Annotated in this window: 41 protein-coding genes and 1 pseudogene; 13 read left to right on the forward strand and 29 right to left on the reverse strand. The window is 41.4% G+C overall.

Annotated elements, in window-relative coordinates; all coding sequences use genetic code 11:
- From BM043_RS18250 to BM043_RS19750, 4 genes and pseudogenes are all read right to left on the reverse strand, one after another.
- A partial coding sequence (locus tag BM043_RS18250; protein ID WP_092794402.1) for a DUF7507 domain-containing protein occupies positions 1-3,122 on the reverse strand: 3,122 nt, incomplete at its 3' end.
- Positions 3,123-4,401: 1,279 nt separating this feature from the next.
- Positions 4,402-5,652 carry a helix-turn-helix domain-containing protein gene (locus BM043_RS18255; protein ID WP_092794405.1) on the reverse strand — a complete coding sequence of 417 codons (1,251 nt, stop codon included), beginning with the start codon at positions 5,650-5,652 and terminating at the stop codon, positions 4,402-4,404.
- A 332-nt stretch (positions 5,653-5,984) separates the two neighbouring features.
- Entirely contained in the window at positions 5,985-6,884 is a 900-nt protein-coding gene (locus tag BM043_RS18260; protein ID WP_092794408.1) for an ArdC family protein, read from the reverse strand.
- A gap of 771 nt (positions 6,885-7,655) precedes the next feature.
- Positions 7,656-7,850 (reverse strand): annotated as a pseudogene (locus BM043_RS19750) (IS1595 family transposase); the annotation flags it as partial.
- A gap of 140 nt (positions 7,851-7,990) precedes the next feature.
- Here BM043_RS19750 and BM043_RS18265 point away from each other — a divergent pair.
- On the forward strand, positions 7,991-10,366 hold the full coding sequence (locus BM043_RS18265; RefSeq protein ID WP_092794411.1) for a tetratricopeptide repeat protein: 2,376 nt from the start codon (positions 7,991-7,993) through the stop codon (positions 10,364-10,366).
- A gap of 74 nt (positions 10,367-10,440) precedes the next feature.
- On the opposite strand, the gene BM043_RS19585 is transcribed toward BM043_RS18265, so the two are convergent.
- The 3 genes from BM043_RS19585 to BM043_RS18275 form a co-directional block, all read right to left on the reverse strand.
- Positions 10,441-10,581 (reverse strand): hypothetical protein, encoded by a 141-nt coding sequence (locus BM043_RS19585; protein WP_177188522.1) that lies wholly within the window; start codon positions 10,579-10,581, stop codon positions 10,441-10,443.
- 439 nt (positions 10,582-11,020) lie between these two features.
- On the reverse strand, positions 11,021-11,572 hold the full coding sequence (locus BM043_RS18270) for a M41 family metallopeptidase (RefSeq protein WP_092794414.1): 552 nt from the start codon (positions 11,570-11,572) through the stop codon (positions 11,021-11,023).
- Positions 11,572-12,153: a DUF6597 domain-containing transcriptional factor gene (locus BM043_RS18275; protein WP_143189578.1), complete on the reverse strand. Its 582-nt coding sequence runs from the start codon at positions 12,151-12,153 to the stop codon at positions 11,572-11,574. Before BM043_RS18275 ends, BM043_RS18270 begins: the two co-directional genes overlap by 1 nt.
- Positions 12,154-12,653: 500 nt before the next feature.
- Here BM043_RS18275 and BM043_RS18280 point away from each other — a divergent pair, with 500 nt between their 5' ends.
- Positions 12,654-13,154: a pyridoxamine 5'-phosphate oxidase family protein gene (locus BM043_RS18280; RefSeq protein ID WP_092794420.1), complete on the forward strand. Its 501-nt coding sequence runs from the start codon at positions 12,654-12,656 to the stop codon at positions 13,152-13,154.
- 186 nt (positions 13,155-13,340) lie between these two features.
- On the opposite strand, the gene BM043_RS18285 is transcribed toward BM043_RS18280, so the two are convergent.
- From BM043_RS18285 to BM043_RS18300, 4 genes are all read right to left on the reverse strand, one after another.
- The gene (locus tag BM043_RS18285) at positions 13,341-15,287 is read right to left on the reverse strand and encodes an ATP-binding protein (protein WP_092794423.1); all 1,947 of its coding nucleotides are present in this window, start codon (positions 15,285-15,287) and stop codon (positions 13,341-13,343) included.
- 288 nt (positions 15,288-15,575) lie between these two features.
- On the reverse strand, positions 15,576-15,899 hold the full coding sequence (locus tag BM043_RS19590; protein WP_177188523.1) for a hypothetical protein: 324 nt from the start codon (positions 15,897-15,899) through the stop codon (positions 15,576-15,578).
- 89 nt (positions 15,900-15,988) lie between these two features.
- Positions 15,989-16,486, reverse strand: a complete 498-nt coding sequence (locus BM043_RS18295; protein WP_218144170.1) for a glycosyl-4,4'-diaponeurosporenoate acyltransferase CrtO family protein — start codon at positions 16,484-16,486, stop codon at positions 15,989-15,991.
- Between the two features lie 125 nt (positions 16,487-16,611).
- Entirely contained in the window at positions 16,612-16,848 is a 237-nt protein-coding gene (locus BM043_RS18300; protein ID WP_092794429.1) for a hypothetical protein, read from the reverse strand.
- Between the two features lie 160 nt (positions 16,849-17,008).
- Between BM043_RS18300 and BM043_RS18305 the strand changes: the two genes are divergently transcribed.
- The gene (locus BM043_RS18305; protein ID WP_092794431.1) at positions 17,009-18,556 is read left to right on the forward strand and encodes an ArnT family glycosyltransferase; all 1,548 of its coding nucleotides are present in this window, start codon (positions 17,009-17,011) and stop codon (positions 18,554-18,556) included.
- Here BM043_RS18305 and BM043_RS18310 read toward each other — a convergent pair.
- The 5 genes from BM043_RS18310 to BM043_RS18330 form a co-directional block, all read right to left on the reverse strand.
- On the reverse strand, positions 18,531-19,232 hold the full coding sequence (locus BM043_RS18310) for a phosphatase PAP2 family protein (RefSeq protein WP_092794434.1): 702 nt from the start codon (positions 19,230-19,232) through the stop codon (positions 18,531-18,533). The two genes, BM043_RS18305 and BM043_RS18310, sit on opposite strands and share 26 nt — an antisense overlap.
- Before the next feature lie 176 nt (positions 19,233-19,408).
- The gene (locus BM043_RS18315; RefSeq protein ID WP_092794437.1) at positions 19,409-19,978 is read right to left on the reverse strand and encodes a helix-turn-helix domain-containing protein; all 570 of its coding nucleotides are present in this window, start codon (positions 19,976-19,978) and stop codon (positions 19,409-19,411) included.
- A 77-nt stretch (positions 19,979-20,055) separates the two neighbouring features.
- On the reverse strand, positions 20,056-21,177 hold the full coding sequence (locus tag BM043_RS18320) for a TIGR03364 family FAD-dependent oxidoreductase (RefSeq protein ID WP_092794440.1): 1,122 nt from the start codon (positions 21,175-21,177) through the stop codon (positions 20,056-20,058).
- Positions 21,174-22,436, reverse strand: coding sequence for a DUF5690 family protein (locus BM043_RS18325; RefSeq protein WP_245753079.1), 1,263 nt, complete (start codon positions 22,434-22,436; stop codon positions 21,174-21,176). The genes BM043_RS18320 and BM043_RS18325 overlap by 4 nt, the downstream gene beginning before the upstream one ends.
- A 55-nt stretch (positions 22,437-22,491) precedes the next feature.
- A complete protein-coding gene (locus BM043_RS18330; RefSeq protein ID WP_092794446.1) occupies positions 22,492-23,205 on the reverse strand; it encodes an HAD hydrolase-like protein in 714 nt (237 codons plus the stop codon).
- A gap of 374 nt (positions 23,206-23,579) precedes the next feature.
- Between BM043_RS18330 and BM043_RS18335 the strand changes: the two genes are divergently transcribed.
- Positions 23,580-24,185 carry an HD domain-containing protein gene (locus BM043_RS18335; protein ID WP_092794448.1) on the forward strand — a complete coding sequence of 202 codons (606 nt, stop codon included), beginning with the start codon at positions 23,580-23,582 and terminating at the stop codon, positions 24,183-24,185.
- Here the strand turns inward: BM043_RS18335 and BM043_RS18340 are convergent.
- The 9 genes from BM043_RS18340 to BM043_RS19595 form a co-directional block, all read right to left on the reverse strand.
- On the reverse strand, positions 24,148-25,833 hold the full coding sequence (locus BM043_RS18340; RefSeq protein ID WP_092794450.1) for a metallophosphoesterase family protein: 1,686 nt from the start codon (positions 25,831-25,833) through the stop codon (positions 24,148-24,150). The two genes, BM043_RS18335 and BM043_RS18340, sit on opposite strands and share 38 nt — an antisense overlap.
- Positions 25,830-26,915, reverse strand: a complete 1,086-nt coding sequence (locus BM043_RS18345) for an alkaline phosphatase family protein (RefSeq protein WP_092794491.1) — start codon at positions 26,913-26,915, stop codon at positions 25,830-25,832. The genes BM043_RS18340 and BM043_RS18345 overlap by 4 nt, the downstream gene beginning before the upstream one ends.
- A gap of 78 nt (positions 26,916-26,993) precedes the next feature.
- Complete coding sequence (locus BM043_RS18350; RefSeq protein WP_092794455.1) at positions 26,994-28,544, reverse strand: SusD/RagB family nutrient-binding outer membrane lipoprotein; 1,551 nt, start codon at positions 28,542-28,544, stop codon at positions 26,994-26,996.
- Between the two features lie 31 nt (positions 28,545-28,575).
- On the reverse strand, positions 28,576-31,791 hold the full coding sequence (locus tag BM043_RS18355) for a SusC/RagA family TonB-linked outer membrane protein (protein ID WP_092794494.1): 3,216 nt from the start codon (positions 31,789-31,791) through the stop codon (positions 28,576-28,578).
- Positions 31,792-32,148: 357 nt separating this feature from the next.
- Complete coding sequence (locus tag BM043_RS18360) at positions 32,149-32,991, reverse strand: maleylpyruvate isomerase N-terminal domain-containing protein (RefSeq protein ID WP_143189579.1); 843 nt, start codon at positions 32,989-32,991, stop codon at positions 32,149-32,151.
- A 241-nt stretch (positions 32,992-33,232) separates the two neighbouring features.
- Positions 33,233-36,001, reverse strand: a complete 2,769-nt coding sequence (locus BM043_RS18365; protein WP_092794461.1) for a TonB-dependent receptor — start codon at positions 35,999-36,001, stop codon at positions 33,233-33,235.
- A gap of 28 nt (positions 36,002-36,029) precedes the next feature.
- Positions 36,030-37,121 (reverse strand): phytase, encoded by a 1,092-nt coding sequence (locus BM043_RS18370; RefSeq protein WP_092794497.1) that lies wholly within the window; start codon positions 37,119-37,121, stop codon positions 36,030-36,032.
- Between the two features lie 194 nt (positions 37,122-37,315).
- Positions 37,316-38,941, reverse strand: coding sequence for a tetratricopeptide repeat protein (locus BM043_RS18375; protein WP_092794465.1), 1,626 nt, complete (start codon positions 38,939-38,941; stop codon positions 37,316-37,318).
- Between the two features lie 222 nt (positions 38,942-39,163).
- Complete coding sequence (locus BM043_RS19595; protein WP_317042394.1) at positions 39,164-39,316, reverse strand: zincin-like metallopeptidase domain-containing protein; 153 nt, start codon at positions 39,314-39,316, stop codon at positions 39,164-39,166.
- Between the two features lie 438 nt (positions 39,317-39,754).
- On the opposite strand from BM043_RS19595, the gene BM043_RS18380 reads away from it, so the two are divergent.
- Positions 39,755-40,111, forward strand: coding sequence for a hypothetical protein (locus BM043_RS18380; protein WP_092794499.1), 357 nt, complete (start codon positions 39,755-39,757; stop codon positions 40,109-40,111).
- Between the two features lie 189 nt (positions 40,112-40,300).
- On the opposite strand, the gene BM043_RS18385 is transcribed toward BM043_RS18380, so the two are convergent.
- From BM043_RS18385 to BM043_RS18400, 4 genes are all read right to left on the reverse strand, one after another.
- Positions 40,301-40,579: a CBU_0592 family membrane protein gene (locus BM043_RS18385; RefSeq protein WP_092794466.1), complete on the reverse strand. Its 279-nt coding sequence runs from the start codon at positions 40,577-40,579 to the stop codon at positions 40,301-40,303.
- On the reverse strand, positions 40,576-41,820 hold the full coding sequence (locus tag BM043_RS18390; RefSeq protein WP_092794469.1) for an alkaline phosphatase family protein: 1,245 nt from the start codon (positions 41,818-41,820) through the stop codon (positions 40,576-40,578). The genes BM043_RS18385 and BM043_RS18390 overlap by 4 nt, the downstream gene beginning before the upstream one ends.
- A gap of 66 nt (positions 41,821-41,886) precedes the next feature.
- On the reverse strand, positions 41,887-43,344 hold the full coding sequence (locus BM043_RS18395; RefSeq protein WP_092794502.1) for a SusD/RagB family nutrient-binding outer membrane lipoprotein: 1,458 nt from the start codon (positions 43,342-43,344) through the stop codon (positions 41,887-41,889).
- A gap of 39 nt (positions 43,345-43,383) precedes the next feature.
- Positions 43,384-46,494 (reverse strand): SusC/RagA family TonB-linked outer membrane protein, encoded by a 3,111-nt coding sequence (locus tag BM043_RS18400; protein ID WP_092794471.1) that lies wholly within the window; start codon positions 46,492-46,494, stop codon positions 43,384-43,386.
- Between the two features lie 176 nt (positions 46,495-46,670).
- Between BM043_RS18400 and BM043_RS18405 the strand changes: the two genes are divergently transcribed.
- The 8 genes from BM043_RS18405 (at position 46,671) to BM043_RS18435 (ending at position 54,225) form a co-directional block, all read left to right on the forward strand.
- Complete coding sequence (locus BM043_RS18405; RefSeq protein ID WP_092794474.1) at positions 46,671-47,267, forward strand: TetR family transcriptional regulator; 597 nt, start codon at positions 46,671-46,673, stop codon at positions 47,265-47,267.
- A 466-nt stretch (positions 47,268-47,733) separates the two neighbouring features.
- Positions 47,734-49,077, forward strand: coding sequence for a TolC family protein (locus BM043_RS18410; RefSeq protein ID WP_092794476.1), 1,344 nt, complete (start codon positions 47,734-47,736; stop codon positions 49,075-49,077).
- A 46-nt stretch (positions 49,078-49,123) separates the two neighbouring features.
- Positions 49,124-50,182, forward strand: a complete 1,059-nt coding sequence (locus BM043_RS18415) for an efflux RND transporter periplasmic adaptor subunit (protein WP_177188525.1) — start codon at positions 49,124-49,126, stop codon at positions 50,180-50,182.
- Entirely contained in the window at positions 50,179-51,426 is a 1,248-nt protein-coding gene (locus BM043_RS18420; protein ID WP_092794481.1) for an ABC transporter permease, read from the forward strand. Before BM043_RS18415 ends, BM043_RS18420 begins: the two co-directional genes overlap by 4 nt.
- Entirely contained in the window at positions 51,423-52,097 is a 675-nt protein-coding gene (locus BM043_RS18425) for an ABC transporter ATP-binding protein (protein WP_092794484.1), read from the forward strand. Before BM043_RS18420 ends, BM043_RS18425 begins: the two co-directional genes overlap by 4 nt.
- 156 nt (positions 52,098-52,253) lie before the next feature.
- Positions 52,254-52,412 (forward strand): hypothetical protein, encoded by a 159-nt coding sequence (locus BM043_RS19600; protein ID WP_177188526.1) that lies wholly within the window; start codon positions 52,254-52,256, stop codon positions 52,410-52,412.
- Positions 52,409-53,443, forward strand: a complete 1,035-nt coding sequence (locus BM043_RS18430; protein WP_143189580.1) for a sensor histidine kinase — start codon at positions 52,409-52,411, stop codon at positions 53,441-53,443. The genes BM043_RS19600 and BM043_RS18430 overlap by 4 nt, the downstream gene beginning before the upstream one ends.
- Positions 53,440-54,225, forward strand: a complete 786-nt coding sequence (locus BM043_RS18435) for a LytR/AlgR family response regulator transcription factor (RefSeq protein WP_092794488.1) — start codon at positions 53,440-53,442, stop codon at positions 54,223-54,225. The genes BM043_RS18430 and BM043_RS18435 overlap by 4 nt, the downstream gene beginning before the upstream one ends.
- Positions 54,226-54,331 lie beyond the last annotated feature (106 nt).

A 54,331-nucleotide genomic window follows, 5' to 3' on the forward strand; every position in this document is an offset into this window, starting at 1 on the left:
GCCGGAGTCTGATCCGCATTCGCAGTCTTATCGTCGGTGTCGGAGGTAACGGTATTGTCGCCGTAAGTCGTGCTGGCAGAAGCCGTGTTGGTCACGCTGCCCGCATTCAGATCCTCCTGGGTAATGGTATACGTAGCCGTTACGGTAACGCTTGCTCCAGGTGCCAACGGTCCGTCTACCGGAGCGATGGTCGCAATCTTGTCGTCAGTCACCGTGAACGGTCCGGCCAATACCACATTGCCGCTGTTGGTGATCAGGTAGCTGTATTCTACCAGGTCGCCAACTGCATCGTACGTGCCGCCAGCCGTGATGCTCTTCGCGATCGTCAAGTCCGGAGTCTGAGTCAACGGAACAAAAGTCGGATTATCTTCATTGTTGCTCGTATGGTCAGACAAGTCATCCGTGGTCTGTGGATCTCCGTTGCCATCCGTGTAAGACCCCGTGGCTGTCGCCTGGTTCGTTATACCGCCTGCATTGATATCTGCCTGTGTTATCGTATATGTCGCAGTGGCTGTACCTGTAGCTCCCGGGGCCAACGTGGCCGGAGTTACCGGAAGGTTGACAGATGCTGTCAAGGCATCGTCTATCTCAACACCACTCAAGGTCACGTAACCATTGTTGGTTACCGTGAACGTGTAAGTTATTACATCGCCTGCTGCTCCTGTCCCGCCTACCGATGCCGTCTTCACAACTGCTATCGATGGGGTCGGAGCCTGACCAGCGCAACCTGTGTACACCACAAAATACCCATCTTCGTTATTGTTCCGGCTACTTTGATAGGAAGCTCCGGCCAGAGGCAAATTATTACTTTGCGTAAAACCAGAAATAACTGTCCTGTCCCCATCTGAACCAATATCGCGGATATAATCAACGTCACTACCGCCGTAATAAGTAGTGTAAATCAAATTCCCGTTAATATCTAATCCTCCAATCACTCCATCATAACTTCCACCCCCATAAAGTTTTTGGGGAGCATCATCTGAAGTAACAAGATCAGTACTCTGTACATCACCTACAAAATAAATAATGGCGCATTCGGATGAAAGTTCCACGTCTACTCCATCATCATTGCTGTTCCCTCCATAATAAGTACCCCATAAGCGTATTCCAGATTCATTAAACCTGGATATAAACATGTCATTTGCATTCTTCTTTACCGTTTGATATGCACCAACACTGGCAATATTATTTGTGCTCAGGGTTGTACCAATAATGTAAACATTATCATTAGCATCAACATCGATTCCCTTACCATGATCATTTTGAAGAGTAGCTGAAGATGGACCCCCAACATCATTTTGGGTACCTCCATAAAAGGTAGCCCAACTTCTTACACCCGATGAAGAGAATTTCAAAAGAAACGCATCAGTATTCCCACCAAAAGTAGTTTGGTGCGCACCAGATGTAACAGGAAAACTACCATCAGATGTAGTTCCTAAAATGTAAACTTCACCATCGTTATCAATAGCGACACCGGTTGCTTGATCTATACCACCAGCGCCATAGTAGGTTGACCAATCCGTCGTTCCATCTGAGATATTCATTTGAGTGATAAAGGCATCACCTGAAGAACTGGCCACAGATTGGAAAGCATTACTTATCGGAACAAAATCAACACTTTCTGTATACCCGGTAAGGACCAGGTCTGTTGCGTTTACATCGATCGAACGTCCTTCTTCATTGCCGTTTCCTCCAATTAAGGTTGCCCAAACACGTGTGCCATTAGTACTGTTTAACTTAACTACTGAAACATCTTTACCATTTTTGTATGTCCCAAAAGTTACTGGAAACCCATTCCCTTGTGAGGTACCGACCAGGTAAAGGTTACCGTCTAAATATCGCATATGGTTCACCTGATCATCGTTGCCTCCTCCATAATAGGTAGACCAGTTAAGGGTACCAGTAGCATTAAAACTAGCAATAAACCCATCAAAGTTATTGTTGTAAGTATAGAGTCCACTGGTAACAGGCAAATTATTACTGTTGGAGCGTCCAGCCAGGAAAACATTTGTACCATCAGTAGCAACTGTTAAGGCTCTTTCGTTATTCGCTTTTCCATAATATGTTGCATAACTGATAGTTGGATCAATTATCAAATGCAAATTCGGATTAAAGCTACCGATATTAAACCCTATAATATTTTCAGACCTTTGCTGAAAAGATGAGATTACTTCAGTGATGCGATTTTTTTCATTTTTTTGGTAGGTAAAAGGTGCCTGATGATTAAAAAATCCAAAACTCGTTGCAATCTTTAATTCATTTTTATCGTCAAGAAATACATCCTTGGCACCTTCAATAACCCATTCAATTTTTTCAATTGAATTCGTATCTTCTATAATGAAATCATATTTAAGTTGATTTTTTTCATCTAAATAAAAATGAAGATCAACTCCTTCATAAATATTTTGATACTTGACGGATTTGAAATTTTTAGCTTCCAATCCTTCCTTTCGATTTTCTGTATAATAATAGGATGAGTTAATGGCTTTACCAACTGGAATTAATTGCAGTTTAGCATGTGCATTTAAAAATTTAAAATCAACACGCTCTATTTGATCAATACCCTTTACACTATTCCTAAAAATGTAACTGATATGCGATTTAAAAAAATAAACATCATATTCAGCAAGACGCAAATAAAACAAAACATCATTAGCATCTTCTCCATTTGTGTATAATACTTGCCCAGAATTCTTAACAAACGAATAATATTTTCCAGACTTCTCATAATTTTTATCCTTGCCTGAATATAAATCTCCAGAAAAATTGGAAAGATTTTTTAAATTTTTCTTTAAATGATTTAATTCACCATCATATGAAGATCTATTCGATAGAATAGGGATATTTGGTTGAAAAAAAAGATCATTGTCTTTATAATTTATTTTAGGCTTGTCTATTTTCTCTTCAGAATTCAAAATAACAGTGTTGGGCGTAGAAGTAACAGAACCAACATTCCAACTGTCGATGTATCCAAGTGTACCTCCTGAGGCGCTTATACTAAATTGAAAAAAAATGGAGAAACACAGAAAAAAAGAAATTTTCGAAAAAGCTAGAGGAGAAAACAACTTTCCTGATTTTAGAAATGAATGTGTTGAATGAGGCTCAGGTAAAGAAAATTTCATAGAGAATTTTTATTGATTATTCCCCAACCTCGTCTACACAAAAAGTACAGAAGAATGGGTTACAAATTTCTTGATAATCTTTCCATCCAGATCTTCAAAAAAATGACTGTTCTTCAAAATCCTGAAAAAATCTAAAAAATGTTCTTCAAACAAATGACGCGTTATTCAAAAAACAGACTTTTGAGTGCAGTTAAATCCACTTAATTGCATTTTATTTTCGACGTAAAATTTTAAAATACAAAAAGGTCGTTTCATGTAATTTAAAATACATTTTATTTTTTATAACTTAAATAATAAAATAACTCGGAAAAATTCAATTTTTTCACTTGAAAAACTTTTAATCCAGCATCCAAACTTGAATGATTCAATGTGGATAAGTCCGGAAAAGTTTCTTCTAATGAATGGATGAAAGGTAAATCCAAATGTCACTAAAGGGACTCCTTCTTATTTTTCAACACCTGCCTTCATGGTGGTTTTTATTCCTCAACTCTTGCTTCAATGTTCAACTATTCACCGGATTATTCCTTCAAGGTAATCAATGGCGCTCTTTTTAGGGACTGAGAGTGAACCTAAATCCCGAAAAGTGTGTGTAAATCAATCCTACTATGTGGATTTCAACAGAAAAGGAAATTGGAATTCGCATATCTATTCAGAATGCAAAAGCCGGAATAAAAAATTCTGATTATAAGGATCTGATTATACGGAGCCCTCCCCGTTGAATATTATTCACATGATTTTTGGCTAGAATACCGATGAAGAAAAACCGAAGAAACCAAAAGATTTGGCATTTGTATGGTAACCTGAACTCTGGATTTAGCTTCTGGCAAAGTTCCGTTTACCCATTAAAAAGAAAATGTGGATATCCTAAAAAAATGCGAATGGATCGAGAAGTCGAAATCGAATAATTTGTAGGAAAGCTACCCATGATTATTTTTCAAAAAAAGCCTTTTTAAAGCTGGAATTGAATAAACCCCCATAATTAGACTGGCGAAAATTCTCTGCAGAGCATGAAAAGATCAGGAGTTATCCACATAAAAATTGTGGATAACTAGGTATTCAATTCAATGTCACAGGCCAGTTTTTCAATCTCCCGATTCAAGTATTGATGACACACCACCGCATGCCGGTCTGTTTTCCCCACCTGACTAAGTCGGGAAATACACAAGTTCCAGACTCCCTTTATTTGAAAGTTTCTGCAACAAAAAACCTTATTGAAACCGATTTCAATAAGGCCTTTATACCAGATTTAAATTCAAAATATTGGAGGATGTATTACCAACTATAATTGACCATCAGACCCCATTTTTGCCAGTTCAAGTTTCAAAATATATTCTCTGGGGGTCATTCCCGTGTACTCTTTGAAATACGCATAGAAACTGTTCGCACTATTAAAGCCCACATTATTAGCCAAAGCTTCAATCGTATATGCCCTCCATTTGGGATAGGATTCCAATTGGCTTAGGGCATACTCAATCCTAAGCTTGTTAACATATTGGTTGAAATTCATCTTAAAATTTTTTTTTATGATATTGCCAATATTTTTGGAAGAAATATTCAAGTCCTCCTCAATCTTCTTTGCTGAAAATTTCTGATCAAGGTAAGGCCTAGTCTCTTCTAAATATCCGGATATAATTATCAATCGTTTTTTTTCCTGAGAGCTCAAATCTGAATTGGTTTCCAATGAAGAATATCCTATGCTAAAGACTTGTTTTGGACTATCAGGATTCTTGGAGGTATCAATTTCCTCGATTTCAACCGCAAGTTTGGACAAGCCTTTGTGCCAATAGTTGGAATACAGAATTTCTGGCCTCAAAAAAAAGTAAACCATTAACAACAGGGAGACAACAATCCGATAATTAGTAACGAAAATCAATAAGGGGACATCAATTAAAACCACTCCCACAGCAAGATAAATAACGATCAAAAGCTTTAGACTCAAATAAACAAAAAAGGAGCAAACAAGTCTTTTAGGATTGTAATTAGCCTTAAAAAAAATTCGATATTTCATTAAAATTCTTAGGAGAAGCAAAAAATAAAATAATAGTAGGAAAAATCTTAAAACGATAACCCATTTCCCTGGAACCATCAAGCCACCCACACCACTTGACAACACTTCAATAGGCCCAAGCTGATCAAAAAGAGCCAATTTTGATGGTCCTGATAAAAGCCAAAAGGGCGTGAAATTAATTAGTGTGAATAATGCAGGAATAAAATGAAGAACTACCTCAAAATATTTTACTTCCTTATTGATGCTCCGTAATACGATTAAATAAATTAAAGGGTTGATACAGAGAGAAATAGGAATACTTGTTAAAAGAATATGAGGATACAGATCTCCAAATCCAATTAAACTCACCCCATCAATTAGGTAAACAAAGGTTATAGTAAAGAACAAACTTCCTAAAAGGAATGCCATTGATCTATTACCCTGGAAATTTCTTATGAAAGAATAAGTGATTAATGCCCCCAAAATTACAACTGGGGAAATTAACAGATATAAACTAAAATATTCTATTTTTAGAGAAATCATACGTTTGAAATTTAATAAGGTTATTAAACTAAAATCCTCTAAGAATGTCCTAATCTAAAGAAATATTTATTTGGCAAAGGGAAAGTAGACTTTCGAGAGGGATTGGCTCAAAATGGACTATGCCTAATCGATATATAATTTTAGTAATACTTTAGGGGGCTGCATGAAAGGTAGAGATTAGAAACTACTTTTCAAAAAAAATTATTGCCTTTACGAATAAAGGCAACTTATCGATTGAATCTTTTTAACTCATAAGGATTTTAGCTTGATTTTGAAGGTGGTTAATTCATCTGCGATGAGAATGAAAACCGTAAAAAAAGGAGAAATCCCTCCTACCCCACCCGGTCAATTCCAAGGATATAATTGGCTGCTTGATGTGCCTTTTGAGTGGCATAGATCAGCATTTTTGAATCTTCCTGAAATGGCTTAAACCATCCTTTCAAATAGGCTAAGGAGTTTTTGAAATTTGCATCCTTGATTCCGGCAAGAGCATTCAAAAAACTGGCTCCCATTTCGGCAATCAATTCCTCTTTTGAATATTTCACCGAACCAAAGCCAACCAAAGCCGGTCTTTCGGCAAATCTTCCTAATCTGCTTGAATGGCCTGTACTATGGATCATTTCATGAAATAGGACTGAATAATATTGCTCGTCTCCTTTGAAGGATTCCTTTTCCGGCATATTGATAAAATCTCTGGAAGGGCTGTAAAATGCCTCGTCTCCTTCATGAATAATATTCGGACAGGTGGTATAGCCTGCAATGATGGATTCGCAAATTTCGATGGGAGAAAAAACCCTTTCCTCGGCAGCTTCAGTGGAAAAGTCGATACCTTCTATTTGATCGATATTGAAAACCGTCCAGATAAAAGGGGTAAACTTCCTTCCAAAAAGGTCCTCGTTTTCGCCTTCTTCATTGGTAGTCTTTCCTTTTACAAACTTGGAAATCTTCCAGAAAACGACTTTAGAACCTTTTTCATCCTTCTTGACATTTCCGCCAAGGTGCTTTGCCTGATTGTAGGTCAGGAAATAAGGACTTTTAAATTTCTTGGAGATAGTAACCCAAGCCAGCCAAAGTGCATTGAATCCCAGATAGGGACGTTTCGAAGCGTAATTCTTCGGAGAGTTTTTAGGACTCCATACTTGTTCCCAAGTAAGATTTTCATTTTGGATACCTTCGATGATTTCGTTGGTAACGGTCTCCGCTAATTGGTTGAAATTTTCCCAAGCTTTCATGATAATAGAGGTTTAAAGCGTGACAAAAAAGGATTGATAAAGAGTTTATTAAGTTGTTTGTCAGCCACATAAAGCCCAGTTATATCCAAGGATATTAGGAAGATCGACCCGACACTTAATCCAGGATTTTCCCCGAGTACAAGGGGTAATTTTTTGGAAGTGAAAGGCGATATGTGGGCGTGAAGTGACATTTTTTTTTATCCACTGGTATTGAGGTTCTGACCGACATGCAACCCATAGAGGGTGGTTCTGCATAGGGCAAAAGCCTGGGATAAAAAACTGGGAGGCAGTCCGTAGGAGACCCTGTTTTTTAGATCAGGGCGGAGTGTACTTTTGACTAGTGCAGGTTCGCACTCAACCTTTGCATCGTCGTGTCATACACCGAAGACCGGGGGATATAGAAGGAAAAAATGGAACGGAGCGCTCACCGACCGAAACGGAATAAAATCTCGATATATTCGGAAGAAAAATCTTAAATGGCTTGCCCCCCCTAAAAGAGGCTCGGGCTACGGCTTCACGAAACGGCCTTCCCAAGTCCCAGGCTTGCCGGGACTTCCGAGAAGGGTAAGTGGAGTGAAGCGGTAGCCGTGGGGAGTGAAAGCCCTTTCCTAGAGTGGAGAGAAAAGAGCTGTCATTTGAAAAATGGCACGAATTAACCGGAACGAAAGGAGTGGGCGAAACGGGGGAAAATGAGCTTAGGACGGAACAGAAAATCCATTTTTAGAAGCCGGTTTGCAGATTGAGACTGAGACTGTTCAACGGGACTGTTCAAATAACCGTACCGCTTTTCAAGCTGGTTCGGAATTCACATGTTTTGTGCTGGAACATGTTTTTACTGTGAAGAAAATAGTGATCCCTACTCTTTCTCTCTTTGTAAATCACACCTTCCTACTCTCTTTTGGCTTTGAAAAAACGGAGGCAGGATTCTTCAACTGGAAACCGCTCTTCAACCTCCAAAATTTTTATGGTAAGAACCGTATTTTTGACCAAATAACCCAACTTTCCCCTGATTACATATCATTATCACAAACTGTCAGTATATAATTCGGCTTCTGACAGAATTCTGAATATTCAAATTATATTTAGCTTTGTTTCAAATCCACACTATGAAAATCAAGACTTGGACCTGGGTACTGGCGATAGCTCTTTTTGGGACCCTGATTTATCTTCCTTCTTTACGCTTTCAATACACACTTGACGACGGGATTTATTCTCATTTCAACCGGGTGACCGTGAAAGGACTGGAGGAATGGCAAGAGGTTTTTAAATATGGCTCGATGAATTTCATCGAAATCAGCCCAACCAATACCGGGATTTACCGACCCTTTACTTTGCTGACTTTTGCTTTGGAAAATGAACTCGTCGGCAAATTCGATCCGGGGATAAGTCACGGGATTAACCTTTTGCTCTACTTTATTTTGCTGGTAATTCTCGGTTTCTTTTTTCAGGATTTGCTGAGCAAAAAGAAGTTTCCTTGGTGGTTTGCCGCCCTGATCCTGTTGCTTTATGCCGTTCATCCGCTGCATGTGGAGGTCGTGGCCTCGGCCAAAAGCCGGGATACCTTGCTTTCTGCCGTTTTTGCATTTGGGGCGATTTGGATCTGGTGGAGGAAGGAGGGCAATCTGAAACCTCTTCAGTGGGTTTTAGTGCTTGGTTTGTATTTTCTTTCTTTGATTTCCAAGGAAGAAAGCATCCCGCTGATCGCTTTGGTGGGATTGATCGCTTATTTTTTTCTGGGGAAAAAGCCGCTTCAGGCAGTATTTGCGGCGCTTCCCTTTGCAGGTACAGCAGCTTTATATCTATTGATTCGGGGAATTATTCTGGACAAAACCGCAACAGTTTATGACTCCTACATCAACAGCATCATGTATTTGGCTGACGGTTCGGAGCGGATTGCAACCAATTTCGAGATCTACCTGCAGTACGTCAAACTCCTGTTTTTTCCCCATCCACTTTCCTGGGATTATTCCTTCAGCCAGTTGAATGTGCAGCAGTTTTCCAGCCCAATAGTCTGGTTGAGTATTGCCTTTTTTGGCGCCTTGATTTACCTGGCGATCCTTGGATTCAAGAATCGAAGTTTGTTGAGTTTTGGCCTTATCCTGTACTTCGCTACGTTTTCTATTTTCGCCAACTTAGTTCCTGCCTTGACCATTGGTTCCAACTTGGGTGAGCGTTTCATGTTTGTCCCATCACTTGCATTTGCCTTGTTGATCGTGTATTTGCTATACCTTTTGGGAGAAAAATTCCTTCCCAAACAGACATACCTTTTGCCGCTTATCGTTCTTCTCCCGGTGCTGCTGGGATTCACCTGGAAGACGATGGATCGGACCAAGGTTTGGGAAAGTAACCTGACGATCACTCGGGCGGATGTCATCTCCGCTCCAAAAAGCTGGAGGACACATACTTTTTATGCAGAAGAGCTTCGGAGGATTGCCGGCGAGCTAAAAAAAGAAAACCCGGATTCTGCACGGGTGCTATTCACAGAAGCCCGCAAAGAATATGAGTCAATGTTTGGGATTTTGGGAAAAGACCTTCCGGTATCTCAATATTTGGGAACCTACGCAGAAGTCCTGATCAATTTGGGAGACAGTGCCCAAGCGATAGCTGTTTTGGAAGAAAACATCAAGAAAAACCCAAAAGCCTTTTACCCGCTTTTCCAGATGGGTAGGTTCGCCTTTGAGCGAAATGAATTCGAGGAAGCGGAATCCTATTACCTCCAGGCCTTGCAATCTGACTCACCAAATATGGGGCCCCTTTACCGAAATCTCGGTTTGACCTATAGCCGACAAAGTAAGCGGGAGCAGGCAGTGGTTGCTTTGGAAAAATCGCTGGAATACTGGGATGATCCTAATATCAGAAATGCACTGGGATTCATCTATTCTGAACTGGGTCAAACAGAAAAAGCAGCCCAGTACCTTACTACTGAAGGTACAAACAGTCCTGAGGAGGTCTTGTTTGTTAAGGCTGTGCTAAAGGGAAATGAATCGTTGGGAAAAAGTGATTTCAGAGCAGCATTGGCTGAATACCAAAAAATAGAACCGATCTACGATCAGGTAGATGGGGAAATCAAATTCCCGACATTCTACGCTGCATATGCCAAGTCCCTGATGGAAACGGGAGATACCATATCTGCTAAGACTAACTTCCTTCGCGCGGCAAATGAAATGAACTCCACTGATCCCGTTGTCTTTACCAATTTGGGAACGATTGCATTCATGAAAGAAAAGAATTTTAGTCAGGCAGAGCAATATTACCAAAAAGCGATTGATCTAGGACATACCGACAAGTTTAATGCATACTCCAACCTTGGCATTACACAATTAGCCCAGCGGAAAGAAGCTCAGGCTGCAGCCAGTTTTGAGAAAGCTTTGGAATACGGTACCAGCAGACAAGTTTTGGGTAATTTGTATTTGCTCTATCAATCCCTCGGCAATCCAGAAAAGGCTAATTTTTATCGTGAAAAGCTCGCTGTTTCAAATTGATTACTTGGACAAATCAAGCCGGTCTTTCAGTGCCCCGTCTGCCAGATACACAGACAAGGTGAATTTTTCTTGAGTCAGGGACATGGCTCCATAGTGAAACCCTCGAAAGTTTTCTCCGCATACCAAACCCGATTGGGAGCACTGTTCAAATCATCCTCTGGCTTATAGACCAGCTCGATTTGAGCGATTTCGGAAAGAGGTTGGATCGTGTTCATAAAAATGGGATTAGAGGTTAGAAATTAATTAGGGTGCAACTCCCAGTTATTGAGCGGTCAAGGCCAACTGGAAACGGAATAAATGAAATTAAGCGGGCAGGTAGTGTTTATGTCGAAGCCTTTTAGCCGATTTAGAAGCGAAAAAGCTTAATTCCACTATTATTATACAGGTGCGTCTAATGGCTTGCCCCCCTAAAGGAGGTTCGGGCTACGGCTTCACGAAACGGCCTTCCCCAGTCCCAGGCTTGCCGGGACTTAGGAGAAGGGTAAGTGTAGTGAAGCGGTAGCCGTGGGGAGTGAAAGCCCTTTCCTAGAGTGGAGAGAAAAGAGCTGTCATTTGAAAAATGGCGCAAATGAAATGGAACGAAAGGAATGGGCGAAACGGGGGAGAATTCTTCTATAAATATTTTTCTCGATTACAATTTCAATTCATTTTCTCCTACAGAATCTTCTTCAAACCAAGCTGATCCTTACCAAGGGACTCAACTAATTCGGAACTGCCATATTCCATCGCTATTGATTCGATTTCTTCAAAATGAAGAGAGGGAAATTCGATCAACCGCTTGGCTATTTGAAGCAAAAGTTTTTCCTCCCGCTTTAATAAGCTGATCGCTTCCTGCTGAGCCTCCAGAATGAAATCAGCAGCCATTTGGTCGATTTCTTCATTTGGCATGAATTTATATTCTCCCGGTTGAAGATTCCCTCCAGAATACTGAAGCACTGATCCTCCCAAGCCGTTTTCTCGAAATTGCTTGAGTACTGTGGTGTTCACATAGGTTAAATCTCCTCTTGAGCCATCGGAGACATTATCCTGCCCGAAGATTATTTGCTCTGCCAAATAACCCCCCAAACAATACTGGACATATCGCTTTAGGGTTCTTTTACTTTTGAATTCATCAAGGTATCCATGGCGTACAAATCCTTGCCCAACTCTACTATTTGTCATTGCACTGATCTGACAAGGAACTTGATAATAGGTAGCCAAATACATCACAGCATGGCCAGATTCATGTACTCAAATTGCTTTTGGGAAAGGCAGCATGCACTAGCTAGTTCAGGAATTCGATTTTGACCCTGGTTAATTTTAATCAATTGGGTGGCATAAGCCATCGGGGTATCCAATTCATGCGCTCTATTCAATCGACCGAGGAAAAACCGATTTAAAAGTTCGATTTGAACATCCGTATTTAGTGCCCCTTCAACCTGTTCGGTCAAACGATCTGCCTCAATTCCTAATAAATCGTTTAGCGAAATAAATTCACGACTTAATTCCCCTGCGGGAACCTGAAAAAGCTTTGGGATAGCATGGGAAAATAAGGAAGCTCCTATCAAATGATAAAAACCAGGCACCTCAATCTGATTGGCCTGCTCGGTATGACCCTGCACTGCTGTGAAAAGTAATCCGGAATGGGGACTTGAATCAGCAAATCCAAAAGTAATATCAGTCAAGGTGTTTGCTACGGTATAGTAAGTCGATTTGGGAGCAGTTAAATCCCGGTTCCAAGTAGCCACCCAGTAATGACTGACCAATCCTCTGAGTGCTTCACAGGGAAGAATCTTTTGGTAAAACATAGGCAAGAAAATTAGAGCATTATCCTTTCTCCACCCAAGCTTGCCAAAAACCAGACCAGCAATAATTAAGCATTCTGAATACACCAATGCCATTCCAAAAAAGCCCAGCATTTAATCGAAACATTTTTTGCTTCCTCATTCTTATCTAGGTCAAAAAAATCAAGAACCCTATTCTAACAAATCATCACTCAAGCAATCAAAACCCTCATTTTGCACCCAACACAAATTTATTGAGATCATCTATTCCAAATCCAGATAAAGTTTCTGCAATTTCTCCGTCCTCTTCTAAGACCTAAAATCGAATAGCAAAAAATGGTTTTACGCTAACAAAACTAATCGTTTAACGCTGCCCGCATTCGGTCAGTGTTGTTCGATATTCGACAGCTTTCAAAATACCAATACCCATGATGTGCGATGCCGGCAGTAAAAGAACAATTTAGCTGTACGGGAACATTAAACCTGATCTCCTGTTTAATTAGTATAATCAAACCAAAAAAATTATGTCAAGCCCAGAACACAAACAACTCATTTGGAATTTAATTAAAGATATCAAAGTAGGAATGTTGGTAACCAAGGAATTAAACGATGAGGACGGCTTAAGAGCTCGTCCGATGAGTTTGGTGCAAGATGCCTACGATGGGACATTATATTTTTTCACTTCGAAAACTGATGCCAAGGCATTTGAAATCGCCCAAGACAAAGATGTTTGTCTGACATTTAGCAATCCCAAGGATAATGTATATGTGTCCCTTACGGGCAAAGCGAAACTTTCTGAAAAGCGGGATTTAATCGATCAATATTGGAATAAATGGGTCGCAGCCTGGTTCAAAAACGGCAAGGATGATCCGGATGTAGCTATACTTGAGGTGAAAATCAGCAAAGGAGAACATTGGGATTCTACCAATAATAAATTGGTTCAGTTATTTGAAGTCACCAAGTCCAATATTTTTGAATCATCCACTCCGAACTTGGGTGAAAGTAAAAAATTCGGGACCGAATAAAACTTATGCAATTTTCAAAGGATTAAGCCTCAGAAGATTTCTGGGGTTTTTCTTTAAGGGGAAAGATCAGCTGATCTAACGATTCGAAGATTTCATCCCTACAGAATCAACACGGTATTTTTGCCAAATACCCTTAAGATTATCTTCGTTCTTTTCTCAAGATCGAAAAAAAGCAATAAAAATTGATTAAATGTTCAGTTGAGGCCATTTGATCGAAAAAGTGGTGCCTTGATTGATTTTGCTTTCTGCTTTCAAATCGGCTCCCAGGCTTTGGGCAAATTCCTTGCAGAGCAACAGACCTACACCTGGGCCTTTTTCCCCTTGTGTTCCCAACTGGGAAGATACTCTGCCTGAGAACAGCGCTTCAACTTTGTCCGAACTCATGCCTACTCCTGTATCCGAAACACTGATTATTTCGGCATCTGTGGAGGAATGGTGGATTCGAATGCTTCCTCCCTCAGAAGTGAATTTGACGGCATTGGCAAGTAGATTTCGCAGAATAAAATTTAGCCGGTTCCGATCTGTTTTAAGTGTAAGATCTTCGGGTATATCGTTTTGAACCTTCAGGCTTTTGCCTTCAAAAGAGGAAGAAAGTTGCTGGATAGTACCCTCCACCAATTCCCGGATATTCACCTCCGTAAAAGTCACCTCACTTTGTTCCAACTCTGCCTGTGCCCATTCCAGAAGATTTTCCATCAGTCCTTTGACTGCATGGATTTGAGCTGAAACTCTGGGCAATAGATTCATAAACTCCTCTTGAGTGATCATCTTATCCGTCCAAATACCCAATATCCCAAGAAGAGAGGTAATTGGCGTTTTGAGATCATGAGTGAGAACCGAAAAGAGCCGTTCTCGGATTCGGTTGGATTCGGTCAAAGCCAGATTGGCATCTTCCAGTTTCTGACTTTGGCTTTCAATTTTTTGGGTTTGGGCTTGAAGCTGACTCAAAATCTCGGTGGTTTCTTGGTGAGCCTCTGCCAGCTCTTTATTTTTTCTTCGTTGAAAAATCCAAATACCGATCAAACCTAATAAAAGCACCCCTGCGGCAATTAGAAATTCATTTTTGCGGCGAATACTCAAATCCAAATACTTTTGCTCCTCGAGCAAGGCCTGATTTTCGATTTCCTTTTTTTCTGATTCGTATTTGATCAGCAAATCCTCGGTGATCTGCTTGTTTCGATTTCTATTAAGTTCCTGCTCGCTTTCCAGTTTCCTTTTGGTATAGCTCAAGGCATTGGGATAATCCCCCGCAGCTTCATAGGCCTTGGCCATCAGTCCTGATGCCGAGGAGATTTGAAAAAGTGTATTCATCTCTTCGGCGATCTCCATAGCATTTTTTGCATAGGCCAATGCCTGTCCATTATTCCCTTTTTCCAAGTTAAAATCCACAAGTTCGGACAAGAGAGAAATCTGCAGTTCCTGATCTTGGAGTCCATCCGAAACCTCCAAAGCCTCAGACAGGTATTGCTGGGCCAAGGAATCATCCCCATCTGCCCGGGCCAATTGTGCGAGCTGGCTCAGCGTGTTGATGGAACCCCGAAAATCACTCATCGAATTTTTGATGCTGAGGGATTGGCTCAGGTAGTATTGGGAGGAATCCAAGTCTATTTGTGCCTCTGTCTCAGCCCATAAGTCCCTGAAATAGCTTCCCAGATTATTGAATAAAAGACCTTGACCCCGTTGATTCCCTGAAATGCGGGCATAGTAAAGGGCGGTTCTATAGCGCTGCGCCGCCTCACGGGCATTGCCCCTTCGATACAAAATATTCCCGATATTCAACTGGGACTCCAGTAAACCTACTGTATCCTGAATTTGCTCCCGGATCTCAAGTGCCTGCAAATGGCTCTTCATCGCGGAGTCGAATTCGGATTTGATCAAAAAAGAAACCCCTCTGATATTTAACGCATTCCCCTGAATCTTGAGAAGTTTATTTTCAATAGCTAGTGCTAGTGCCGAGTCCGAGTAGGCAATTGCTAAATTTTGGTCCGAACCGTAAGTTGCTCTTGCCAGTTGATAGTAGAGCTCGGCTTTGATTTCAGGTTCGTTTACGTTTTTGAGCTCATTTTTCAGACTATCTACCGGTGTGAGGGTTTGCTGAAAAATGAGAAGGAAAAGCGCAAAAATGGTTGTCATAAAATGGGAATGGGATACACAATGAAATGAAATAGGCTTAAAACGCTTCAATATACCCAAGAAACTAAAAAAAAGGCAAGGTTGAGCTTTATCCAGGAGCTACTAAGCTCTGCGGAGGAGCGTAATATTTTATGGCGCTGAATGGAGCTGCGACTAAAAGGAGCATCGGAATGGGGGGGTTAGGCTTAGCGGCCATCTCTCACCTCTGCTCGAGAATCCACCGGAAATTAGCCTTGTAGTGCCGAGGAGGATATCAATTTTCAATGAGCAATTTTCAAGCGGTAATGATTATTGATGAATTGGGGAACTGTCGAACTGTTGAATCGATGGGAAGTTTGGAGATTGGTGATGTCTGACCTTTGAAAAATATCGAATGATAAATGAATCATGATGAATTTCGAAGTGTGACGCAAATTCGATTCCGATTGAGGGAATCTGTTGAAAGTCAGCTAACGCAAAAATCTCTTTCGCTCTAAATTCTGAGACATTTAAAAGAATTGCCAATTCGTCCGGAGCATAGCTTAAAGTCATTGATTTTTTGATCTTTTGCTTTCGGAGGTTTGTCCGTTCACCTACAGATAGGTCCAATTTCAGATTGAATTTCTCCTTCATCGTAAATTTGAGAAATGATTTCTCCCATGTTTTAATTGATCAACTTTTGCTTGGAATGTGACTATCGATTCCTAGTTAGTGAGTTTACTTCATCTTCTTCTTTTTTCCAATACTAGTCTCAACCGCTCAATTTGAACTCGATGACTCCTTTGCAAAATTATCGGATAAAGGTTTCCGATCACATTGATTACCGTGGTAAGCAAGAAAATGAGGGCATACCCCTTGATTAGAAGATAGAAAGTTAGGATTTCAATCGTAATAAAAGCCGCCAAGTGACCAAATTCTGATTGCCGTGTTTGCGTGTCAAAATTCTCAATTCCAGTCTTCGTCCCGTTAAAATACTTTTTTCGATTCTTCTCTTTTCCCCAAAAGAACTTTAGTAAGAGTAGTTTGAAATACTCCACGCCCAAAACTTGATAGATCAATGCCAAGTTTTCTGAATTCTTGATCTTATAATAGGAGTTTGGTAAAATACGGTTAGTCCGAAAGGCAAAACCAAGTAAGGCATAAACACCTGTTATAAATAAATTCAAGGCAAAAGAAACAGCGAATACGCCTAGCCAACTAAACTGAATTGGGTTGGTCATCTCTAAAAATCGGAACAATTCCAGTGACCTGTAAGCTAGGAAAATGGAAGCGAAGGATAATAGGAGCTTTTTTACCATATCATTGAGGATAAAAAGAAAATACAATCTAAGGAAAGTTATTTAACTTAATACGTAATCTCCAAGTTGATCTGTCTTCCTTCTTCACTTGCTTTTTTGTCCATTGCAGAACCTACTGATATCCCAATTGCCATTCCGATGGGTAATCCTATTGCCAGAAAAGCCATGTTCCCCAGGCTCGTTCCAAAGACCACTCCAAGCGGGATCCCAAACGCAGCCATTCCCGGCGACATCCAGGTGTAGCGGTAGTGATTTTTGGAAACAATCTTATGTAGTCCCAACATACATTCAGGCCAATGTTTGATCTACCTATAGATGAGAGGGAACAGTGGATGCTACAAGTTATTGCTTTACGCCAACCAGGTTTGCTATCCTTATTATCTAACCTAATCATAAAGGTTTCTTCACAGACATTCCATTTTCGAATACTAAGTTTGAACTGGTATGAAGGGTATTTCATTTTGGTCTTGGTTTCTACTAGTGCTATCAGGTATCGTATTTATTGCGGGCCAGGATTTCTACAGCATCTATATACTCGATGAAGCCAAAAATGCCGAGGCTGCCCGCGAAATGTGGGAAAGCGGTAATTGGTTTAATCCTACTTTCAATGGTCAAGCCCGATATGATAAACCACCTCTTCACTATTTTTTCATGGGAGCAGCCTATTCTATTTTCGGTGTAGGGGAGTTTTCGGCACGGATTTTTTCAGGTATTTTCGGGTGGTTGACAGGGGTAATGATTTTTTTGAAAGTCAGGAACCGGATTGATGAAAAAGCGGCTCAGGTATCGATTTTCTCGTTTATGGTCAGCGTGCAGTGTCTGATTCAGTTTCGAATGGCGGTTCCGGACCCCTACTTGATTTTTTTCTTAACGGCTGCCTGTCTGGAGTTGGAAAATTACCTATTCAAATTAAACCATCCATTAAAATACCTACGAAGGGCCGCCTTGTTTTTGGGGTTGGCTTTTCTTGCCAAAGGCCCTGTAGCGGTGGCTTTGGTTGTGATCCCTCTGTTGGCTTACCTAATGTTACAGAGATACAGTCATCGGCTAAAACTCACACGTTTCTTTGATCCTTTGGCCATTATCCTATTTTTTGGCATCGGTCTTTCATGGTATGTCGGTGTGTATTTCTTGAATAGTGGGGAATGGCTGGAGGAGTTCTTTTTTACCCACAACCTCAACCGCTACTCCTCCCCGATGGAGGGTCACCGTGGGCCTTTTTATTTACCACTGGTATACTGTATCCTAGGGTTTTTTCCAAGTTCACTGATATTGTTTTCCTCGTGGAGATTGAGATATTATGACATTCGCAGAAAGCCCCTGATACTTTGGTCTATCCTTTATGTGGCCTTTGTTATTTTGTTTTTTTCCTTCGCAAGCACCAAGCTTCCCCATTATATCGCTCCTGCATTTCCTTTTTTAGCTATTTTGATTGGTAGCCAGTTTTATACTAGACCCAGCAATCTGTTTTTTAATTTGGTGACTACTATTGGTGCCTTGCTACTATTGGTTTTACCCTTTGCTGTTTTCTTTACTCAGGATTATCAGAGAAGTTATTTCGGGGAAATATTTCCTTTAGTTTGGGTAATATTTCCAGCGCTATTTGGATTAATCTCAATTTTTTTCGTGTTACAAAAAGTAAAATCATTGGCTTATTTTTCTTTGGGCTTGGGTTTTTTTGGTTTGGCGGTTTGGTTGATGGGCCAGTTGCTGCACGCCATAGATGTCCAAAATCCGGTAATCCGGTCAAAAGTCTACTGGGAGAATGGGCCTAGACTTTACTATTGGAAAAAGATGAATCCTGCTTTTCCTTTTCAAGCTAGGAGAATTATTCCAGCTTGGAATGAATCAGCGGGAAATGAGGCATTGGTCATCACCGACCGTAAGGTTTTGGACTCCTTTCCTTACCCCTATGAAGTGGTTTTCCAGGGGAAAGATATCTTTGAGGGAACAGAAACGATTTTGATCAGACCGAAATCTCCGGGTTTTTAATAGGAGTAGTAGTTCTTTTGGATTTCCCAAAACTAATAAAGGCAAGTAGGGAGCAATTTAATTTTTTACTTGGGAAAAACTGAAAATATAGGACTCTACCCATCCAAGCAGATAGAATACCTAGGGCAGCACCAGCAAAAACGTCTACAAAAAAATGCTGCATGAGATACACCCTGCTTAAAGCCACTAAGAATCCGGCTGATAAGAACAGCAACTGAAAATGTTTCTTTCGACTAAAAATAATCATGAGACTGGCAGCAATCATCAGCCCTGTGGCTGTGTGGCCAGATGGAAATGAATTCCAATGATGAAGCTCTACACCTGGAATCTGATAAAATGAGACCTCCTTTAGGTATTCAGCGGGTCGCGGCATCCCCTTGAAAAGAGCATGTTTGGTAATCAAAATAAGGATGGTCTGAACAATAGCCGCTAAACTCATAAACAGGGCAAAGGAAACTTTTCTTAAGGCCAAAATTGGTAAAATCAACAATAATATGATCATGTCACCCAGATGAGTCAAGGTGCTAAAGAATAGATCAAAAAGTGGGTGGTGATATTGGTTTAAAAAAAGCTCGGGAGTACCTTTTGGAAACAAAAAGGTAGCTAAGCCCAAAAATAACACCAGTGCAAAAGCAAAGATTTGAATCTTACTGATTGAGTTTTTTTTACTTCTCACGTCAGCAAGATAGCTGCCCAGCTTTGCCTTAGAATTAGCTATTCATGAAATAAATTAGAAGTTAAGTCTTTTGAGTCGCCCAATTTTTTAAGTCTATATTACAGGAATTGAAAGAATGACAAAGTTTGAGTAACAAAGCTCCAAAGTTATCCTAAGAATAAGGTCCAATTAAGCAATCATTCAAAAAAATAGACTACCAGCATTTGGCAGGGAGTTTTTCCAGAATTAACTGGATTATGAGCCAAGCGGCCATTGAATAGCATGGAGTCTCCAGCCTCTAACTGGATCACCTGATCTTCAAACTGGTATTCTACCGACCCCGATATGATGTATTTGTATTCATAGGCTTCTGTTTGGACAAAGTCACGGTTTGAACCGGGCTGAATTTCCAGAAGCACGATATCAATGGTAGTTTCCTTCACTTTTTTGGTGAATATTCGAAAATAATCGTACCCGCTAGCGGGTTCCTTTTCAAAATGCTCATAGTCAGATCTTCGTTTCACCAAGATGGGGGCCTCGCGTCCATGCAAACTGAGTTCATTGAAAAACTCATCTAAATCCACTTCCAAGGCTTTGATGATCTGAATCAACACCATCAAGGAAGGAATCGTCCTTCCGTTTTCAATTTGAGAGATCAGTCCTTTGGTCACTCCTGCCCGATCGGCAATATCCTGAAGCGTAAATGTTTTTTCCTTCCGAATCCGCTTGATTTTTTCACTGATCTGAACGATTACTTCTTGTTCCATGCTTTTTAGGTGATAAGACGGGACAAACTACTAAAAAACAAAGACACCCCCTGCCCCGTCAGTAAGAATTACTGGGTTCAAATTCCGTATTTTTTCACCACCTCCTCACCTAAGCCAAATGAAAGTGTCATTCCTGCCCCACCCAAGCCATTCACAATAATTTCTTGATCTGATACGGGATGAATCAACTCAGTTGCTCCATTGGTCATTTTTGGATAAATCCCATGCCAGGTAGAAGCTATACTCCAATCCTTAAATTCCGCAAATCCTTTTAAGTAATCGATGATCAGGTGATTGATTTTTTCCTGATCAAATGGGGATAAATCCAATCCATACTCGTGACTGTCTCCTATGGTTAATTCTCCCATTCCATTCTGAGAAACCATCACATGAATCCCCCATTCCAAAAGCTCCGGAAATTTTTTCTCGTAAACTTCCTTTAAGGCTCCAAGTGAGGGTGCCACCTCAAAACCTTTGTAATGAATAAAACTCAAGCCTGAACATAAGGGTGGTCCGATTCTCCAATTGTCGGGTTGTTTTACCAGCCTCGCCATCTGAAGTTTACACTTGGTAATCGGTAATTCTCTATAAACCTCCGGGTAAAGGATTTCAAAATCCGCTCCAGTACAAACATAAACCTGGTCAGCATCCCAAAATTCACGACCAGAATAGACCCTTCCTCCTTCGATTCGGGAAATCGCACAGCTCCAATGAAATGCTACCCCCTCCTTTGCCAGGTATTGAGCCGTTTTAAAAATCGCCTCTCTGGGATCTACGATGACTTCTTCTTCGGTCCAAAGTGCCCCTTTTAATCCTCCGAGTTTGGCTGCAGGACTCTTTTGGCTCACTTCCTGAGCGCTTAAAACCTGGGCAGACTTTACTTCTGAGAGGGCCTGAGCATACTCCTCGACCACCTGCATTTCCAAATCGGTATAAGCCAAATGTAATGCCCCGGTTTGTTCGGCAAAAAAGCCGGCCTTTTGGCTTAAATCCAACCAAATTTCCCGACTTCGCATGGCCCGGTCAAAACGCAATCCCTGAGCCTGTCCCACGGGCCAAATCATCCCGAAATTTCGGACAGAAGCCCCTTGCGCTTTGGGATAACGATCAAATATGCTGACTTGAACCCCCGAGTTTTTCAAAGCCCTGGCGACAGCCAAGCCGACCACACCCGCACCGATGACAATAGCTTTCTTCATAATGTTTGAACCATTGGAATGGATACTTTATTCTTTTTGCTTCTTATTTTTCTTTGAAAATAGACCAATGAAGCCCCCATCAGCACGAGTGACAATCCCATAAATAAGAAAATGATTTGAATGTAAAATTGTAGCCATGGGATCTCACTTAAAACGTCAAATTGCTTACCCATCAAAATCAAACTGGAACCCAAATACCCAAAGCTGTCCACCAGATACATCAGAAAACCCACATTGCTTGCACTTTTAAAAGAGGCAATTAAGCGCTCGAACAGCAAACAATTAAATGGGATATAAGCCATATAGACACCGGTACCTACCCCGACCATCCACCAATAGGGGTTCACATATCCGACCTGAAGTCCTAAGGTCACCAAAATGGCAAGCCCGCTACCCAAAAGGATTATCCAATGGTTTAGAAAAAATGCCTGAACATTGTTTTTTATCAATACCAATCCTGCCATCAGACTAAGAAGAACTAGTGTGATCGGGATTTCGGTTTGGGTAAGAATAGTTGGGGAAACATCAATATTCAAGCCTGACCAGATTTCCACCACGAAATTATCCCGAAGGTCACGTAAGCTTGTCAGCATCATGTAAACCAAAATCAACAAGATAATTCCAAACCAATTTTCCAGGAAAAATCGCCTTCGCTGACTGAAATCCATGGCAGGGCGCGGACTTCTCAATTGCTTGTCCTCAGCACTAGGTTCGGGAATATGATTGAGCAAGAAGACACTGATCACCATCAGAGGAAAGAAGATTCCAGCAGTAAAAAATGGCATCCATTTCTCAGAAACAGAGAAATCCTGCATCAATAAAATACCGACTGACTTTACAAACCCCGAAGAAAACACAAAACTGGCCGCAAGCATAGCTCCCATCATTTCTGTAAATCTTCTCCCCTCCATGTAATGGAATACGATACCCCAAATCAAACCCAGTGGAAAACCATTAAAAATGAAAAATAAGATTGAATAAGGGGCCGGAGCAATGGCAAAACCGAGTAAAGCCAACCAAGAAAAACCAATCAGCCCGATAATTAAATTAGCTCTTCCTTCTTTTTTTAACTCGGAAATCATCTTTATTCCGTAAAACTTGCTGGCCATATAGCCTAAGGTCTGTGCCAAAATCAACCAAACCTTCAAGTCCAGATCCAACAAATACTCCCCTTCAAAAGTAGCTGCTGCAAAGGGCTTACGAAATGCATACATACTACTATAGGTCAAAAAGCCCATTACCGCGGCAAAAAGACTCATGTGAAAGGAAGATATTCTCCTCAGAAAATTAAAAAGTGATGGAATTCTGTACATTTTACTCCTTCAAGGAAAGTTCGTATTCCTGAATAATTTCCAGTACCCCTCTTAAATTCTCAGCAATGTGAGTGGGCCGATGTGAAATCAATTCCTCTTTGGAATAGGCACCCCCTGTCACCCCAATACTCATTAAACATCCGGCCTGATGTCCTTCATGAATATCCACTTCCGTATCGCCGATTTTGATCACGGATTTCGGATCACTAATCCCCAGTTGGCGCATGATCTTTTGGATCATAAATGAAAAAGGCCGGCCTTTGGGGACCTCATCACTGGCAGCCGTAGCATGCACTAATTGACCATCAGACCAACCCACCCGACGTAAAATGATATCGGTGATGTCTCTGCTAAAACCAGTATCCAGGGCTACCTTTATTCCCATTTCAGCTAAAGCAGTAAAAACTTCCTCGGCATCTTCCTTGGGACGAATGGCGGTATCGTTTGAATAATGATCTACCATTCTCTGAACAAAATCCGAGTGAATGCTATCTATGAATGAATCCGTGATTTTTTTCGGGTCCCTCTCATGGATTTGAAGTAATTCCCGGATAGCCTGGGGTTTGGAGTACCCCATTTTCTCATTGGCCTCCTGAAGCGTCACTTCTGGATATCCGGCCTGATTTAACGCGTGTTGAAATGCACGGGCCACGTTGTTTTCATCGTGGATAGTAGTTCCGGCCATATCAAAAACAGCCAGTTGAATTTTAGGCATAATTCTCTATTAACAGTAGAAAAGGAAAGGAAATCACTATCGACCTCCCTTCCCCTCTCAGACAAAACCAATTTACTTGTTTAGTAAAATTAAACAATGGTAAAAAAATCTCAAAAATCACCGGGTTACTTTTCTGTTAAGATAATCAATAGAAATTCAAAAAAATATAATAAAGGCAGGGTTATAAAAGGTTGACTTGTTGCCTAATACGAAAAATTACTCGAAACTTCAGAGAATAATTTCCTTATCATACTCATAGACAGATACATGAATTGATTCTTACCAAGAAATGGTGAATTTCAAAAAAGTTTAACATCAATTCCATCAATCTTGATTTTAAATTCAATTATTTAGTATTTATAAACAATTCTAAAATGAATCTTTCCCATCTCAGCATCGATCAAAAACTGGATTTGATATTTAATCTATACGATAAGCATGGAAATGAGGATTACATTGGAGAGCCAGTATCTCAACTGGAACACATGTACCAATCCGCCCTGCTTGCCCAATCGGAAGGCAGGGATGAACAGGTCGTCTTGGCAGCATTTTTTCATGATATTGGCCATTTAATCACTCATTTGATAAAGACAGATTCAATGAGCGGATTTGGAGTCAAACGTCATGAAATAATCGGCGCAAATTTTCTTAGAGAATTGGGCTTTCCCGAAAAAATTGCGCTCCTAGTTGAAAACCATGTGCAGGCCAAACGCTATCTCACGTTTATATCTCCCGATTATTATCAACTGTTATCGGAAGCGAGCAGACAAACCTTACGCTATCAAGGAGGCCCCATGAACGAAAAGGAAGCTCAAGATTTTGAGAATCATGAGCTTTTTAAACTTTCGCTGGCAATGAGAAAATGGGATGAAGAAGCCAAAGAAGAAAATATTCCCGTAGGTAACCTTCACACCTTTCGGGAAATGGCCTTTCATATCCTCTCTACTGCTTCGGATTCTGAAAAGAAATCTGATCTATAAGTTGACCCGATGTATCATAGACCCTCAGATTGACCTTGGTACTATCAAAATCGGCTATTCCAAAGTGATGGGTCTTGATTAATCTATCCATCTCAGGATAGGAGGACTTTTCTCCGATCGGTTCCAGACTCCCACCTGCACCTCCAAAAATCAAAAAATGAACCGGATGTCCTGAATAAACTCCGGTCAAGCGCTCATAATCATGGGTATGTCCCGAAAGGACGATATCGATTAATCCCGAGTGAAAATAAGGCTCAAGCAACTTTCGCAAGCTCTCCTCTCCATGGTACCCCGGCCAGCCTTGGGAAAAAGGAGGCTGATGAACTGCAATTATTTTCCATGATGACTCGATCCAGTGCCTTGAATTTAGGATGCTATCCAACCACAATTTCTGCGCTGAATCATCAGGTAGCCCAACTGGAAAAAAAGTATTGGGATCGAGCGTGATTATTCCCACCTGCCCAATCCTATGAAAACCATAGGTGGTTTGATTTTCCGAAAGCAGGTATTTTTCAAAGGCCGATGCCCGCATATCTTCATAATACCCATCATAATCATGATTTCCGGGAACAAAAAGCTGAGGGCTGTTCATGGCAACCACTGTTTGCAAAAAGCGGGGATAGACCCAATATTCGGATCCATTATTAACCAAATCTCCCAAACCTATACTCAGATCGGGTTGATGCTCTCCAATTTTTGAGGCAATTTTTCGAAATGTATCCCATCCTCCCTGTGGATCTCCCCATATGGCTAAGCTTACTTTTTCTTTTCTTTTTCTTTCCAAAATCTGAAATTCACCCAAGTAAGCCTTCTCCTGATAAAGTTGAAATGAACCGGAGTATTCGGAATCCAAATTCCAAGTAAAAACATTGTTTTCGGAGCTAACTTCTACTCGTTTACCATTATCGAACTGAATCCAGGCCTTCCCGTCCTGTTCACTTACCCAGCGCAAAAAAACTTGACCATTCTCTCCCAAGATTTGGACCGGTTCTGTGAATAAAATCGGATAAACGGCTAATATCTCATCTCGTGTCTGAGCATCCATTTCCTTTAGTTGGCTTTTCAACTCCCTATCCTGAATCAATGCAGCTTTTCGCTCAGAAAGTAAGATTTTCCAGGCTTCCTCCCTTATGTCGCGCCATTTTTCAAAAGCAGCCTGATCCACAAAATGTACTTTTCGCAGACCTCCAGCCATGGCGTTGTTAATCACACGAATAGTCAGTTGTGCTCTTCCAGATTCAGGAATCACAAAATAATCTCCTGGTTCAGATTTGGAGATCCGGCTCCCATTCCGCCAAACCTGTGCTCCGTCATCGGCATCCACATACAGAATTCCCTTTTCCAATTCTCCCTGCCATTGATACCAGTAAGACTGATTTGGAAAACTCAAGCGATGTGGCAAGCAGACGGATTCTCCTTTATTTTTCCAGATAGGCACATCTTGCTGTATTCCCTGAACCGAATCCCTTCCCATAAATACCCAATTGGAATCCAGTGAATTGCTTAATTTCAGTAAAGAGTGCTGCTTATTGAAATCACTAATCCACTCCGAGTCCGAAAAAAATACCTCTCCATAAGTTGGAGAGGTAGAGCTAGATTGACAACCGGCAAAATTCATCAGTAATAAAATCAAAAATAAGAGTCTCATTTGAGCATTTCTTCGATCAACTCACCGGCCTTCTCATCGGGATATTCCATCCCCAGGAGCTGAAAAACTGTGCGGGCAATCTGAGCAGAAGCCCACTGACCCTTCAGCTTCATTTCTCCCCTAGCCGGAGTATCCGGACCAATGGCAGCTATCCAGATTTCACCTCCCTCAGGAACCGATGCGCCATGACTGGTCCAAGTTCGCTTGGTCACTCCCCTGCCGTGATCTGTAGTAATGATCAAAGTCGTTTTGTCTTTATACTGTGGATCAGCCTGAATCATTTCCCAGATTTCCTGAATATAGGCATCTGTCTGATGGGCTGACCAAATGTACTCATCGTATTTATTTCCATGAGCCCAATCATCTGTCTCTCCATAGGCGATATACATGACCCGAGGCTTGTGTTTTTTGAAGGCCTCCATCGCAAAATGGTGTGTGAATGGATCCAAGCGGACTCCACCCCAAGGACCTCTTATTTCCTGCTGGATTCGATTGATTACCCGTTCGGCCTCTGTCAAGTCCTCCCCTTCTGCCAAATCAAAACCCGCGTTGACCGGCACCCCACTTCGCTCTTCATTGACGATAAAAGGAAAAACATCCCATGAGCCAAAAGCCATCACCTTCCCATTAAATTCAGGCATTTTATTCAAATATTCCAAAAACGTGGTATTTGGATTATTGATTTTGGAATTGGAGTTAATCCGCTCATCGTCCGCAAAGCCTGAGAGCACTTCATTATATCCCGGGTAAGAAAACCACATTTTATTCCAATTGTCTACCAAGTTTCCATAGGATCGGTTGCCGTAGATTTGACCTTCGGTTGCCAGCGTTTGCCAAAAAAAAGGCAGAAGCATTTCCCTTCGTTTTAAAGGATCAACGTCCCAGTATTCCTCCAATAAAGAACCTTGATTTTTGATCATTCCCGTATCATCAATCATTAGGGAATCAGCACCCTTGAACACTTCCTGCCAACGAAGCCCGTCGAGAGTGATCAGTACAATATTTTCTGTTTTGGTGGTTTTTTGTCCCCATGAGGCCAGGGTGAAAAAACAAAACACCAGTGTAAATGCTCTAACTTTCATTTTCATTCGATTAAGGAAAAAGGTATCCTGCACCCCAAATGGGATGCAGGAAATTGGATTGATTTAAGGTAATTGGTTTTAATCTATATCCCACCAAACCCGGGTGGTAATTTCATCAGCTCCCTGTCTGGCTATAGCTTCCTGATATCGCTCGCCATTCAATGATTGAACTGAGGATGGGTACATATACCGAACCGGAACCGTATTGATAAATGCAGCAGGACCTGGGATAATTTCCGGATAGTTAGTTCTTCTCCAGTCGTACCATCCTTCCATACCGGTAAAGAATAAGGCCAACCACTTTTGAGTGCCGATTTTCCGAAGTTTGTCATCGGTAGTTCCGGAATAGGCTACCCCATCCTGACTAAGATAAGCATCGTCTATCATCAGTTTATCTGCAATTTGTGGAAGGTTGATGAAATTATAGCGTTCTCTGTAGTATTCGAAAGAAGCTTGGATCCCAGCTCTATAAAAGCCCTCTGCTGTACCTGAAGTAATAAAATTCCGTTCGCGGGCTTCTGCCAAAATAAATTGAAGCTCAGAATAAGTCATGATCAATGCTTGATACCCCAATGGATTGGCCAAAGAAGAACAGGGGGCACAAGCCCAAAGCAAACCCACTCTGGAGATAAAGTTTGACCCTCCTTGAGCGGGGTCACCGGAAGGTGAATATTGCAGGGCTTCTTCATCGGCAAGTCCGTTGGGAACACCTTGGTAATCCTCAATCTCACCGACAACCTGTGCTCCGCTTGCATTGGTAGGCTGGGCATAAGCATAAATTCTAGGGTCATTCAAGTCTTTGAGTACTCCCTCCATTTTTTCGGAAAGCCGGTACTCATCAAAAGATCCCGATCGATACGTGAAAATGGGATGCTGATTGGGAACATCTGGCAAATACTGCAATGCGGCATGATCCTCATTGGAAGTGAATATCGGAAATTGCTCAGGATTAGCCACAATAGCCTGCATATCTGAGGAGGGATCCCTTCGGTCTGAGAGCCGCATCAAAAGTCTCAAGCGGAGAGAATTGGCTAATTTCCTCCATCGCAAGATATCTCCATCAAAGAGAATATCCCCCTCCACAATCTCCAAAGAGGATCCGAGTAGGGTATTGGCTTCTTCCAAGTCAGACAGAATACCATTGTAAATCTCCTCCTGAGTATCGAATTTTGGATAGTTGATGTCTTCCTTTGCCTTAATAGCTTCTGAATAGGGCAAGTCCCCGTAGGCATCCGTCATAAAAGAAAACATATTCGCCCGAAGGATTTTGGCTATTCCCAAATAATTATTCTGCCCTGCCTCTGTAGAAATTTCAACCACACTATTCAAATCTCTCAGAGAATTATAAAAGGAGGAATAAGGGTTTCCCTGCGGCCCCCAATTGTACCGATCCTCATTGGTAAATTGAATTTTAGCCGTTTGCTGCATGACTACATTCCCATAGCCCCAAGCTCTACCAGCCATCTCATTGGTGGTATTACGGATAATCGTAGGAAGCAACAAGGCTGATGAAACAGTCTCGGGACTGTTGGGATTGATATTTATTTGTTCAAAGTCCTGATCACAGGCTCCCAAGCCCAAGAAAAGGGCAAGACCAATTGCTGATAGATATTTTTTATTTGAATTCATGATTTCATAAAATTTGATGGGTTGGGAAAATTTAGAATCGCACGTTCAAATTGAAACCTACACTTCGAGTGGAAGGAAAAGACATGTTTTCCACACCTGGCTGCAGGGTTCCGCCTGCCATGGATAATGTCTCCGGATCAAAGTGTGGGTTTTCGGTCCAAAGGGCCAGATTTCTAGCCACAAAAGAAATTTTCACATCCTGAATGGGAGCTCTTCCCAAGAAAGATTTAGGAACGATATATCCTATGGTAACTTCTCTAAGCTTGAGAAAAGAGGCATCATACTTTGCCGCTTCCACATTATTTCGCTCATAGTACCGATTATGCCAGTTTCTGGAGGTAATCTTCACGGTATTGGGAGAGTAGGATCCATCGGCATTCTGAACCACACCCAGACTCACGATCCCATTTCCCTCTATACTCAGATCGTATCCATTTTCCCTTCCCAATAATGTTTCCTCCAATTGTCCTGCGGTACTTCCGATGACTTTTGTACGGGATACCACAATACCTCCATGCCGATAGTCAAAAAGAAATCCCAGGGATAGGCTCTTGTAGCTAAAGTTATTTTGGAACCCAAGCATCCAATCGGGATTATAATTTCCCTGAAGCTTCAATTCAGGATCTCTCAAAGGGGTTCCTGTAGAATTATGGACAATTTGACCAAAGAATGGACTTTGAGGGTCTTCTACTCTAAGGAAGCCTACCCCATAAATATTCCCCATCCGCTCACCGATTCGAGCCTGAATATTTGCGCCATTCCGTTCGGTCAACGTGTAGGTATCAAGCCCTTCGGTCAACTCCAAAACATAGCCTCTTGTCCGGGTAAAGTTTGCCATGAAGTTCCAGTTCAGACCATTCTCAGACACAACGGGAGCCCCATTGAGTACAAGCTCGATACCTTTATTCTGGATTTCACCCGCATTGATAATACGAGAAGCATAACCGGTAGCGATATCCAATTCGATAGGAATAATCTGATTGCGGGTACGGTTATCAAAATACGTGAAGTCCAAACCCAATCGACCCTCCAAGAAGCGGATATCAATCCCCGTCTCAAAAGACGCCGTTTGCTCTGGTTTCAAATTGGCATTTGCCAGGCGATTCGATTCAGTTTTTGCCTGAATAGACCCCCATGCCACCTGGGGATTAAACACATTGGTTAAGCTGTAGGGATCTGTATCATTCCCAACCTCAGCATATGCTCCACGAACTTTTAGAAATGAAATCGATCTTGGAAGCGTCAGCATGTCCGATAAAACAGCACTCATGGTAGCTGAAGGATAAAAGTAGCTGTTGCTCTCGACAGGGAGGGTGGATGACCAATCATTCCGGCCGGTAACGTCCAAGAAAAGAACATTCTTATAACCAATCTGCCCGAAACCGTAAAGGGAGTTAATCCGCTTTTCGGAGTTAAATTGATTGACCTGAAGATTTACCGCAGTATTGGTGAAATTATAAATCCCGGGAATCAAAAGCTGAGGGGCTACCGTCTGCTGGAAGCGATTTTCCTGCCTCATTTGGTTTCCTCCCAAGGCAATGCTGTAGGTCCAAACTGGTTTGCTTGTTTCTGAATAGGTCAAAAGGAAGTCAGTATTCTGCTCAGAAAAGAACACCGCATCCTCTCGGTAATTTCCTCTTGGAAAACGCTGGGTACTGAAGGCCCTTCTTCTATCCCGAAGTTCATTATAGGTATCCAAACCAGTCCGCACCATCAAGTTGAGCTTATCGGTAAACTTGTAATTGGCGGAAATATTTCCGAATATCCTGTTTTTACCCTGACCATTGGTATTCTCGAAGACAGTGAAGTATGGATTGTCGTGGTAGTTGTAGTTGTAATTAAACTGCTGAGTTCCTTCCAGTCCCGGCATCCAGTAATCCCGGAGATTTCGGGTGTTGATCTGTCGTCCATACCAAACCCAGAGGTACATCAGATTTTCCGTCCCATAGCTGATACTGGGTCGGTTTCCACTGGCAGTTCGCTGGTAATTCACGGCTGAATTGATCGATAATTTTTCTGTCACATTAATTCCTCCGTTCAAAGCGATACTATTCCGCTTCAAATCTGTATTTGGCACGATTCCTTTTTGATCCAAGTTTGTCCAGGAAAGCCGAATATTTGCATTCTCATTGGACCCGGAAACCGAAACGTTGTTGGAAAGTGTGACTCCGGTTTCAAAAAAATCATTGATGTTATTCGGCTGGGAAACCCAGGGAGTTGGTGTTATGGTACTTCCTTCGGATGCATTGAGATCCCCGCCTCTAAATCCTGCAACGGAACGGGGAGAATCAAATTGGGGGATTAGAAGTCCGGTGTCCATTTCAGGCCCCCAGCTTTCGTCGACCCCATCCGCAATCCCAGCTCCGGCTCCATTGACAAATTCAAACTGTCCATTATTTCCCTGTCCATATTTATCCTGCCACTGAGGCAATACCAAGGGATTGTCAAAAGTCACATTGGAATTAATGCTCACTCCCAAGCCTTTTTTACCTTTTCCTGATTTAGTGGTAATCAAGATGGCACCGTTTGCCGCACGGCTACCATACAAGGCTGCTGCGGCTGGACCTTTCAATACAGTCATGGAAGCAACATCATCAGGATTTATTTCTCCAGCTGCGTTTCCATAATCCACCTCTTGGCCACCTGAACCCGAGGACCCGACTACATTATTGGAAATAGGAACCCCATCTACCACAAAAAGTGGTTGATTTGCATTGATATTCAAGGAAGATTCGCCTCGGATAGTTACCCGTGTAGAACCTCCTAATCCGGATGAGCCATTGGTAATTTGAACCCCTGCCACCCTTCCGCTCAGGGAATTGATGACATTGGTTTCTCTTGCCTCTGTAAACTGATCCCCCTGAACTTCCTGCACCGAATAGCCCAATGCTTTGGTTTCTCGCTCTACCCCCAAAGCAGTCACTACCACTTCATTGAGCGCAAATCCCTCAGTTAAGGAAACATTGATAATGGAAGCATTACCGATGGGTTTTTCCACCGTTTCAAATCCGACAAAAGAGAATACCAACGTTTCCTCTGGAGACGCTTCGATGGAATAGGCCCCATCGACGTCACTTACCGTGCCACGAGTTGTCCCCTTGACCAGAACAGTTGCTCCCGGCAAAGGAGCATTATTCGCATCACTTACTTTTCCTGTTATTCTGACTTGTTGAGCCCAGGAAAGATTGAGGATAAAAAGCATTGAAAATGCCCAAATCCCCTTCCAAATGCTTTGATTAGCAATCATGGTTTGTAAAGGTTTTTGATAGACAAAAGTTTTGGTTAGAAATTTTACCAAAGCTATACTTTTGGATATTTCAGAACAGAAAAATGGAATTATCAAAAAGTGAATTAATTCTAGGTTAACAAGTAAAAAAAGCCATTTTATGGATTTTTAAACCAATAATTGATTAAATCAACTTAACATCACGAGTGTATTTTTCTAATTTATGAATTCTTGATTAAGAAAAAAAGTATATAAATACTATACATATTAAGTGCAAAAAATCCTCTAATCACTCATTTCTGTTAACCAGCTATCAATACTTTATTGTTTAGGTCAAGTAAAACTGAAGCTTACCTTTAAAAAAATTGAAATTCCCCATTATCCCATCACCGCAATCATCTTTACAAAATGCCGGGCAAAAATACCCTCCCCTGTAAACCCAAGCTGCTTGAAAGCCTCTTCTTGGCTGATGCCTTTGGTAAAGATTTTCCAAGCCAGATCATCAGAAACCGTAAGGATTGAGGTTGGTTTTTGTTTGCTGAATGGCAAAAGTCCCCATTTGTCTTCTGTTTTATTCAGCCACCAGATTGCACTAAACTCCCCTTTCAATTCTACCTGAATCAAGGTTTGGTCAACAGCAACCAATGAAGCAAAATGATGGGGTAATGCCCGCATGGAAGTTTCTAGGTATGGCAAATAAAATTCCTTTGCAAGCAGTCTCCTATCAGATTGGTCCAAAGCTTCCAAAAGCTGCTGGGTATGATGCCATTTCTCGGTGTATTCTCTTGCGACATGAAACCAATTCAATGACTCTTCCTCCCCTGCCCAAGCCACACTGAATACCGCCTTCTCAAAAGGTTTCAGCGATTTCAACAGGTTTCGATACTCCATCCCTGAAGACTCCAACAACGAAATCAAAACCGCAGGACTCAGACGTTGAGTTGCCTTCACCCAATCGGCATTCAATCGATTCAGAAAACCCACCAAATCCGAATAGGAGTTTATTTCCCCCGGACTTTCACCAAAATACCCGTCACGAAGCATGGACAAGGCCCGCAGGTTTCCATCCAACAAATGAGCCGCTATCTGCTTGATCGTCCAAGAACCCGCCCGAGTCGGCAAATTCCAGTCCTTAGGTTCAATCTCCTTCAATTTTTCAAGCAGCAGATTATCCAGGGGTTCAAACAAATGAATGGTTCGGATAGGAATGGACTGGTTCATTTTTGACAAACTATTGAAACCAAAAATCTCTTTTATGTAACTTAAATCAAAACCAAAAATTAAAAATATCAACCAAAAAAGGGGTTTTCCCCTTCTTTCAAAACGGACATTCCATCAGTAAATAATTCTACACCCAAAAAAATCACAATCTTTTCAAATCTATTCATCCTAACTTATATGCTAAAAAAAAGGCTGCCGAGAATCAGCAGCCTTTATATAGTTATTTAACCACTTTTATTTTTTACTCAAAAAGATCAAACTTTAGCCCAAAATTAAATCTGGCATTATAATATTCAGCCTGCATAGTTCGGGACTGAATGCCCTGATAATAACGAAGTGGCTGATTGGTCAAATTATTCCCCTCAGCAAAAATCCTCCACTTTGGTGTCAAGGCAAAGGACGCGTTGGCATCCAAGAAAGTCTGCTGATCATAAAACCGGTCCTCAAATCCTTCTCCACCCAATTCATCCAGATAATCTGAGGTATAGTTTACAGAAAGCCGAAGCACCAAACGCTCTGTTTCATATGAAAGAGAAGCATTGAACATATGATCTGCTGTACCAGGAAGCTCCAGGTCTTCTCCGTCTCTTCCTTCGATGCCTGTGGTAGAGGATTGGGTAAAGGTATAATTGAGGTAAATCCCAAAATTCTTTAAAAACTGCCGTTGAAAGGAAGTTTCCAGACCAAAGACAGCGGCAGTTCCACCATTCTCAGGTCTGGAATATTGCAAATCTGTTCCAAATAAAGGGTCTGTATAACCCTGTGTAGTAATGGTATATACAAAATCATCAATATCCTTGTAAAAAGCACCAAATGAAAGTAAACCCAAATTATTATAATAACGCTCGGCCATGAAGTCAAAATTCATTGCAGTTGCTGCCTTCAAATTTGGATTGCCTCGCTCCAACTCCTCATCTTCTTGGCTAAAGGCCGCATAAGGAACCAAGTCATAATAGTTGGGTCTGGCAATGGTATTGGTCCAGGCAAACCTCAACACAGTATTGGAACTGGGATCATATTTGAAATGAAGCCCGGGCATAAAATTGGTGTAGCTCTGATCCCCTGTAGCAGAAGAAATTGTTTCATTATCCAGGTCAAAAATATTTCCCGTATAGTCGATTGCAGTATGCTCCATTCTCAAGCCTGCGATTGCTGAGATTTTTTCATTCAACTGATGATCTGCCATCACATAGGCTCCAGTAATATTTTCTTGCGCAAGGTAATTACCGGGAGCATACTCCTCAGGCAAATCATTTTCTTCAAACAAACTGCCATTTCCTAAATCAAGACCACCCAGGAAATCAGGATCTATAAAAGTCCCTACGGCGTATTGTGAACCAGCAAGATAATTAGGATCTGAATAATTTCGGTTGGGCAATTCGCCGATAGTCTGGCCGAATGATTCCAGGTTTACTGGCTCATATTCAAAGAAATTATTGTCTCTTTCTTTGTTTTTTCCCCGATATCGAAGACCAAAATTCAAAATCCCTTTTTGAGAATAGGGAAGTTTAAAATCCAAGCGGGCATTCAAATCCTGATCAAATGTAAATTCATTTTGCTCCGAAAGACCATTAAACTCAATACCCAAATTATCGGCTGACTCACTCAATATAGCCAAAGGAAACCGTGGGTTAGAAACATCCAACCTTACGTTTTGTCCACTGGATCTGAAGGAAGTATATCGCTCTTGTGGACGCTCCTCAGATGCTCTAGCGTAAGTCACACTCCAATTCATTTGAAGTGAGTTAAACAGGTGCTTTCCACCTCCAGTGATGTTATAGACACGCTGGTCTTCCAATCTGGCAGATTTGATGCGATCACTATCGAGTCCTCCTTTGGTCTCAAATTCCACTCGGCCTACTGTCTGGTAAATCCCCGGACTGGACTGGGTAAAATCGCCATCATCAAAAGAGTCGTCCAACTGACTGACCCGCATCCGGAAGCGATTTTCCCAATCATCACGATGGTTGTACATACCCGACAAGAAAAGCGTATGGTTGGGTGAAATTTCATAATCCAGTGCTAATGTCGCGGAGCGTCGTACTCGCTGAACTCTATATTCCCGAATATCAAACTCTTCCAGAACCACTCCATTGTCGGAATTGTACCAAACCCCTTCAATGTTATCAGAGCCAAAATCATGATTATTATAGGATCCCGAAAAAATCACTCCCAATTTATCGTTTGCAAAACGATTACCCAAGATCAGTGCTCCTGTCCAAATAGGCTGATTGGACAGAAGGTTGATCCCACTTGCGGCAGTTCCTGAAATTCTAAGTGAATTGGGAGCCTGTCGAGTCACCAAGTTTACTGACCCCCCAATCGCATCCGCATCCATATTGGGTAAGACAGCCTTGTTGACTTCTATCGTCTGAATCATGTCCGAAGGGATCAAATCCATCTGTATATTTCGGTTGTCCCCTTCCGCCGAAGGAATCCGCTCCCCGTTTAAGGTAACCGAATTCAGCTGTGGAGCCATGCCACGGATCACTATATTCCTGGCTTCACCTTGGTCATTTTGCATTGTAATCCCTGGAATACGCTTGAGTGCATCCCCGATATTGGCATCGGGAAACCGACCGACTTGATCCGAAGATACAATATTGGTAATGTTGGAATTGGTCTTTTGCTGATTCAAAGCCTTTGCTTGACCTTTAAGCCGATCACCGAAAACAATAAATTCTGCACTTTCAAATTCCTTTTCCTCCAATTTAAAGTTCAAAACCGTGGTCTCACCTCGACTGACCTTTACCGTTTGGGTTTGAGAATTATAGCCTAGGTAGGTGACCATTACTTCAAAATCCCCCTCAGGCAAACTGGAAATCGTATAATCACCCTTTTGATCTGTGATCGTTCCAATGCCTTTTCCTTGTAGGACAATACTAGCGCCGGGAAGAGCAAGATTCTGAAAATCAATTACTCTTCCTTTTAAAACCCCTTGTGCCCATCCATTTCCCACTAAAGAGAAAAAGAGCAATACGGGCAGAGAAAATATCAGGTACTTTTTCATGTGTATTTATTTTTTAAAGTCGAAATGATTATTGGTTTTTCTGAATGTGTTTCTCAAGCTGCTCCCAAGCATAAATCTGAAAAGTCTTATCATCGGACATGGCCACAAAAAGCCCCGATGGATAATCCTGACCGAGGTCGAGAGCAGTTACTTCCGATCCATCACTTGATAAAGTGCTCAGCGGAATCGTAGCTAAAAGGGGGTGCTCGTGCGCATTTTGATTGGTCCCTTCCCTGGGAAAAACACGGAATAGATCTGCTCCCTGATCTGAAATCAGCAGGTACCCTTCTCGATCCGAGCTTTTGTAGATGGAAATCCCCTCATGATCATCTGCAAATCCATCTTGGGCAAAAAGTGAAAGTTCCTCATTTCCCATTTCCGGCTCAGCGTAGTATTTCCGGACACCGACTCCCTCATCTGAGCAATACACATAGCCTAATTCCTGGTCCACAGCAATGGCCTCGATTTCCTTGATTCCAGAAAAATTGGCAAACTTCCGGACCAGCTCCAGCGAAAGCCCCTCCTCTGTTGAGAGGATCTCATATTGCCAGAGATAGGTCCCATCGGTTGGGCCATTTTTTCTTCCAGCAATCACGTAGATTTTACCGGATTGGGGGCTTTTATAGATGGCTACTCCCATCAAATCCCGGTATTCTTCACCGTTTTCTCCCTGAAATATTTCAATTCCACCAGGATTTAGTTCTACCATTTCAGGCAGTTTGAAAAACCTCAACCGCGAAGTAAGACGCTCCCCGGTCACCGCAAAATCAATGGTATCTGATCCCATTGCCAATCCATATCCCACGTCCACATTGTTGGGTCTCTGAATATCTCTCCGAATCAGGGAATCAATGGCATTTCCCTTCAAGTCAAAAACATACAAGGCTCCATCGGCGTCTTTATCGGTGCCTATGATCAAACTTTGTTTATGGTCCTCAGGATGGATCCAGATAGCAGGGTCATCGGTATCGTGGATGACAGAATCGGAAACATAAAGAGGTTGGATTTTTTCAATTTCCTGATTTTCAGGAATAGATTCGGTAGCTATCTGAGATTTTTGACAGGAAAAAACCCCCAGCAATACAAAAAGTGAAATAAAATAAATTGATGTTTTGTGCATGGTTTTTTGTTGTTTAATTACCATACAAGATTAGGGGGATTACCAGGCAGATTTGGAAATTCCGCGTTAACAATCCTTTCTTTCCACTAGGAAATCAGCGTTAACAAAACCGCTACAAAATCTAAAAAATTGAATATATTCTATTGCTTATCAATTACTTACAATGTATTACATTTAGATTAAAAAATTGTGAATCACATCCCAAGTAGGTAATTCTGTAAATCCTTACCTTCTGCCAACTGCAATCTTTTTCGTAGTCTGTATCGTGATATCCGAAGGCTCTCTATAGAAATACCGAGGGTGGCCGCAATTTCCTTATTGCTCATATTCATTTTCATCAAGCAAGCAAGCTTGAGATCTCCTGAGGTAAGTTCTGGATTTTTGGATTTTAGGTTTTTCAAGAAATCATGGTGGACATTTTCAAAAGCTTGTTTGAAACTTTCCCAATCAGAATCCTGCGAAAGATTATAGTCAATTTGCCGGATCAAATTCCGGAGTTTCTTTTTCTGTTCTTTTGCTTCCAGATTTAGAGTACTCTGTAGTTTTGATTGAATTTCCTTTAACATCTGATTCTTTTCAATCACATGGAGAGTTTGGGCTGAAAGCGCCTTTTGTTGGGCATGAACCTCGGCAGACATTCTTGATTCGAGTAAATTAATATTTTCCTTTTCACTCAAAATGAGTTTTTCCTTTACTTCCAAGATTTCTCGTTGCTTTTGAAGTTGAGACTGGGAAGTTCGGATTCGCAATTGCTGCTTCGAAAAAAATATCCAAGCCATGGTTATTATCGATAAAATCAGTCCAATCAGAAGCCATCTCATCTTGACTTCAAACTGATGAATCTCTTCCAGATGCCCAATTTCGGTTTTTTGTTTCCGTACCTCAAACTGGAATTCTTGGAGGGCTAATTGCCTGGCTGCCTCTTCTGAGAAAATAGATTCACTGAGATCCCTGGCGGAAGCAAAATAGTTGTAGGCCCATTCAAATTCCCCCAAATCTGCATAGCTTTTACCCAAATCTACTCTCGCGCTGCGCTCAGTGTATTTATTTCCCAGCCTAATACTTAGTCCAAGTGCTTCTTGGTAATACGGAATGGCCTCAGTAGCCTTGTTTGTTTTCCTGCGCACATCTCCCAGATTATTTAGGTTACCGGGTAATTTCAAACTATCCCCCGCATTCCAATTGAGCTCAAATGCCTTTTGAAAATACAAATCGGCCGAGTCAAACTGATTTAAATCTTCATAAATACTCCCGATATTTTCAAAGAGGATGGCGAGTTGTGAGGAATCCTCCTCAATTTTCAATAGCTCAATGGCTTGATTCTGGAAGATCAGGGCTTTTGAATAATTCCCCAATTTTTCATGCATAGTCCCGATCAAGCCGAGAGATTGCACAATCCCCTGTCTGTCCTCCAATGATTCAAAAATACGGAGTGACTCTTGGTGTTTTTGTAATGCTGCAGAAGTGCTTTTAGTTTTATAGTAGAGTTGACCGATTACATTAAAAAGCTCAGCAAGCCCTTTGGTGTATGAATGTGTTTGAAAAATCTGCTCCGCCTGATAGAGCTTGAGTATGGCATCTTTATATAATCCAAACTCCTTCAGTAGTACTCCCTCCAAATAAAGTGCTTCTCCATAACGGAGACTTTTGGTATCCGAATAACTGATGATCAGATCAGTCAACCTACTGTAAGCTTCTTTCGGGTTGCTTTCCGCTTTCTTTTGAATTAATTCAAGATCATTAGATTGACCATTTGCAATCTGGAAAGATTTTACCCAAACGAGGAAAAAAACTAGTGCATAAATTACCCGAATTTTCATATCCCAATATCCAATCTGAATTTTAATACATCATTACCAAATTGTGTCCTTTCGTCAAGTAATCTCAATAATCTACAGGTTAGAATCTCACCAATTTCATGTTTGGCTTCCTCCCGATAATGAATAGGAAAAAGGTAGTAAAGCGATTTCTCCCATCGACCAAAAAAGGGTTTCCCCCTTCTTTCAAAACGGACATTCCATCAGGATATGATCCACAGCCTTTTACGCTTTGGAAGCCGCCTCGATCAGTAGATTCTTATCCTCCTTAAGAATGGATATCCAATGTTGAAGATAGGCTGGATGATTTGAAACCAACTCCTCATCCAAGATACCGGTCATTTCTGCTAGATAGCCCGCCCCCATTTCAGGAATCAATTTCCCCTTTCTAGATCAAAACCCTCTTAAAAAACTCCCAAATCAATCCTGAAAAGAAATGGTTAAAGTCTAAAGAAGTCCAAAAATGGAAAAACGGGTCGGGGCTAAGAAAATCCCCTGGCAGGTTTAAAAGGAAAATGGAAAGGTGGATAAACTAATCTCCAATTGATACCAAAAGCCCTGTACCAAAACCTATTTTACGGGGATGGCACAGGGCTTTGATTTAATTCAAATAAAATATTTAAACATTAGTCACACCCATTCTGACAAAAATAGAATTTAAAAAATTCTACATTTTAGTCACACTTTTAAGGATTCAAAGCACCAGTTAAATTCAAAATTAAGCTAGGCCCAATGAACCCCTTAAGCTCAAAAACCGTAAATCCGTCATATATCATTGATCAAAAACAGTACTTATCAATCTTACTAGCCAAGCTTATGATTATCGCATCCTTGATTCTTAATATCCTTGTGTTGATTCCTGTTTGCATCGCATTGATTGGTGACTTTAAAAAGATACAAAAGGTAGCAGGCAGTTTTACACCCGCAAGAGGAATTTTGCTTTCCATGTATTTGACCATATTAATTGCCTCTATCCTGTTACTGTTTTTTCAACAACCAATATTGGCATTTGCTCTGTTTTCCATGCAGATTGTGTACAAAATTATAAGTCCTATAACAGTAAGAACCATCAAAAACCCAATCGTCATTAGCAACTTATTTATCGCCTTATTTCACCTGATTACAGTAATCATCATGCTAAAATCAGGAACATTCGAATTGACCAATCCATAAATTTTAATTCAATCAAATGAATATGCAGAAGCCCACTAATAGTAAATTAACTTGATGATTCAAGAAAAAAAAGACCCTGTACCTCCAACAAATTAAAGCTTTGGTGCCGGGCTTTTATTTGTTTTGGAATGGAAAAGTGGCTCTACGCTTCAAAGGGATTAAAAATACTCCAAACTTTTTTCAAATGGGTTATTCTACATTTCCAGTACCAAACCGACCTTTCTTTGTATACTCAAAATTTGACTTTTTTATCCCATATACTGCGATCAATCCCCAAATCGCATTGATCATCACCGAAGGAAAAGAAGAATCATACCAGGTATTAATGCAAAGAAGCACTGCTCCCAAAACATTGGCCAAATGGTATTTCAAATCATTGGATTTCCACTTTCCGCCAATCAGTAATCCATAAGAGACTAAAAAGCAAAAAGCCCCAAGCCAGCCTAATAAGTCCATCCAAATTTTCATTTCGAATTTGCTTTCCAAGTGTTGCCCATATTATGCTCACCTTTCAGAACTAGTTTTAAAAAGCTTTGTGAACTTACTTCTTTAGGAATCAAAAATTTCCCATTCGAAACTTCGATATCAGTCATCCAATTAATCGGATCACCCATGCCGGATTTTTCAAATTCATCCTTTTCGGTGTATCCGATTTTTAGCTTTTCTACTTTGGAATAGGGTTTCCAAGTTACCCAAGTGTCATTACCCTCCATGGATAATTTTACATTGGCGAAAGACAAGGGTCCAATTAATGGAACTCCATCCATCTCCAGCTGATGATCGACAGGAATAGAAACGTTTAAAAAACGCAAAATAGTAGGAGCAATATCCACCATGGCGGCACTTCCGCTATGAAAATGACTGTTCAATTCCTTCAAATTGGTAACCATCCAAATTCCACGTTCTCGATCTGTTTGCCCTCCGTGTCCTTTGCCATCTTTTTCATTTCTACCATGATCCGTTGTGACCAAAACCATCCAATCTTCAGCAAAATTTCGCTGTCTATATTGGATGGCATCCCAAATTCTACCCACCTGCCAATCGGCGTATTGGATGGCCAAATCTGTTTGCGGACTGTCTCCAAAACGATGCCCCATATCATCGGTATATTCCAAATAGACCCAAGACAAATCCGGCCCTTTTTCCCGAACAGTATGGGCGGCCTGAAAAGATACATAATTGTCAATATTCAAGATAAACCGTCTTTCTTGATCGTGGGGAAACATCAGGGTATCCAGCTCAAACCCATCAAATGAATAGTCAAATTTCAGATTTCCGGTTTGTGGCAAACTCTCCCCGATCAACTTAGTTCGGTTGTCAAGCCAGGTAGAAAATATCCCTAGCTTGGCTTCTGGTCTGGCCTCTTTCAAATAGCGGAAAACAGTCCAATAGTGATAGTTTGGATTACGGATACTATTTCCATAGACTTGATGTTTATTGGCCCAGGTTCCGGTTAAGAGGCTGTTATATCCTACTGCTGAAATGGTCGGTGTTTCCGAATAAGTCCCTACCACTCCACCGGTATATGCCCTACAATATCCTCCTACCTGAGCGATTTCATCCAAATGGGGGGTATTTACGCGTTCCAGATTATCTGCCGAAATCCCATCTAGGATAATGAATAAGACTTTCTTTTCCTGCTCTTTTTGCCCAAAACAAATGCCATTTATGCCGATCAAAAAGACCGCTATCAATATCAGATTCTTCATTTTTTTTCTTTGAACTCAAAAATCCCGTGCAATCCATTTTTTAAGTGTAGTGCACGGGAAATAAAATTACGGTTTTAAAATCCAAGGCACTCCATTGATATCATCGTCTCCACCAAATTGCCTATCCAGCGCCTCGTTTAAATTGGATAAGTTTAGCTGAATTTCAGACTGGGGATACATCCATCTTTTTGGTATCCCCGAAGGATTGATGATCTCCTCACTTAGGCTGAATTCCGGAATCCCGGTTCGTCTTTGATCGAAAAATGGTTCCCAACCCGTATTCATGAAAAAGGCGGTGTGTTTTTCAGTCAAGAGTCTTTCTAAAGCATCAGAATCCCCCAATTGTACTGACTCCTGAGACAAATAAGCCTCCGTATCTTTCGGAGAAACCCCGTTAAACTCCATAGAGGCCCGAATACCATTTTCATAATGCACCCTTGGATCCGCCGAGATCCAATTTCGTATTGCAGCTTCTGCAATGATGAATTCCAATTCGGCATAGCCCATCAAAAGTGAGGGCTGATTGACCGGGTCACTATGATATCTACTGTCTATGGGTGATCCGACGCCTTCCAACAACAAATTGGTATTGGTAGATAATGCGTCCGCTCCTCCCAAGCCTGAATAGGCCGTTGGGTCAAAATCATCCAAATTTCTACCATTTGTTTCTTTATCGGCGTATACGAACAGTCGTGGATCATTTAAAGATTTTAAACGGTCTATAAATGACTTTTCCATGTAGTAAGCCGTCCTAAGTTCATTACTGTTAAAGGTAGGGTAGCGATTTCCCTCTATATCCACATAAACTAAGGCTCCATTATCCTGGTTTGATGTCATAATGGGATAGGAAGTAGGGTTGGAGTAGATCGCATCGAATCGATCGGCAACAGCGAGACTTACATTGTTTTCTTTAATAGAAAGACTCATCAGAACACGTAAATGAAATGAGTTTATCAACTTTTTCCATTTCAAAATATCCCCATTGAAGATAATATCTCCGAGAATTTCTCCTGATTCGGGTCCAAGAAACGAATTTGCTTCTTCGAGTTTTTCGAGCACACTTAAATAGACACGTTCCTGAGGATCATAGATTGGAGAAAAATTCCCTGAACCACCCAATACGGCCTCTGATGCAGGGATATCTCCAAAAAACTGGCTCAATTCAACCAAATAATTAGCCTCAAAGAAAAGGGCAAGCGCCCGGTAGCTGCCGTTATCTTTTCGATCAGCTTCCTCGGCTAATTTACTGACCTGTCTGAGTTGATTGTAATCATTGAAGGAGGCTCTCTGCCAACCATAATATTGATTTTCACTCAGGCTATTGGTATAAATCAGCTGCCTAGAAGCCAGCGCAGCACCTAAAGAAACCGAGCTGAAAGCATTCGTTTCAATCTGGGTCAAAATCAGGCTGGGTTCAGCTTGTACCGGACGATTGGGATCCAGCTGCAAATCCTCAAAGCTCTCACAGGAGGATAGAAAGGCCACAAATAGGCCCAGGAAATATATTTTTGATGTTCGTTTCATATGTTTTTTATTTTTCCGTTCAAGGATCAATTGAATGATTTAAAAGCCCAGATTAATATTGAATCCTATATTCCGGACTGAAGGAGTTTGAAGATTATCTACCCCAGAATCCGGATCGATATTTTCCACATTGGACCAGAGCATCAGATTTCTTCCCACCAAGGAAACATTGGCGGTATTCAAAAATGTCCGTTGGAGCAACTGCTGAGGAAGCTGGTAGGATATGGAAAGCTCTCGGAGTTTGACAAAACTGGCGTCAAAATAATGGGTTAAATCCGCATTTAAAGTAGTCTTGTTCCAGGCGATGTAATTAATAGGTCGCTCATTTTCAGCATAGGTTCGAGTATCGGAAAGGATATTTCCAAAATCATCGTATTCCACTTCTCCTCCCGTCACCACGACTCCGTCGGCCACGAAGGTGTTCTGTCCTTCGTTCGCATCATCCCTAAACTGGTTGACGGTTCCGGGGTGAGTTCCACCCCACCACATCTTCTCTGAGGTCAGGGAATAAATGGTGCCACCGGCTCTTCCGTCAAAAGAAAACCCAAGACTTATTCCCTTATAGGTTACTCGATTCTGTACCCCGAAAATAAAATCGGGATTGGAAAAGCCCATACTTCTCTGATAGGGATCCCGAATAGGGAATCCATTATTTCCGATAATTAACCTTCCCTCAGGAGTTCTTTGGAATTGAGAGGATGAAAAAAGCTGGTCCGTCCGCTCGCCCACTGTTAAGTTGCCAAACCGGTCCGTACCATCAAAACTCTCGGTCAGAATGCGCTTATACGTACTGAAATTCAGGTTAACCTCCCAAGTGAGTTCACTGGTTTGTATCGGAAGCGCATTGAACATCAATTCGAAACCGGAACGTTTAAATTCGGCTCCGTTTTCTAGCCTGGAGCTAAATCCAGAGGCAAGAGAAACCGGTACTGAAATCAAGTTATTGTAATCCCGTATTTGAAAATAAGTCAAATCAATTCCCAGTCTTCCGCCCAAAAACCGGTTATCCAATCCAATTTCATAACTATCGGAGGTTTCAGGCCGGATCGTAGGATTGACCAATGAGCCCGGAAAAAAAAGGGATGGATTTCCGTTCCAATTGATTCCCGTGCTGTATGCCTGGATATGGCTGTAGGGATTGGATGATATTCTTCCATCAGCTACCTGTGACCAACTCATCCGAACTTTGGCGAAATCCCAAAAAGATGGCATAGTCAGGAAATCCGACACTGTCGTCGCCAAACCCACGGAAGGATAGAAAAAAGAATTGTTTGCCACGGGCAGGGTAGAAACCCAGTCATTTCTTCCCGTGAGGGTTAGAAATACCGCATTCATAAAATCAATATCAGCAGAAAAATAGGCAGAATTAATCTTCTCCTTGGTCAGGCTGTTTGAACCGGAAAGCGGCTGCTCCGAATTGGCTACGTTATAGAAATTGGGGATAGCTAAACCGTCCGTATTGATGCTCTCAGACCGGAATCGGACAAAACGATTCGCCGCACCCAAATTGGCATTAAGCCCCCAATTTTCTCCAAACCTTTTTGAATAATTCAGGATCAGATCCGTATTCATATTGATTTGAGCTGAATTGTAGATGTAGAAATTACCCCGAGATACCCGTCCGTATTTCACATAGCTTTTGGGTTCCTTGTCGGTCCGGTCAAGGGCATAATTATTTAAGCCTGTTCTAGCGGTCAATGTAAGTTCAGGGCTGATTTGATAATCAAATTTCACCTGTCCAAAGGTATTATCCTTGTAATATCCCCTCAGGTATTCATAAGCCTGGAAATAGGGGTTATTGTAATAGGTATTATTGAAGTGCTTTTGTTGAAACCCTTCCTGACCTTCAACCCAGTAATTTCTCAAATCCCTGACATCTACGTCGACTCCGGTCCATAGCACCAAATTGTATAGATAATTCTCCGGTCCATAAGGAGTTTCAGGGAAATTATCCGTGTATTGCCTGTTATAGGTAATGGAAGCATCCGTACTCAGTTTATCAGAGATTTTATATCCGCCTGAAACCGAAAAGGAGGTGTTGTTTAGTTCAGTATTGGGTACCAATCCCTTTTGATAGACGTTGGATCCTGAGATTCTAAAACTTCCGTTTTCAGTTCCACTGGTAATGTTGATATTATTGGTAGAGATCAGACCACGTTGAAAAAAATTACGGATGTTATTCTCTCCTCTTGAGATCAATGGAAGTGGAATCAATTCACCGGTATTGGGATCTCTGGGACTGTTATACTGAGGAACCTCCACAAAACCACTAGGCGTACTTGGGTCCGGCTGATTTAATCTAGGTCCCCATATCCATCCAAATCCTTCAGTACCACGCCCTGATCCATCGATGTAGGCATATTGTCCGTTGTCTCCATTACCATAGGTGGTTTGCACCTCAGGAACCACCAAATAATTCGGTTGAAATAGTGTGCTGGAATTTATTTCCACCTGAGTACCTTGACCTCCTCTTTTAGTCGTAATCATTAAAGCACCATTTCTACCAATTGCTCCGTAAAGCGCAGAAGCAGTTGCCCCTTTAAGTACGTTAATAGATTCTACATCATCCGCGTTGACTTTCCAATAATCATTATCCGTACTTGGTATCCCATCAATTACAATGAGTGGTCTTGCACCTCTTAAAGAAATCTGAGGATCCTGAAATAATGCCGTGGTATTATTGACTTGTAAACCTGCAATCTGTCCGGTTAAGGAATTAATTAGGTTGGGTTCCCTCGCTTTTTTAAAACGCTCCCCATCTACTTCCTGAACAGCATAGCCCAAAGACTTTACGTTTTTCTCCACGCCCAATGCCGTGACGACGACCCCCTCCAAGTCAGTGACTGCGGGAAAAAGTTGTACATCCAGAATTCGATCTTCTGTTACGGTGATTTCCTGGGTCAGGTATCCGATGTAGGAAAATACCAGGGTTGCTCCCGCATCCACCTCCAAAGTAAACTTTCCGTCAAGGTCCGTCACCGTACCTGATAAAGTTCCTTTTTCTAAAATACTCACGCCTGGAATCGGGGCAGAATTTTCGTCAACAACCACCCCAACCAACTGACTTTGCGCCCAAGCAGACCAGGGAGCCAACCCTGCTAAAAAGAAGATAACCAGTATCTTCAAACAAAAACGGTATGCCTTTTCCATGTAGTAGAAATTTTGATTAATTAATTCTCAAAATTCCTTTCCTAGTATGACTTTATCACTTACTTTGAGTTAACCTTCCATGAATTTAATAATCGATTCATTATTTTAATGTTAATTCAATTAATTGAACAATCATTCAATAAATATTCAGTTAATTTTCTGCAAAAAATTAAAACATGCCGCTTACCAGCATCACTGAAATCAGGAAACAGGAAATTCTAAAAGCTTTCTATCAAATTGCAATGAGTGAAGGCGTAGAAAATAGCTCTATGGCCAAAATCGCCAAGGTTTTGGAGGTACAACCCAGTCTGATCGTACATTATTTCAAGACCAAAGAAGATCTTGTTTCTGCCTTGATTGATTATTGTCTGGAAAGATATTTTCAAATCTTCGAGGAGGAATTTTCCAGACCAGGTACTCCTTCACTTAAAATCAAAACGCTCATTGAGCGACTATTTTCAAAGGAGTGGAATGATCTTTTTGATGATGGAGTATTTTACAGCAGCTACTCCTTGGTATTCAGGGATGATAATATCAAATCCAAATTCAAAATTCTTCACGAGGGACTCAGAAAAAAACTCTCCTTAATTATCGAAAGCTACCTGGAATTTAACAATGAGGATATAAGTCAGGCAGATGAGCTTTCCAATCAGGTATTTACTTTGGTCGATGGCAGTTATTATTATATTAATATGCTCTCAAGTAAAAAAGAACAGGCCTTTCATCTGGAATCGGCCAAAAAATTAGCTCAGACTTTACTGAAAATCAGTTGACTCCAATCAGGTTTTTTCAGTTTTGATCTGGGGAGTAGAGAATCCCTCCTGGGAGAGTTGCGAACGTATAAAAACGTGATATTGCTCGAAAAAAAGACTGGCAACCTGATGTTTGTGGGTTCAAAACCAGACCAGCTTTCCAGAGGGATCAACCGAGTCACCTAGGGTGCCAAAAATGTTTCATCTGATCATGTCAGAATTGTAGAGGTATCCGATTCGGGAATTTATATTCTTCAGCACTATTCTATTCTCAATATCAGGTATAGCTATAGAAATAATTGGATTAATAGTATAAGTGAATTAATGCAAATCACTTTCCTATTGCATTCCTTTTTCCTAATTCGTTTCAAAACAGTTAACCGGTAAATTTTCAGGCTTCAGACGACTTTTAAGCGGTTTCACTCATTTTTATTCTATAAGATATCAGCTGGATCCCTAATTCGGGTAATCAATTGGTCAAAAACTCATGGCTTTTTCCCGTTTAAGATTATCAATTCTAATTTTCTCTGCCTGGCTCTTAACAAGTGGGTCTGGATTGGGACAGATCCTTCAATTTGAAAGCCTCGATGCCCTTTTGCTATATGCTCAAAAGCAAGCTCCTGAGGAAGAAATTCGAGCATTGCAGCTCGAACGGGGTCAAACTGTCGAAAAAATGGCTCAGTATTCCCTATTTCCAAAAATCCGTGCTTTCGGCACATGGGATGACTATTTGCAGCTTCCGGTGCAATTGATCCCTTCGGAGGCCTTTGGTGGGGAGCCAGGCACCTTTACAGAAATTCAATTCGGGACACAATATCAACTCAACCTTGGGATTGAAGCCAGTCTGCCCTTAATCAATATTGGGCTGTGGAATCAAATCAAATCCGAAAAATATCAAGCGGAAATGGTCAGCCGGGAAATAGCTTCACAGCAACTCGCCTGGAAAGAGCAAATTTCCCGGCAGTACTACCTGTTGCTTTTACACCAAGAAAGCCTCGAAATTGCCCAAAAGAATTCCGAGGCAGCCGATTCCATTTTTTATTCGGCAAAAGCTCAGTTTGATGTCGGCGAACTCGAACCCCTACCCTACCAGCGCATCAAGGCAAACGCCTTTTCTGCCAAAAATCAAGAGGAAATCCAGCGAAAGCAGAGCCTTAAAACAAAACAAAATTTACTCAGACTGATTGGGGAATCTCCCAACGAGGAATTGATTTTATCGGAAAGGCTCAGAAATCAGAAACTTAAAGACATTAATCCTGAATATGAACTGGATCAACTGCCCGATTGGCAATTGGCACAGCAGCAAACACAACTCAGCGCGCAGCGCCTGCAAGAAGCAAAAACAGCCTACTTTCCTACCCTGTCAGCTTCTGGAAGATTTTACCAACAGACGCTTTCCAACGACTTTAATCTTCAGGAAAAAAATGCCTTCGAAGTAGGGCTGATTGGACTCAATTTAGAGTGGAATCTTTTCAGCGGAGGAAAACAACGTCTCCGATCCAGACAAGCGAAGTTGGACTGGGAAATTGCCCAAAGGCAAGAACAAATCACTCAAGAGACGCTTCAGGAAGAAAAACTTGGTCTTCAGGCAGAAATCATCCAAAATCAGGCGGTACTCCAAAATTTCGAGGAGGTCATTACTCTATATGAAGATAATTTTCATTTGGCTGGAGTCCAGTGGCTCGAGGGGTTAATTACCGTAGATGAGCTCCTTCAGGTCCAGCAGGAGCTACTCGAGCAACAAAGACAATATCTAGGCACTCTCGCTGAGCTTTGCACGGCTAAGGCTTTGATCGCATTCCGAATCCAATCTTCCATATCTACCCGATAAAATCACGATGATGAGCAGCTATCAATTTCCCACTTTACTCATTTTAATGGCAATTTTTTCCGCTTGTTCAAAACCGGATACCAGCAGACCCGAAACTAAATTAGTACGGGAAGCAGTCTATGCCTCGGGATTTGTAGAGGCAAAAGAACAAGTCGAGCTCCGAGCTCAGGTAGATGGAATTCTTATCCGCCAGGAGGTACAAGAAGGAGAAATGGTCCAAGCCGGTCAACTCCTATTTTTGATCTCAGGAAAAGCCCTCGACAGCAGGCTAACTGCAGCCCAAATTTCTTTTGAAATTGCTCAGAAGAATGCCTCAGAAGAGAGTCCAGTAATTCAGGAAGCTGAAAATTCGCTTCAGATTGCCAAGGAGCAATACCTCAATGACTCGCTGAAATACCAGCGTTTTTCTCGGCTTTTGGATCAGCGGGCTACCTCTCAGTCCCAATATGAAAATGTAAAAACAGCCTTTGAAAGCAGCCGATTGACATGGAAGCGAAGTCAACATCAATTTACCTCAAAGCAAGATCAGGTAAAAAGAGAATTGGAAGCTGCCCGACGAGATTTTTTATCCTTAAGTGATGAATTGGGCTTTTATCAGGTAAAGAGTGATCGGGAAGGCATATTTTTTCAGTCTGAAAAAGAAGTCGGGGAACTGGTTCGTCCAGGCGAAATCCTAGGAACCATGGGTTCGATGGATGGCTTTATCGGGAATCTTAAAATTGATGAACAGGATATCGGCAGAATTAAGCTGGGCCAGAAAGTGCTTTTTGAAATGGATGCTTTTCCAGGACAGCAGTTTTCCGGTGAATTGATTAAAATCTACGCTAAGGTCGATCCTGCAGATCAAATGCTTCGTGTCGATGCGTCGATTTTGGATGAACTACCCGCAAAATTTACTGGCTTGGCACTGGAAGCCAATATTCTTATTCGGGAAAAAGAAGATGCCTTGATTATTCCGGGCAATTTTCTCCTACCCGGGGATAGTGTACAGGTTTACGAATCCGGAAAAGTCAAAAAAGTGAAAGTAAAACCGGGCATTCGGACACTTTCGGAGGTGGAAATTCTCGAAGGCTTGGATATCAATTCACAACTGATCAAGCCATGAATGTCAATTTCAAAATAGCCAAAACCCATCTACTCGCCAAACCTAAACAAACCCTGGTGGCGATGCTTGGAGTGACCTTTGGGATTGGCATGTTTATCACCATGGTGAGCCTGATGACGGGTCTCAATAACTTCACCGAGGACCTGACCAAGATCGCCTCAGCAGATATCCGAATGTACAAGGACATCACCGAGCCACGTCCTACCCTGCTAGACAAAATCAATCCCAAAGCGGTCAATCTGGTCCACAGTGTCAAACCCAAAAATGAAAGCGAGAAAATCCGAAATGCCCTTCAAATCGCTGATTTACTGAGGCGAGATCCGGAGATTTTGGGTGTGGCGCCCCGCCTGACTAGTCAGGTGTTTTATAATTTTGGACCGGTCAAACTCAACGGTTCCGTAGCCGGCGTGGATATCCTGGAAGAAGACAAACTTTTCGACTTGAATTCCAAAATGAAGGAAGGATCACTTTCTGCACTCATGACTACTTCCAATGGATTGATCATTGGCTCGGGCCTTGCCAAAAAACTATCCGCTAAACTGGGTGATTTATTGATCCTCACTACTCCTCAAGGCATCACCTATTCGATGAAAGTAGTCGGAGTTTTTCAGCTGGGTTTGGGAGAAATCGACAATGTCAGGAGCTATGCCAATCTGGCTACCGTCCAAAAACTACTCGGGAAAGATGCGGGATACATCACCGATCTCAACATTAAGACCACAAATTACCGCGAAGCCAGGGGTAAAGCGGAGAAAATCCAGGCGATGTATGGCTACAAAGCCGAAGATTGGGAAACCGCAAATTCCACTCTTTTAGCCGGAGCTATAATCCGTGACATCATGACTTATTCGGTTTCGATTACCCTATTGATTGTAGCGGGATTCGGGATTTACAATATCTTGAATATGACCATTTACAGCAAAATGAAGGACATCGCCATCTTGAAAGCGACCGGGTTTGCTGCCAAGGATGTCACGGGCATTTTCATGACCCAATCCCTTATAATCGGCTTATTTGGGAGTTTGATGGGATTGGTAGTCGGGTATATTCTTTCCTTACTTTTGGCTCAGGTGCCATTTGATGGAGGAGACTTACTTTCGATTGATGCACTTCCCATCAGTTTTGATCCAAAGTTTTACCTGATAGGAATTGTGTTTGGGGTGGCTACTACGGCAGTGGCCGGCTGGATGCCTGCCCGAAAAGCAGGAAAAATTGATCCAATTGAAATCATCAGAGGGATATGAAACAGATCTTGCTCAAAACAGAAGGGATCAGCAAATACTTCCATGATCCACAGACCTTTCAGGTATTGAAATCCATCGATTTGGAGGTCCGTCGAGGAGAATTTCTCAGCTTGGTCGGCAAGTCAGGCAGTGGAAAATCCACCTTGATGTATCTGCTCAGTACCATGGATATGGACTTCGAAGGAAAACTCCAAATTAACAACATTGAGCTGACCGGAAAAAAGCCGGACTACTTGGCCAGGTTTCGAAATGAGCACATCGGATTTGTATTTCAGTTTCATTTTCTTTTACCAGAATTCACCGCTTTAGAAAACGTAATGATTCCGGCTTTGAAACTGGCAAAATTCCCTGAATCAGAAATCAAAAAAAGAGCCATGGAAAAGCTGGATATCCTTGGGATTGCAGATCAAGCCGATAAGGTATCTTCCAAACTCTCGGGAGGGCAACAGCAGCGGGTAGCGATTGCCCGGGCTTTGATTAATAATCCCCTGCTCATCATGGGGGATGAACCAACAGGAAACCTGGATTCGGTCAACTCAAAAATTGTCTTTGATACTTTCCGGAAGCTCACTCAGGAACTGGGACAGACCATCATAGCAGTGACTCATGACGATGATTTTGCTGCCAAAACAGATCGAATAATTGAAATGAAAGATGGTAGAATTTTGTAAAGAAGATGGAAGACGGGAGACCGAAGACCGAAGAATAGAAAAAAGCATTTTAAGCTCGAAAAAAGAGTTCTAGGGCATATTTCGGGTTTCCAATCGATCTTCATATTTCTAAGTATCAATTCACAAACCCTCTACTATTGATAAAACACCGCCAAAATGAAAACTCCAGCCGTAAAATTTATACATTCAGATTCTGAGCGAAAATTAATGGTCATTGACTTCCAAAAGGCTTATCACCGTGCTTTTGAAGAAAGTGTGAAGCAGTGGGAAAAATCAGAAACGCACCCTGTCAAGAAAATAAAAATCTCAGAATGAAGTTAAGAAAGACATTTTGGATAGAATATGGAATCATTCTGATCTTCACCATGATCAGCTCTCTGATTCGATATTCGCTTTGGGACAAGCTGGAATTAAAAGGCGATTTTCCTCTCGAAGTAATCCCTATTTCTTTTCTTTTCATGGTAATTACCTGGGAGTTTTTCAGAGGGATGAATTCACTTTTGAACCAAAAACTCTCCTATTCGAAAGGTCTGGGAAAGCGAATAGCGCTTCAACTGATACTGGGCGCTGTTTTTATGTTGGTTGGCAATCGGATCTTATTTCTTTTGGCTGGAAAGTACCTTGAGGGTTCTCTAAGTATTCTTTTCAGCATGACCACCTATGCGACCTTTACGATTATGTCCTTTTTGATCAACAGCGTGTTTTTTGGCAAGTATTTTTTTGACGAGTGGAAAAAAAGCCTCCTGAAAGCAGAACGCCTCGAAAAGGAAAAAACTCAGGTTCAGTTTGATAACCTTAAAAATCAGCTTAACCCACATTTTTTGTTTAATTCATTAAGCTCACTCCATAGCTTGATTTATGACAATCCGGGGTTAGCCTCCGAATACGTGACCAATCTCTCAAAGGTATATCGCTATGTCCTTCAGCATGAAGAAAAAAATCTGGTGAGTCTAAAGGAAGAATTGGATTTTATCGGGCAATTTATTTTTCTTTTAGAAACTAGGTTTAAGGAAGGAATAGAAATTACGATGCAGATCAACCAAGATCAGTTATCCAACTGCATTGCTCCGGTCAGCCTTCAGGTTTTGCTGGAAAACTGCGTCAAGCACAATGTCATCGATCCGGATCAAGTGCTGAAAATTCGACTGGAAACCCAAGGAGAATATCTTTGTGTCCAAAACAATAAAAACCCAAAAGTCTTGGCAGGAAATTCAAATCAAATGGGATTGAAGCAGTTAACGCATCTTTATAGTTTCCTTACCGACTTACCCGTCAAAATAGAGGAAAGCAAAGACTCTTTTTCTGTTTTTATCCCGCTTATCTCGACTAAATCATCTGATTCATGAATACCTATTTTCATACCGAAAGACCAAAAATCCTCATCTTGGAGGATGAACCCCTGGTGGCTGACGGGCTGAAAAAACATATTTTGGATTTAATCCCATCCGCTGAAATTCTACCCATACTTTCCAGTGTGAAAAAAGCCATCAATTGGTTTGAACAATCCCAAATCACAGATTTAATTTTTGCGGATATTCAACTTTCAGATGGGATCAGTTTTGATATTTTTCAGCGGTTCGAACCTCCATGCCCGGTAATTTTCACCACGGCCTTTAACCACTATGCGATCCGGGCCTTTGAGGTGAACAGCGTGGATTTTTTATTGAAACCAATCGAAAAAACAGAATTAAAACTTGCATTGGAAAAATTGGGAAAGCGCAGGGCTTCATTTGCTTTTCCTGATTTGTCAACCAGCCTACAGCAAAGCCAAAAAGGGACAGTTTATCTAAAACGGATTTTGGCAACAACTCAAAATAGCCTTGTACCAATCACTGAGGAGGAAATCGTCACTTTTATCAAAGAAGAGCTGATCTTTGTGATTATACAAGATGGCAAACGCCTGTTGACTGATTTTCAAAGTTTGGACGAATTGGAAAAGGCATTGGATCCTAGTCTTTTTTTCCGCGCCAACCGTCAATGTATTCTTAGAATCGATTCGGTAAAACAGATCAAATCAAATTTTAAAGGTTTGGAAGTTCAGCTCAAAACGTCATCTCTTCCACCAATACCAATCAGTAAAGAGCGCAGCACGATTTTTAAAAAATGGATTCTAGGGAAGTCAGGATAGGTTGAGTTATAAATTAGGGCATCTTGGAAAATTCCTTTGAAAAGGTCAGTTAGGGGTTAAAACTAAATCCCAGCTGCCCTTTTTCTTTGCCTAGCGGTCGGTTTTG

It is taken from the genome of Algoriphagus hitonicola (genome assembly GCF_900113375.1).
Taxonomy (GTDB): domain Bacteria; phylum Bacteroidota; class Bacteroidia; order Cytophagales; family Cyclobacteriaceae; genus Algoriphagus; species Algoriphagus hitonicola.

What these genes read in the sequence shown, in the direction of transcription:
- BM043_RS18255 (WP_092794405.1), bottom strand. Translation starts at nt 5,652, where the DNA reads ATGATTTCTCTAAAAATAGAATATTTTAGTTTATATCTGTTAATTTCC.
- BM043_RS18260 (WP_092794408.1), bottom strand. Translation starts at nt 6,884, where the DNA reads ATGAAAGCTTGGGAAAATTTCAACCAATTAGCGGAGACCGTTACCAAC.
- BM043_RS18265 (WP_092794411.1), top strand. Translation starts at nt 7,991, where the DNA reads ATGAAAATCAAGACTTGGACCTGGGTACTGGCGATAGCTCTTTTTGGG.
- BM043_RS19585 (WP_177188522.1), bottom strand. Translation starts at nt 10,581, where the DNA reads ATGAACACGATCCAACCTCTTTCCGAAATCGCTCAAATCGAGCTGGTC.
- BM043_RS18270 (WP_092794414.1), bottom strand. Translation starts at nt 11,572, where the DNA reads ATGTATTTGGCTACCTATTATCAAGTTCCTTGTCAGATCAGTGCAATG.
- BM043_RS18275 (WP_143189578.1), bottom strand. Translation starts at nt 12,153, where the DNA reads ATGTTTTACCAAAAGATTCTTCCCTGTGAAGCACTCAGAGGATTGGTC.
- BM043_RS18280 (WP_092794420.1), top strand. Translation starts at nt 12,654, where the DNA reads ATGTCAAGCCCAGAACACAAACAACTCATTTGGAATTTAATTAAAGAT.
- BM043_RS18285 (WP_092794423.1), bottom strand. Translation starts at nt 15,287, where the DNA reads ATGACAACCATTTTTGCGCTTTTCCTTCTCATTTTTCAGCAAACCCTC.
- BM043_RS19590 (WP_177188523.1), bottom strand. Translation starts at nt 15,899, where the DNA reads ATGAAGGAGAAATTCAATCTGAAATTGGACCTATCTGTAGGTGAACGG.
- BM043_RS18295 (WP_218144170.1), bottom strand. Translation starts at nt 16,486, where the DNA reads ATGACCAACCCAATTCAGTTTAGTTGGCTAGGCGTATTCGCTGTTTCT.
- BM043_RS18300 (WP_092794429.1), bottom strand. Translation starts at nt 16,848, where the DNA reads ATGTTGGGACTACATAAGATTGTTTCCAAAAATCACTACCGCTACACC.
- BM043_RS18305 (WP_092794431.1), top strand. Translation starts at nt 17,009, where the DNA reads ATGAAGGGTATTTCATTTTGGTCTTGGTTTCTACTAGTGCTATCAGGT.
- BM043_RS18315 (WP_092794437.1), bottom strand. Translation starts at nt 19,978, where the DNA reads ATGGAACAAGAAGTAATCGTTCAGATCAGTGAAAAAATCAAGCGGATT.
- BM043_RS18320 (WP_092794440.1), bottom strand. Translation starts at nt 21,177, where the DNA reads ATGAAGAAAGCTATTGTCATCGGTGCGGGTGTGGTCGGCTTGGCTGTC.
- BM043_RS18325 (WP_245753079.1), bottom strand. Translation starts at nt 22,436, where the DNA reads ATGAGTCTTTTTGCCGCGGTAATGGGCTTTTTGACCTATAGTAGTATG.
- BM043_RS18330 (WP_092794446.1), bottom strand. Translation starts at nt 23,205, where the DNA reads ATGCCTAAAATTCAACTGGCTGTTTTTGATATGGCCGGAACTACTATC.
- BM043_RS18335 (WP_092794448.1), top strand. Translation starts at nt 23,580, where the DNA reads ATGAATCTTTCCCATCTCAGCATCGATCAAAAACTGGATTTGATATTT.
- BM043_RS18340 (WP_092794450.1), bottom strand. Translation starts at nt 25,833, where the DNA reads ATGAGACTCTTATTTTTGATTTTATTACTGATGAATTTTGCCGGTTGT.
- BM043_RS18345 (WP_092794491.1), bottom strand. Translation starts at nt 26,915, where the DNA reads ATGAAAGTTAGAGCATTTACACTGGTGTTTTGTTTTTTCACCCTGGCC.
- BM043_RS18350 (WP_092794455.1), bottom strand. Translation starts at nt 28,544, where the DNA reads ATGAATTCAAATAAAAAATATCTATCAGCAATTGGTCTTGCCCTTTTC.
- BM043_RS18355 (WP_092794494.1), bottom strand. Translation starts at nt 31,791, where the DNA reads ATGATTGCTAATCAAAGCATTTGGAAGGGGATTTGGGCATTTTCAATG.
- BM043_RS18360 (WP_143189579.1), bottom strand. Translation starts at nt 32,991, where the DNA reads ATGAACCAGTCCATTCCTATCCGAACCATTCATTTGTTTGAACCCCTG.
- BM043_RS18365 (WP_092794461.1), bottom strand. Translation starts at nt 36,001, where the DNA reads ATGAAAAAGTACCTGATATTTTCTCTGCCCGTATTGCTCTTTTTCTCT.
- BM043_RS18370 (WP_092794497.1), bottom strand. Translation starts at nt 37,121, where the DNA reads ATGCACAAAACATCAATTTATTTTATTTCACTTTTTGTATTGCTGGGG.
- BM043_RS18375 (WP_092794465.1), bottom strand. Translation starts at nt 38,941, where the DNA reads ATGAAAATTCGGGTAATTTATGCACTAGTTTTTTTCCTCGTTTGGGTA.
- BM043_RS18380 (WP_092794499.1), top strand. Translation starts at nt 39,755, where the DNA reads ATGATTATCGCATCCTTGATTCTTAATATCCTTGTGTTGATTCCTGTT.
- BM043_RS18385 (WP_092794466.1), bottom strand. Translation starts at nt 40,579, where the DNA reads ATGAAAATTTGGATGGACTTATTAGGCTGGCTTGGGGCTTTTTGCTTT.
- BM043_RS18390 (WP_092794469.1), bottom strand. Translation starts at nt 41,820, where the DNA reads ATGAAGAATCTGATATTGATAGCGGTCTTTTTGATCGGCATAAATGGC.
- BM043_RS18395 (WP_092794502.1), bottom strand. Translation starts at nt 43,344, where the DNA reads ATGAAACGAACATCAAAAATATATTTCCTGGGCCTATTTGTGGCCTTT.
- BM043_RS18400 (WP_092794471.1), bottom strand. Translation starts at nt 46,494, where the DNA reads ATGGAAAAGGCATACCGTTTTTGTTTGAAGATACTGGTTATCTTCTTT.
- BM043_RS18405 (WP_092794474.1), top strand. Translation starts at nt 46,671, where the DNA reads ATGCCGCTTACCAGCATCACTGAAATCAGGAAACAGGAAATTCTAAAA.
- BM043_RS18410 (WP_092794476.1), top strand. Translation starts at nt 47,734, where the DNA reads ATGGCTTTTTCCCGTTTAAGATTATCAATTCTAATTTTCTCTGCCTGG.
- BM043_RS18415 (WP_177188525.1), top strand. Translation starts at nt 49,124, where the DNA reads ATGGCAATTTTTTCCGCTTGTTCAAAACCGGATACCAGCAGACCCGAA.
- BM043_RS18420 (WP_092794481.1), top strand. Translation starts at nt 50,179, where the DNA reads ATGAATGTCAATTTCAAAATAGCCAAAACCCATCTACTCGCCAAACCT.
- BM043_RS18425 (WP_092794484.1), top strand. Translation starts at nt 51,423, where the DNA reads ATGAAACAGATCTTGCTCAAAACAGAAGGGATCAGCAAATACTTCCAT.
- BM043_RS19600 (WP_177188526.1), top strand. Translation starts at nt 52,254, where the DNA reads ATGAAAACTCCAGCCGTAAAATTTATACATTCAGATTCTGAGCGAAAA.
- BM043_RS18430 (WP_143189580.1), top strand. Translation starts at nt 52,409, where the DNA reads ATGAAGTTAAGAAAGACATTTTGGATAGAATATGGAATCATTCTGATC.
- BM043_RS18435 (WP_092794488.1), top strand. Translation starts at nt 53,440, where the DNA reads ATGAATACCTATTTTCATACCGAAAGACCAAAAATCCTCATCTTGGAG.